51 protein-coding genes (2 of these 51 running past the window's edge) are annotated in these 57,346 nt (G+C 60.2%); 28 read left to right on the plus strand and 23 right to left on the minus strand.

The features are described from left to right. Positions 1–956, minus strand: partial view of a gamma-aminobutyraldehyde dehydrogenase gene (locus tag C2E19_RS06765; protein WP_129396096.1) — the 5' portion only. 502 nt of this gene lie to the left of the window's left edge; the window shows 956 of its 1,458 coding nt (coding positions 1–956); the start codon lies at positions 954–956; its stop codon lies off the left edge, out of view. A 131-nt stretch (positions 957–1,087) separates the two neighbouring features. Continuing rightward, on the minus strand, positions 1,088–2,002 hold the full coding sequence (locus C2E19_RS06770; RefSeq protein WP_007967749.1) for a LysR family transcriptional regulator: 915 nt from the start codon (positions 2,000–2,002) through the stop codon (positions 1,088–1,090). A gap of 175 nt (positions 2,003–2,177) precedes the next feature. Here C2E19_RS06770 and C2E19_RS06775 point away from each other — a divergent pair, with 175 nt between their 5' ends. From C2E19_RS06775 to C2E19_RS06845, 15 genes are all read left to right on the plus strand, one after another. Next, a complete protein-coding gene (locus C2E19_RS06775; RefSeq protein ID WP_129389664.1) occupies positions 2,178–2,900 on the plus strand; it encodes a tellurite resistance TerB family protein in 723 nt (240 codons plus the stop codon). 335 nt (positions 2,901–3,235) lie between these two features. Further along, a complete protein-coding gene (locus tag C2E19_RS06780) occupies positions 3,236–4,858 on the plus strand; it encodes a methyl-accepting chemotaxis protein (RefSeq protein WP_129389667.1) in 1,623 nt (540 codons plus the stop codon). Continuing rightward, positions 4,858–5,394 carry a chemotaxis protein CheW gene (locus tag C2E19_RS06785; protein ID WP_129389670.1) on the plus strand — a complete coding sequence of 179 codons (537 nt, stop codon included), beginning with the start codon at positions 4,858–4,860 and terminating at the stop codon, positions 5,392–5,394. The genes C2E19_RS06780 and C2E19_RS06785 overlap by 1 nt, the downstream gene beginning before the upstream one ends. Then, entirely contained in the window at positions 5,391–6,662 is a 1,272-nt protein-coding gene (locus C2E19_RS06790; RefSeq protein ID WP_129389673.1) for a CheR family methyltransferase, read from the plus strand. Before C2E19_RS06785 ends, C2E19_RS06790 begins: the two co-directional genes overlap by 4 nt. Further along, complete coding sequence (locus tag C2E19_RS06795; RefSeq protein WP_129389676.1) at positions 6,659–7,342, plus strand: chemotaxis protein CheW; 684 nt, start codon at positions 6,659–6,661, stop codon at positions 7,340–7,342. Before C2E19_RS06790 ends, C2E19_RS06795 begins: the two co-directional genes overlap by 4 nt. After that, positions 7,339–9,630: a hybrid sensor histidine kinase/response regulator gene (locus tag C2E19_RS06800; protein ID WP_129389679.1), complete on the plus strand. Its 2,292-nt coding sequence runs from the start codon at positions 7,339–7,341 to the stop codon at positions 9,628–9,630. The genes C2E19_RS06795 and C2E19_RS06800 overlap by 4 nt, the downstream gene beginning before the upstream one ends. Beyond that, positions 9,627–10,637 carry a chemotaxis response regulator protein-glutamate methylesterase gene (locus tag C2E19_RS06805; RefSeq protein ID WP_129389682.1) on the plus strand — a complete coding sequence of 337 codons (1,011 nt, stop codon included), beginning with the start codon at positions 9,627–9,629 and terminating at the stop codon, positions 10,635–10,637. Before C2E19_RS06800 ends, C2E19_RS06805 begins: the two co-directional genes overlap by 4 nt. 48 nt (positions 10,638–10,685) lie before the next feature. Further along, positions 10,686–11,687 (plus strand): diguanylate cyclase domain-containing protein, encoded by a 1,002-nt coding sequence (locus C2E19_RS06810; RefSeq protein WP_129389685.1) that lies wholly within the window; start codon positions 10,686–10,688, stop codon positions 11,685–11,687. A 207-nt stretch (positions 11,688–11,894) separates the two neighbouring features. After that, positions 11,895–12,990 (plus strand): peptide chain release factor 2 gene (gene prfB / locus C2E19_RS06815; RefSeq protein ID WP_102358477.1). Its coding sequence is split into 2 segments (ribosomal slippage): positions 11,895–11,966 and positions 11,968–12,990, totalling 1,095 coding nucleotides; the frame shifts between segments, so codons are not numbered across the junction. A 114-nt stretch (positions 12,991–13,104) separates the two neighbouring features. Further along, entirely contained in the window at positions 13,105–14,607 is a 1,503-nt protein-coding gene (gene lysS / locus C2E19_RS06820; RefSeq protein ID WP_122662230.1) for a lysine--tRNA ligase, read from the plus strand. Positions 14,608–14,712: 105 nt separating this feature from the next. Beyond that, positions 14,713–15,426 (plus strand): TetR/AcrR family transcriptional regulator, encoded by a 714-nt coding sequence (locus tag C2E19_RS06825; RefSeq protein WP_129389687.1) that lies wholly within the window; start codon positions 14,713–14,715, stop codon positions 15,424–15,426. Between the two features lie 148 nt (positions 15,427–15,574). Next, positions 15,575–16,129, plus strand: coding sequence for a hypothetical protein (locus C2E19_RS06830; protein WP_129389690.1), 555 nt, complete (start codon positions 15,575–15,577; stop codon positions 16,127–16,129). A gap of 60 nt (positions 16,130–16,189) precedes the next feature. Next, a complete protein-coding gene (locus C2E19_RS06835; protein ID WP_174823963.1) occupies positions 16,190–17,440 on the plus strand; it encodes a flavohemoglobin expression-modulating QEGLA motif protein in 1,251 nt (416 codons plus the stop codon). Between the two features lie 151 nt (positions 17,441–17,591). Next, positions 17,592–18,497, plus strand: coding sequence for an alpha/beta hydrolase (locus tag C2E19_RS06840; RefSeq protein ID WP_129389696.1), 906 nt, complete (start codon positions 17,592–17,594; stop codon positions 18,495–18,497). Beyond that, the gene (locus C2E19_RS06845; protein ID WP_129389699.1) at positions 18,494–18,823 is read left to right on the plus strand and encodes a hypothetical protein; all 330 of its coding nucleotides are present in this window, start codon (positions 18,494–18,496) and stop codon (positions 18,821–18,823) included. Before C2E19_RS06840 ends, C2E19_RS06845 begins: the two co-directional genes overlap by 4 nt. Positions 18,824–19,102: 279 nt before the next feature. On the opposite strand, the gene C2E19_RS06850 is transcribed toward C2E19_RS06845, so the two are convergent. From C2E19_RS06850 to C2E19_RS06865, 3 genes are all read right to left on the minus strand, one after another. Then, entirely contained in the window at positions 19,103–19,891 is a 789-nt protein-coding gene (locus C2E19_RS06850) for an OmpA family protein (protein ID WP_129389702.1), read from the minus strand. Between the two features lie 54 nt (positions 19,892–19,945). Next, positions 19,946–20,350: a DUF4398 domain-containing protein gene (locus tag C2E19_RS06855; RefSeq protein WP_129389705.1), complete on the minus strand. Its 405-nt coding sequence runs from the start codon at positions 20,348–20,350 to the stop codon at positions 19,946–19,948. Positions 20,351–20,727: 377 nt separating this feature from the next. Then, complete coding sequence (locus C2E19_RS06865) at positions 20,728–21,072, minus strand: hypothetical protein (RefSeq protein WP_064120549.1); 345 nt, start codon at positions 21,070–21,072, stop codon at positions 20,728–20,730. Positions 21,073–21,285: 213 nt separating this feature from the next. On the opposite strand from C2E19_RS06865, the gene ppc reads away from it, so the two are divergent. The 7 genes from ppc (at position 21,286) to C2E19_RS06900 (ending at position 28,574) form a co-directional block, all read left to right on the plus strand. Beyond that, a complete protein-coding gene (gene ppc / locus C2E19_RS06870) occupies positions 21,286–23,916 on the plus strand; it encodes a phosphoenolpyruvate carboxylase (RefSeq protein ID WP_129389708.1) in 2,631 nt (876 codons plus the stop codon). A gap of 290 nt (positions 23,917–24,206) precedes the next feature. Next, positions 24,207–24,857: an adenylate kinase gene (gene adk / locus C2E19_RS06875; RefSeq protein ID WP_034154864.1), complete on the plus strand. Its 651-nt coding sequence runs from the start codon at positions 24,207–24,209 to the stop codon at positions 24,855–24,857. A gap of 93 nt (positions 24,858–24,950) precedes the next feature. Next, positions 24,951–25,625 (plus strand): tRNA (adenosine(37)-N6)-threonylcarbamoyltransferase complex dimerization subunit type 1 TsaB, encoded by a 675-nt coding sequence (gene tsaB / locus C2E19_RS06880; protein WP_129389711.1) that lies wholly within the window; start codon positions 24,951–24,953, stop codon positions 25,623–25,625. Positions 25,626–25,841: 216 nt separating this feature from the next. Continuing rightward, positions 25,842–26,150, plus strand: coding sequence for a hypothetical protein (locus C2E19_RS06885; protein ID WP_064393215.1), 309 nt, complete (start codon positions 25,842–25,844; stop codon positions 26,148–26,150). Further along, positions 26,150–27,010 carry a DUF72 domain-containing protein gene (locus tag C2E19_RS06890; protein ID WP_129389714.1) on the plus strand — a complete coding sequence of 287 codons (861 nt, stop codon included), beginning with the start codon at positions 26,150–26,152 and terminating at the stop codon, positions 27,008–27,010. The genes C2E19_RS06885 and C2E19_RS06890 overlap by 1 nt, the downstream gene beginning before the upstream one ends. A gap of 32 nt (positions 27,011–27,042) precedes the next feature. After that, positions 27,043–27,879 (plus strand): oxaloacetate decarboxylase, encoded by an 837-nt coding sequence (locus tag C2E19_RS06895; protein ID WP_129389717.1) that lies wholly within the window; start codon positions 27,043–27,045, stop codon positions 27,877–27,879. Positions 27,880–27,881: 2 nt separating this feature from the next. Continuing rightward, entirely contained in the window at positions 27,882–28,574 is a 693-nt protein-coding gene (locus tag C2E19_RS06900) for an extensin family protein (RefSeq protein ID WP_129389720.1), read from the plus strand. A gap of 3 nt (positions 28,575–28,577) precedes the next feature. Here the strand turns inward: C2E19_RS06900 and C2E19_RS06905 are convergent, their stop codons facing one another. Continuing rightward, a complete protein-coding gene (locus tag C2E19_RS06905; RefSeq protein ID WP_129389723.1) occupies positions 28,578–29,198 on the minus strand; it encodes an energy transducer TonB in 621 nt (206 codons plus the stop codon). A gap of 92 nt (positions 29,199–29,290) precedes the next feature. On the opposite strand from C2E19_RS06905, the gene C2E19_RS06910 reads away from it, so the two are divergent. Further along, positions 29,291–30,073, plus strand: coding sequence for a class I SAM-dependent methyltransferase (locus C2E19_RS06910; RefSeq protein WP_129389726.1), 783 nt, complete (start codon positions 29,291–29,293; stop codon positions 30,071–30,073). Positions 30,074–30,179: 106 nt separating this feature from the next. Here C2E19_RS06910 and C2E19_RS06915 read toward each other — a convergent pair whose 3' ends face one another. Then, positions 30,180–30,815 carry a TetR/AcrR family transcriptional regulator gene (locus C2E19_RS06915; RefSeq protein WP_129389729.1) on the minus strand — a complete coding sequence of 212 codons (636 nt, stop codon included), beginning with the start codon at positions 30,813–30,815 and terminating at the stop codon, positions 30,180–30,182. Positions 30,816–30,909: 94 nt separating this feature from the next. Here C2E19_RS06915 and C2E19_RS06920 point away from each other — a divergent pair, with 94 nt between their 5' ends. Both C2E19_RS06920 and C2E19_RS06925 read left to right on the plus strand, forming a co-directional pair. Next, positions 30,910–32,010 (plus strand): efflux RND transporter periplasmic adaptor subunit, encoded by a 1,101-nt coding sequence (locus tag C2E19_RS06920; protein WP_129389732.1) that lies wholly within the window; start codon positions 30,910–30,912, stop codon positions 32,008–32,010. Positions 32,011–32,016: 6 nt separating this feature from the next. Beyond that, on the plus strand, positions 32,017–35,085 hold the full coding sequence (locus C2E19_RS06925; protein ID WP_129389735.1) for an efflux RND transporter permease subunit: 3,069 nt from the start codon (positions 32,017–32,019) through the stop codon (positions 35,083–35,085). Between the two features lie 231 nt (positions 35,086–35,316). On the opposite strand, the gene C2E19_RS06935 is transcribed toward C2E19_RS06925, so the two are convergent. The 4 genes from C2E19_RS06935 to plsB all read right to left on the minus strand — a co-directional run bounded on the left by C2E19_RS06935 (position 35,317) and on the right by plsB (position 39,766). Next, the gene (locus tag C2E19_RS06935) at positions 35,317–36,006 is read right to left on the minus strand and encodes a DUF4197 domain-containing protein (protein ID WP_129389738.1); all 690 of its coding nucleotides are present in this window, start codon (positions 36,004–36,006) and stop codon (positions 35,317–35,319) included. Between the two features lie 27 nt (positions 36,007–36,033). Then, positions 36,034–36,432, minus strand: coding sequence for a YbaY family lipoprotein (locus C2E19_RS06940; RefSeq protein ID WP_129389741.1), 399 nt, complete (start codon positions 36,430–36,432; stop codon positions 36,034–36,036). 51 nt (positions 36,433–36,483) lie between these two features. Continuing rightward, a complete protein-coding gene (locus C2E19_RS06945) occupies positions 36,484–37,170 on the minus strand; it encodes a hypothetical protein (RefSeq protein ID WP_129389744.1) in 687 nt (228 codons plus the stop codon). Between the two features lie 97 nt (positions 37,171–37,267). Beyond that, a complete protein-coding gene (gene plsB / locus C2E19_RS06950; protein ID WP_129389747.1) occupies positions 37,268–39,766 on the minus strand; it encodes a glycerol-3-phosphate 1-O-acyltransferase PlsB in 2,499 nt (832 codons plus the stop codon). 238 nt (positions 39,767–40,004) lie between these two features. Between plsB and C2E19_RS06955 the strand changes: the two genes are divergently transcribed. Then, positions 40,005–40,214, plus strand: a complete 210-nt coding sequence (locus tag C2E19_RS06955; RefSeq protein ID WP_007908870.1) for a cold-shock protein — start codon at positions 40,005–40,007, stop codon at positions 40,212–40,214. Positions 40,215–40,346: 132 nt separating this feature from the next. Here the strand turns inward: C2E19_RS06955 and C2E19_RS06960 are convergent, their stop codons facing one another. The 4 genes from C2E19_RS06960 to C2E19_RS06975 form a co-directional block, all read right to left on the minus strand. Beyond that, on the minus strand, positions 40,347–40,724 hold the full coding sequence (locus tag C2E19_RS06960; protein ID WP_129389750.1) for a hypothetical protein: 378 nt from the start codon (positions 40,722–40,724) through the stop codon (positions 40,347–40,349). A gap of 75 nt (positions 40,725–40,799) precedes the next feature. Further along, positions 40,800–41,609, minus strand: a complete 810-nt coding sequence (locus tag C2E19_RS06965) for a putative RNA methyltransferase (protein ID WP_129389753.1) — start codon at positions 41,607–41,609, stop codon at positions 40,800–40,802. Then, positions 41,609–42,760, minus strand: a complete 1,152-nt coding sequence (gene dapE / locus C2E19_RS06970) for a succinyl-diaminopimelate desuccinylase (protein WP_129389756.1) — start codon at positions 42,758–42,760, stop codon at positions 41,609–41,611. Before dapE ends, C2E19_RS06965 begins: the two co-directional genes overlap by 1 nt. Positions 42,761–42,963: 203 nt before the next feature. Beyond that, the gene (locus tag C2E19_RS06975; RefSeq protein WP_129389759.1) at positions 42,964–45,552 is read right to left on the minus strand and encodes a glycosyltransferase; all 2,589 of its coding nucleotides are present in this window, start codon (positions 45,550–45,552) and stop codon (positions 42,964–42,966) included. 220 nt (positions 45,553–45,772) lie between these two features. On the opposite strand from C2E19_RS06975, the gene tcdA reads away from it, so the two are divergent. After that, positions 45,773–46,585, plus strand: coding sequence for a tRNA cyclic N6-threonylcarbamoyladenosine(37) synthase TcdA (gene tcdA, locus C2E19_RS06980; RefSeq protein ID WP_372238464.1), 813 nt, complete (start codon positions 45,773–45,775; stop codon positions 46,583–46,585). 140 nt (positions 46,586–46,725) lie between these two features. On the opposite strand, the gene C2E19_RS06985 is transcribed toward tcdA, so the two are convergent. The 4 genes from C2E19_RS06985 to C2E19_RS07000 form a co-directional block, all read right to left on the minus strand. Then, positions 46,726–47,136, minus strand: coding sequence for a SufE family protein (locus C2E19_RS06985; protein WP_129389765.1), 411 nt, complete (start codon positions 47,134–47,136; stop codon positions 46,726–46,728). Beyond that, positions 47,133–48,338 (minus strand): aminotransferase class V-fold PLP-dependent enzyme, encoded by a 1,206-nt coding sequence (locus C2E19_RS06990; RefSeq protein ID WP_129389768.1) that lies wholly within the window; start codon positions 48,336–48,338, stop codon positions 47,133–47,135. Before C2E19_RS06990 ends, C2E19_RS06985 begins: the two co-directional genes overlap by 4 nt. Positions 48,339–48,469: 131 nt before the next feature. After that, entirely contained in the window at positions 48,470–49,504 is a 1,035-nt protein-coding gene (gene dapD, locus C2E19_RS06995) for a 2,3,4,5-tetrahydropyridine-2,6-dicarboxylate N-succinyltransferase (protein ID WP_129389771.1), read from the minus strand. A gap of 33 nt (positions 49,505–49,537) precedes the next feature. Beyond that, entirely contained in the window at positions 49,538–49,900 is a 363-nt protein-coding gene (locus tag C2E19_RS07000; RefSeq protein ID WP_016985102.1) for an ArsC family reductase, read from the minus strand. Positions 49,901–50,193: 293 nt separating this feature from the next. Here C2E19_RS07000 and C2E19_RS07005 point away from each other — a divergent pair, with 293 nt between their 5' ends. Continuing rightward, positions 50,194–51,825, plus strand: coding sequence for a Na+/H+ antiporter (locus tag C2E19_RS07005; RefSeq protein ID WP_129389777.1), 1,632 nt, complete (start codon positions 50,194–50,196; stop codon positions 51,823–51,825). A gap of 31 nt (positions 51,826–51,856) precedes the next feature. Here C2E19_RS07005 and C2E19_RS07010 read toward each other — a convergent pair whose 3' ends face one another. The 4 genes from C2E19_RS07010 to C2E19_RS07025 all read right to left on the minus strand — a co-directional run. Further along, entirely contained in the window at positions 51,857–52,567 is a 711-nt protein-coding gene (locus tag C2E19_RS07010; RefSeq protein WP_164979410.1) for a M12 family metallopeptidase, read from the minus strand. A gap of 60 nt (positions 52,568–52,627) precedes the next feature. Beyond that, complete coding sequence (locus tag C2E19_RS07015) at positions 52,628–53,362, minus strand: hypothetical protein (RefSeq protein WP_129389783.1); 735 nt, start codon at positions 53,360–53,362, stop codon at positions 52,628–52,630. Positions 53,363–53,551: 189 nt separating this feature from the next. Next, positions 53,552–54,748 carry a succinyldiaminopimelate transaminase gene (dapC, locus tag C2E19_RS07020; protein ID WP_129389786.1) on the minus strand — a complete coding sequence of 399 codons (1,197 nt, stop codon included), beginning with the start codon at positions 54,746–54,748 and terminating at the stop codon, positions 53,552–53,554. Between the two features lie 43 nt (positions 54,749–54,791). Further along, positions 54,792–57,346, minus strand: partial view of a [protein-PII] uridylyltransferase gene (locus C2E19_RS07025; RefSeq protein ID WP_129389789.1) — the 3' portion only. Its footprint extends 148 nt past the window's final position; 2,555 of the gene's 2,703 nt are visible here — the last part of the coding sequence; the start codon falls outside the window, past its right edge — the gene reads right to left on this strand; it ends in the stop codon at positions 54,792–54,794.

Genomic DNA, 57,346 nt, shown 5'->3' on the forward strand with positions numbered 1-57,346 from the left:
TTGCCGGCGAAGCGCAGGCTGCTGACGGCGGCGCCGAGTTCGGCAACCAATTTGTCGTGAATCCCGGCCTGCGCGTAGATGCGGCAGGCGGCGGTGCAGTCCTGCCCGGCGTTGTAGTAACCGTAGGTGCGCACGCCATCGACCACGGCTTGAATGTCGGCGTCGTTGCAGACGATCACCGGGGCTTTGCCGCCGAGTTCGAGGTGTGTGCGTTTCAGGGTTTTCGCGGCGGCCTGGAGGATTTTCTGGCCGGTGACGATATCGCCGGTCAGCGAGACCATGCGCACCTTGGCGTGGCCGACCAAATGGCTGCCGACGCCTTCGCCGCCACCGCAGATGATGTTGATCACCCCGCGCGGGAGGATTTCGGCCAACGCTGGCGCCAGTGCGAGGATCGACAGCGGTGTGTGTTCGGACGGTTTGAACACCAGCGTGTTGCCGGCGGCGAGGGCCGGGGCGATTTTCCACGCGGCCATCATGATCGGGTAATTCCACGGCGCAATCGAGGCGACCACGCCAATCGGATCGCGCCGGACCATGCTGGTGTAGCCCGGCAGGTATTCGCCGCTGAGCTGACCGGTCTGACAACGCACGGCGCCGGCGAAGAAACGGAACACATCGACGGTCGCCGTCAAATCGTCCTGACGCGCCAGGTGCAACGGCTTGCCACAGTTCAGCGATTCGAGGCGGGCGAGGTGGTCGGCGTGTTTTTCAACGGCGTTGGCGATGTCCAGCAGCATGATCGAGCGTTGCTGCGGCGTGGTGCGTGACCACTCGGCGAAGGCACGGTGGGCGGCGAGGATGGCGGCTTCGACTTGCTCGGTGCTGGCCTCGGCGATGTGCGTAAGGATTTCACCTGTGGCCGGATTGAGGATCGGCTCGACGAAACCCTGGCCTGCGACCAATTCGCCGTCGATCAACAACGCGGTACACATCGGGGTCTGCGCGCCAGCCATTTTGCGTGTTCTCTTTTCTTGTATGGCCATTGTTGCTCCCTGATATCGGGAGCCGACCGTCTTATAGATGCAGCAAGACTAGTGCGCGGCTCCGAGGTCGACAAATTCTAAATACTGAAGGCAGCATTCGATTAAATAGATGGCTTGCGCCCGCCATGGGGTTGCTCGCGAGCCACGGTCAGAAATGGATCGACGAGAGCGGGGCGCGCTGTGCCACGGCGCCAGGCCAGGCCGACGTCGAGGGTTTGATTCAAGTCGGCAATTGGCCGTGCTTCGATGATGTCGCCCTCCAGTGACCATGGGCGATATGTCATGTCCGGCTGGATCGATACGCCCAAACCGGCGGCGACGAGGCTTCGCACGGCTTCCGTCGAGGCGGTTCTCAAGGTGATTTTTGGCTGCAACCCGGCGCCGCGCCACAATCGCTGGGCATTGCGATCCATCTCATCGACGTTTAGCTGAATCAAAGGCTCGCGGGCGACATCGGCGAGGTTGATGCTGTCGTGTTCCAGCAATGGATGCTGCGCCGGCAGCCACAGACGATGGGGAGAATGAGTCAGTACCTCGGTCTGCAAGGCATGGCGATCTTCGAGATTGGAAAGGATCAACACGCCGACATCGATCTCGCCGCTGACCAGCAGATGCTCGATGTACGGCCGCTCGTCTTCCATCACGCGAATCTCGACGTTGGGATAAGCACGTTGAAAACGGGTGAGCAGATCTGCCAGGTAGTAACCGGCGACGAGACTGGTTACGCCAACGATCAACTGCCCGGCGACCTGATCGGTGCTCTGTTGCAGGCTGCGCTTGGCGTTATCCACGGTCGCGAGAATCAGGTGCGCCTGGCGTAGGAATTGGTGCCCCTGGTGCGTAAGGGTCATGCCCTTGGCATGGCGGCTGAACAGGCTGACGCCGATTTCCTCTTCCAGTTGCTGGATCGCCAGGGTCAGTGTCGATTGGGAAATGAACGCGGTTTGCGCGGCGGCGGAGATCGAGCCGGTCTCGGCCACAGCGATGAAGTGTCGGATCTGACGCAAGGTCATCATGAGACAGGTACCCGGTGGGCGGTTTTTATAGATTGGCCTGAGTGTATATCTATTTTCAAGAAGGCCTGCGGGCAGCGAGCAACATCTGGAAGCACACTCGCAGGCAGGGCAAGGGCACTTTCGAACTAGGCTGGAGGCCTTATAGATCCGGTTAACCCCTGTTTGGAGGCGGAACATGAACACCCGTGGATTGCTCGATCAACTACTCAAGTCCGGCCAGGATCTGTTGCAGAACAAGGCGGGCGGGTCGCAGAACAAATCGGCCGGCGGTGCCTTGGGTGGTTTGCTTGGCGGCGCTTCAGGCTCTGGCGGTCTCGGCAGTCTGCTCTCAGGCGCAGGCGGCGGTGCATTGGCGGCGGGCGCAATGGGCCTGCTGCTCGGTAACAAGAAAGTGCGCAAGGTCGGCGGCAAAGTCGCGATCTACGGCGGCCTCGCCGCACTGGGCGTGCTGGCTTACAAAGCCTACGGCAACTACAACGCGCAGAAAGGCTCCGCCCCACAACGCGAACCGCAAACGCTGGATCGCCTGCCACCGGCACAAGCCGAGCAGCACAGTCAGGCGATTCTCAAAGCGCTGGTCGCTGCCGCCAAGGCTGACGGCCATATCGATGACCGCGAGCGTCAATTGATCGAAGGTGAATTCACCAAACTCGACAACGATCAGGAACTGCAGCACTGGCTGCACGCCGAACTCAACAAACCCCTCGACCCCACTGACGTGGCCCGTGCTGCGAGTACCCCGGAAATGGCCGCAGAGATGTACATCGCCAGCGTGATGCTGGTGGACGAAGAGAATTTCATGGAGAAGTCGTATCTGGATGAACTGGCGCGGCAGTTGAAGCTGGAGCCCGGTCTGAAAATCGAACTGGAGAAGCAGGTGCGCCAGGCGTTGATCTAAATCCCGCAACACAGTTGAAATTTCTAGGAGCCGAGCTTGCTCGCGAAAGCGGTGTTTCAGCCAACATCATCGGCAACTGACCCACCGCTTTCGCGAGCAAGCTCAGCTCCTACAGTTGATCGCATTTGCCGCTCAGTCATCTGCGTAATGGCCATTGCGCCGCCCCTTTTTGCCATTACCCCACTGGTACGCCAACCCCGAATTAACCGACAGTCCAGTCCCAGAGCCTTCCGCCAACCGGGTCGGACAGGCCCGAGGGTTAGAAAGCGTCTTATAAATGAAACACCGCCCTCGGCTATACTCCCCGCATTTCGACCTAGGCACGAGGAATCACTGTGAAGAACTGGACGTTGCGCCAACGCATTTTGGCGAGCTTTGCGGTGATTATCGCCATCATGCTGTTGATGGTCGTCGTCTCTTATTCGCGGTTGCTGAAAATCGAGGCCGGCGAGCAGAGCGTGCGTCAGGACGCCGTGCCCGGCGTGTATTTCAGCTCGATGATTCGCAGCGCCTGGGTCGACAGTTACCTGCAGACCCAGGAATTGCTCGGCCTGAAAAAAGGCCAGGGCATCAGCGCCGAGGACGCGGCGGATTTCAAAGCCTTCGAGGCGCGTCTCGAAGAGCAGATGGGCAACTATCAAAGCACTGTCACCACTGATGAGGACAAGGCCGAATTCGCCGTCTTCAAGCAAGACGTCCTCAACTACAACAAGATTCAGACGCAGGTGCTCGATCTGCATCAGCGCAACCAGGAGGATGAGGCGGCGAAGTTGTTCAACGAACAGCTGACTCCGGCCTGGACCGCCGGCCGGATGAAACTCAACGACATCATTCGCGAGAACAAAGCCGTCGCAGATGAGGCCATGAACAACATTGATGATGCGGTCGCCGCCGCGAAAGTCAGCATGGGCATTTCATTGCTGGTTGCGGTGCTGGCGGCTGCGGGCTGCGGGTTCCTGCTGATGCGCGCGATCATGGCGCCGATGAACCTGATCGTGCGAATCCTCGAAACCATGCGCACCGGCGACCTCAGCACCCGCCTGAGCCTCGACCGCAAAGATGAATTCAACGCGGTGGAAACCGGCTTCAACGACATGATGACCGAGCTGACTTCGCTGGTATCCCAGGCGCAACGCTCGTCGGTGCAGGTGACCACCTCGGTAACCGAGATCGCTGCAACCTCCAAGCAACAACAAGCCACCGCCACCGAAACGGCGGCCACCACCACCGAAATCGGTGCAACGTCCCGCGAGATCGCCGCCACGTCGCGCGATCTGGTGCGCACCATGACCGAAGTCTCCACCGCTGCCGATCAGGCCTCTGTTCTCGCCGGCTCTGGCCAGCAAGGCCTGGCGCGCATGGAAGACACCATGCACTCGGTGATGGGCGCGGCGGATCTGGTCAACGCCAAACTGGCGATCCTCAACGAGAAGGCCGGCAACATCAATCAGGTGGTGGTGACCATCGTCAAAGTCGCCGACCAGACCAATCTGCTCTCGCTCAACGCGGCGATCGAAGCCGAGAAGGCCGGTGAATACGGGCGCGGTTTTGCCGTGGTCGCCACTGAAGTGCGACGTCTGGCGGATCAGACCGCAGTCGCTACCTACGACATCGAACAAATGGTCCGCGAGATCCAGTCGGCAGTGTCGGCGGGCGTGATGGGCATGGACAAGTTTTCCGAAGAAGTGCGTCGTGGGATGTCCGAAGTGCAGCAGGTTGGCGAGCAGCTGTCGCAGATCATCCATCAAGTGCAGGCGCTGGCGCCGCGCGTGTTGATGGTCAACGAAGGCATGCAGGCGCAAGCCACCGGCGCCGAGCAGATCAACCATGCGCTGGTGCAATTGGGCGATGCCAGCAGCCAGACTGTCGAGTCGCTGCGCCAGGCCAGTTTCGCCATCGACGAACTGAGCCAGGTGGCCGTCGGGCTGCGCAGCGGCGTTTCGCGATTTAAAGTCTGATGAGCGAAATCATCGCCAAACGCAGCGCCGCACCGCTGGCGAAGCAGGCGTTGTTCCTGTTGTTTCGCATCGGCAGCGAGCGTTACGCCTTGCGCGCCACCGAAGTCGCGGAAGTGCTGCCGCGCTTGCCGTTGAAGCCGATTGCGCGGGCGCCGCAGTGGGTCGCCGGGGTATTTGCTTATCGCGGTGTGGTGGTGCCAGTGATCGATCTCAGTGCGCTGACGTTCGGTGAACCCGCGCAAGCGCGCACCAGCACGCGTCTGGTGCTGGTGAATTACCAGCCCGACGATACGCGGCCGGTGCAATGGCTCGGGCTGATTCTGGAGCAGGCCACCGACACCTTGCGCTGCAATCCGCAGGATTTTCAGCCCTACGGTCTCGACAATCGGCAGACGCCTTACCTCGGCCCGGTGCGTGAAGACGCGCAGGGACTGGTGCAATGGGTGCGGGTCAATGACTTGCTCGATGACGCGGTGCGCGCCTTGCTGTTCCCGCAGCCGCCACGGGATCCGGCGCAGCTTGAGGAACAGCCATGAGCAGCGATCAGCGCTTTTTCGACTTCCTCAAGGAGCGCATCGGCCTCGATGTCACCTCGGTCGGCCCGGCGATCATCGAGCGCGCGGTGCGTCAGCGCACGACACTCTCGCAAGCGGCGCATGCCGATGAATATTGGCAGTTGTTGCAGGGGTCACGGGATGAGCAGCAAGCGCTGATCGAAGCAGTCATCGTCCCCGAGACATGGTTTTTCCGTTACCCGGAATCGTTCGCCACGCTCGGTAAACTGGCGCGCAATCGCCTCGCCGAGCTGAACAACATGCGCGCGCTGCGCATCCTCAGCCTGCCGTGCTCCACCGGCGAAGAACCGTATTCGATTGCCATGGCCTTGCTCGATGCCGGGCTCAAGCCGCATCAGTTCAAGGTCGACGGCATGGATGTCAGCCCGCTGTCGGTGGAAAAGGCCCGGCGCGGGTTGTACGGCAAGAACTCGTTTCGCGGTCAGGATCTGGACTATCGCGAGCGGCATTTCAGCGCCGAGCAAGACGGCCACAGCGTCAACGAAAATGTCCGTGAGCAGGTGCGTTTGCAGGTCGGTAATGTGCTTGATCCGGCGCTTCTGGCCAGCGAACCGCCTTTCGATTTCGTGTTCTGCCGCAACCTGCTGATCTATTTCGATCAGGCCACCCAAAAACAGGTGTTCGAAGTCCTCAAGCGCCTGACCCATGTCGACGGCGTGCTCTTCATTGGCCCCGCCGAGGGCAGTCTGCTCGGCCGTTTGGGCATGCGCTCGATCGGGATCCCGCAGTCGTTTGCGTTCAGTCGTCACAGCGACCCGCAACCTGAACCGCTGCCAGTGCCCAAGCCGATTCCGTTGCCAGTCAGCCAACCGATACGCAGCACGCCGCCACCGCCCGTGCGCCAACGGCCATTTGCGCCAGTGACCGCGCTGCCGACCACCCGCACCAGCGCGAATCCGGACGCCGCGACCTTGCTGGCGAATATCGCCGCACTGGCCAATGAAGGCAAAAGCGCCGAAGCGCGTGCCGCGTGCGAGCAGTATTTGCGCAGCCACGAACCAGTGGCTCAAGTGTTTTACTGGCTGGGACTGCTCAGCGACGTCGCCGGCCTGACCCTCGAAGCCCAGGGTTTCTACCGCAAGGCGCTGTACCTCGAACCGCAACACCCGGAAGCGCTGATGCACCTCGCGGCTTTGCTCCAGGCCCAGGGCGACAGCGCCGGTGCCAGACGATTGCAGGAGCGCGCCGCCCGCAGCGGGCGCACCGCTGACAGTGAGCGTAAACGATGATTTCGGCCGACACCTTGAACGTCACCCATGAAGACGCCCAGGCCATCGACGATTGCTGGAACCGTATTGGCATCCACGGCGACAAGTCCTGCCCGCTGCTCGAAGAACATATTCATTGCCGCAACTGCTCGGTGTATTCCGCAGCGGCGACGCGCTTGCTCGATCGCTATTCGTTGCAGCAGGACGAGCGTGACCCGGTGGCGATCGCGGTCGAAACCGATGTCAAAACCCGTTCGCTGCTGATGTTCCGCCTCGGTGAAGAGTGGCTCGGATTGGCGACGCGTAGCCTGGTGGAAGTCGCGCCGTTGCAGGCGATTCACTCGTTACCGCATCAGCGTTCGCGCGCCTTGCTGGGGGTGGCGAATGTGCGTGGCGCGCTGGTGGCGTGCCTGTCGCTGGTGGAATTGCTGGATCTGGATGCCAGCGCCGCTCCAGCTGTCAGCGGGCGCATCATGCCGCGCATGTTGATCATCGCTGCCCATGGCGGGCCGGTGGTGGTGCCGGTGGATGAGGTTTACGGCATTCATGCCATCGATGAGCGAATCCTCGACGCCGCGTCGCAATCCGGCGCCCAGGCCAGTGCCAAGTACACCCGTGGCGTCCTGCAATTTCGCGGTCGCAGCCTGCGTTGGCTGGATGAAGAACAGCTGTTGTCTGCCGTGACCCGGAGCCTCACATGACCCCCGAGCAAATGCGCGACGCCTCGCTGCTGGAGCTGTTCAGCCTTGAAGCCGAAGCCCAGACGCAGGTGCTCAGCACCGGGCTGCTGGCGCTGGAGCGCAATCCGACCCAGGCCGATCAACTCGAATCGTGCATGCGTGCGGCGCACTCGCTCAAGGGCGCGGCGCGAATTGTCGGCATCGACAGTGGCGTCAGCGTCGCCCATGTCATGGAAGATTGCCTGGTCAGCGCGCAGGAAGGGCGTTTGTTGCTGCGCCCGGAACACATCGATGCGTTGTTGCAGGGCACCGATTTGCTCATGCGCATTGCGACGCCAGCGAATGCTCCGCAATCGACGGACATCGAAGCGTATGTGGCGTTGATGGCGCAGTTGCTTGATCCATCGTCGCCGCCTGCCGTCACTGCGCCGGTCATGGCCGAATTGCAGTTGCAAGCGCCGCGAGTCGAACCAACGCCGGCAGCGCCGGGGCAATCTGTAGAGCTACCGGTGGAGACGCCAGAGCCGCCGCCACGGAAAAGCAGACGCACCACTGAAGGTGGCGAGCGCGTCTTGCGCGTTACCGCCGAACGCCTCAACAGCCTGCTCGATCTGTCGAGTAAATCGCTGGTGGAAACCCAGCGCCTCAAGCCGCACCTGGCAACCATGCAGCGCCTCAAGCGCATGCAGAACAACGGCCTGCGCGCGCTGGAAAATCTCAACGTGCACCTCAAGGAGCACGCGCTGAGCCTTGAGGCGCTGGAAGCTCTCGAAGATGCGCGGCGCTTGCTCGCCGAGTCGCAACAATTGCTCAGCGAGAAAAACGCCGAGCTTGATGAGTTCGCCTGGCAGGCCAGTCAACGCGCGCAGGTGCTTTACGACACCGCGCTGGCGTGTCGCATGCGGCCGTTTGCCGATGTACTCAGCGGGCAGGTGCGCATGGTTCGCGATCTGGGCCGCAGCCTCGGCAAACAAGTGCGCCTGGAAATCGAAGGCGAGAAGACTCAGGTCGACCGTGACGTACTGGAGAAACTCGAAGCGCCGCTGACCCATTTGCTGCGCAATGCCGTCGATCATGGCATCGAAACCCCGGAGCAGCGTCTGCTCGCGGGTAAACCGGAAGAAGGCCTGATCCGTCTGCGCGCCTCGCATCAGGCCGGTTTACTGGTGCTGGAACTGAGTGATGACGGCAATGGTGTCGACCTGGAAAAAGTCCGTCGCAGCATCGTCGAGCGGCAATTATCCCCAGCCGAAACCGCTGCGCAGTTGAGCGAAGAAGAGCTGCTGACCTTTCTGTTCCTGCCCGGTTTCAGCCTGCGCGACACGGTGACCGAAGTCTCCGGCCGGGGTGTCGGACTCGACGCGGTGCAACATATGGTGCGCCAGTTGCGTGGCGCCGTGGTGCTGGAGCAAGCGGCGGGCGAGGGCAGTCGCTTTCACCTTGAAGTACCGCTGACGCTGTCGGTGGTGCGCAGTCTGGTGGTGGAAGTCGGCGAAGAGGCTTACGCGTTCCCGCTGGCGCACATTGAACGCATGTGCGATCTCGAGCCTGAAGACATTGTCCAGGTCGAAGGTCGCCAGCATTTCTGGCATGAAGGCCGGCATGTCGGGCTGGTCGCGGCCAGTCAGTTGCTCAACCGCCCGGCCAGCCAGAACAGCGGCGAAACCCTCAAAGTCGTGGTGATTCGCGAGCGCGATGCGATTTATGGCGTGGCGGTGGAGCGCTTCATTGGCGAACGCACTTTGGTGGTATTGCCACTCGATGAACGTCTGGGCAAAGTGCAGGATATCTCTGCCGGTGCGTTGCTCGACGATGGCTCGGTGGTGCTGATCGTCGACGTCGAAGACATGCTGCGTTCGGTGGACAAGCTCCTCAATACCGGTCGCCTCGAGCGTATCGCCCGTCACGGCAATCAGGCCGCCGAGGCTGCGCGCAAACGCGTGCTGGTGGTTGACGATTCGCTGACCGTGCGCGAGCTGCAACGCAAGTTGCTGCTCAATCGCGGCTACGACGTCGCGGTGGCGGTGGACGGTATGGACGGCTGGAACGCGCTGCGTTCGGAGGACTTCGATTTGCTCATCACCGACATCGACATGCCGCGCATGGACGGCATCGAGCTGGTCACCCTGTTACGTCGCGACAACCGTCTGCAATCGCTGCCGGTGATGGTCGTGTCGTACAAGGATCGTGAAGAGGATCGCCGCCGTGGTCTCGACGCCGGGGCGGACTATTATTTAGCCAAAGCCAGTTTTCATGACGACGCCCTGCTCGACGCAGTGGTCGAGCTCATCGGAGGAGCGCGGGCATGAAGATCGCAATCGTCAACGACATGCCAATGGCGGTGGAGGCCCTGCGTCGTGCATTGGCCTTCGAGCCGGCGCATCAGGTGGTCTGGGTCGCTCGCAACGGCGCCGAGGCGGTGCAACTGTGCGCCGAAAATACCCCCGACCTGATCCTCATGGATCTGATCATGCCGGTGATGGACGGCGTCGAAGCCACCCGCCGGATCATGGCCGAAACCCCGTGCGCGATCGTCATCGTGACCGTCGACCGTCAGCAGAATGTCCATCGCGTGTTCGAAGCCATGGGCCACGGCGCGCTGGATGTGGTCGATACCCCGGCACTCGGCGCCGGCAATGCGCAGGAAGCGGCGGCGCCGTTGCTGCGCAAGATCCTCAATATCGGCTGGCTGATCGGCGACAAGGCACCGCGCTCGCGACCGACGCCGACGCCCCAGCGCAGTTCGGCATCGTGCAAGCGACTGGTGGCGATCGGCTCGTCTGCCGGCGGGCCCGCAGCGCTTGAGGTGTTGCTCAAGGGCCTGCCCCGGGACTTCTCGGCGGCGATTGTGCTGGTGCAGCACGTCGATCAGGTGTTCGCCGCCGGCATGGCCGAATGGCTGGCCAGCGCCAGCGGCCTTGATGTGCGGCTGGCCCGCGAAGGTGAGCCACCGCAAGCCGGCGCCGTGCTGCTGGCCGGCACCAATCATCATATTCGGTTACTCAAGAACGGCACGCTGGCCTACACCGCCGAGCCGGTCAACGAGATCTACCGACCCTCCATCGACGTGTTTTTCGAAAGTGTCGCCAGTTATTGGAATGGCGACGCCGTCGGGGTTTTATTGACCGGGATGGGACGCGACGGCGCGCAAGGGCTTAAGCTCATGCGCCAACAGGGTTACCTGACCATCGCGCAGGATCAGCAAAGCAGTGCGGTTTACGGCATGCCCAAGGCTGCAGCAGCCATTGATGCCGCCGTGGAAATCCGTCCACTGGAAAAGATAGCGCCACGATTGCAGGAGATTTTCCCCAAATGAACCGATTTATCCGCAATCCTGGCCCCCGCAGTACTCAGGTGACCGCCCATGACTGACTTACAGATCGACGACATTAAAACCGACGAAAACGCCGCCATGGTGTTGTTGGTGGACGATCAGGCGATGATCGGCGAAGCCGTGCGCCGTGGGCTGTCGAATGAAGAGAACATCGACTTCCACTTCTGCTCCGACCCGCATCAGGCCATTGCCCAAGCGGTGCGGATCAAACCGACGGTGATTCTTCAGGATCTGGTGATGCCCGGCCTCGACGGCCTGAGCCTGGTGCGCGAATACCGCAATCATCCGGCGACCAAGGACATTCCGATCATCGTCCTGTCGACCAAGGAAGACCCGCTGATCAAGAGCGCGGCGTTCTCCGCCGGGGCCAACGATTATCTGGTGAAACTGCCGGACACCATCGAACTGGTGGCGCGCATCCGCTATCACTCGCGCTCGTACATGACCCTGCTGCAACGCGATGCTGCATACCGTGCGTTGCGGGTCAGTCAGCAGCAGTTGCTCGACACCAATCTGGTGCTGCAACGGCTGATGAACTCCGATGGCCTGACCGGGTTGTCCAATCGCCGCCACTTCGACGAATACCTTGAACTGGAATGGCGCCGCTCGCTGCGCGATCAGAGCCAGTTGTCACTGCTGATGATCGATGTCGATTACTTCAAGCCGTACAACGACAGCTTCGGCCATGTTGAAGGTGACGAGGCGTTGCGCAAGGTCGCCACGGCGATCCGCGACGCCAGCGCGCGGCCTTCTGACCTGCCTGCGCGCTACGGTGGTGAAGAGTTTGCGCTGGTGCTGCCGAACACCTCGCCGGGCGGCGCGCGGCTGGTGGCGGAGAAACTGCGCCAGACCGTGGCCTCGCTGAAAATCCCGCACAACACCCCGGGTGACGGCGCGAGTCTGACCATCAGCATCGGCCTGGCAACCATGGTGCCGCAGTCGGGCAGCGATTGCCGCTTGCTGATCTCGGCGGCGGATCGTGGCCTGTACCTGGCCAAGAACAACGGCCGCAACCAGGTCGGCATCGAATAACCACCGCAATCCCCTGTAGGAGCTGCCGCAGGCTGCGATCTTTTGATCTGTTTTTAAAATCAAACTCAAGATCGCAGCCTTCGGCAGCTCCTACAGGTGAAATGTGTCAAGTGAATCGCCCCCACAGCCGCCAGACGGGCTGCCGTGACAGCCTGATTACGTTATACTCGCCGGCTTTCAAAAGTTCGCCAACGAGTGCTGCCCGTCATGGAAATCAACCCGATCCTGAACACCATCAAGGACCTGTCCGAGCGCTCCGAAACTATTCGGGGGTATCTTTGACTACGATCAAAAGCATGAGCGTCTGACTGAAGTCAATCGCGAGCTTGAAGATCCGAGCGTCTGGAACAAACCTGAATACGCCCAGGAACTGGGCCGTGAGCGTTCGGCGCTGGCGCAGATCGTCGACACCCTCGACGAATTGAACGCCGGCCTGGCCGATTGCCGCGATCTGCTGGACATGGCCGTCGAAGAAAACGACGAAGGCGCAGTGGGCGATGTCGTCGCCGAGCTGGCCCGTCTCGAGGAAAATCTGGCCAAGCTGGAATTCCGCCGCATGTTCAGCCATGAAATGGACCCGAACAACGCGTACCTGGACATCCAGGCCGGTTCCGGCGGCACCGAAGCCCAGGACTGGGCCAACATCCTCCTGCGCATGTACCTGCGCTGGGCGGATAAACGCGGTTTCGACGCGACCATCATGGAGCTGTCGGCCGGTGAAGTCGCTGGTATCAAAGGTGCGACCGTGCATATCAAGGGCGAATACGCCTTTGGCTGGCTGCGGACCGAGATCGGCGTACACCGCCTGGTGCGCAAGAGCCCGTTCGACTCCGGCAACCGTCGCCACACCTCGTTCTCCGCAGTGTTCGTCTCGCCAGAGATCGACGACAAGGTCGAAATCGAAATCAACCCGGCAGACCTGCGGATCGACACCTATCGTTCCTCCGGTGCCGGTGGTCAGCACGTAAACACCACCGACTCGGCCGTACGTATCACTCACGTACCGACCAACACCGTGGTCAGCTGCCAGAACGAACGTTCCCAGCACGCCAACAAAGACACCGCCATGAAAATGCTGCGGGCCAAGTTGTACGAGCAGGAAATGCAGAAACGCAACGCCGCGTCGCAAGCGCTGGAAGACACCAAGTCCGACATCGGCTGGGGTCACCAGATTCGCTCGTACGTGCTCGATGCGTCGCGGATCAAGGATCTGCGTACCAACATCGAACGCAGCGACTGCGACAAGGTACTCGACGGCGATATCGACGAATACCTGTATGCCAGCCTGAAATCGGGGCTGTAAAAGACGCAATACAGCATCGGCTGATTCAACCCGATCCCTGTAGGAGCCAGCCCTGCTGGCGATCCCCGGGCCGTAAGGTCCGGGGGCAACGAACCTGATGGAATATCTAAAGACATGAGCGACCAACAACTCGACCCGCAAGCCCTGCAACAGGAAGAAAACTCCCTGATCGCCCTGCGCAAGGAAAAGCTGGCTGCCGAGCGCGCCAAGGGCAACGCCTTCCCGAATGACTTCCGCCGCGAAAACTACTGCGAAGATCTGCAGAAGAAATACGCGGACAAGACCAAGGAAGAGCTGGCAGAGGCTGCAATCCCGGTCAAGGTTGCCGGTCGCATCATGCTCAACCGTGGCTCGTTCATGGTGATCCAGGACATGACCGGTCGCATCCAGGTCTACGTCAACCGTAAAACCCTGTCGGAAGACACCCTGGCCGCGGTGAAAACCTGGGACATGGGCGACATCATTGCCGCCGAAGGCACCCTGGCGCGTTCCGGCAAGGGCGACCTGTACGTTGAAATGACCAACGTGCGTCTGCTGACCAAATCGCTGCGTCCGCTACCGGACAAGCACCACGGCCTGACCGACACCGAACAGCGCTACCGTCAGCGTTACGTCGACCTGATCGTCAACGACGAAGTGCGTCAGACCTTCCGCGTGCGTTCGCAAGTGATCGCGCACATCCGCAGCTTCCTGATGAAGCGCGACTTCCTCGAAGTCGAAACGCCGATGCTGCAGACCATTCCTGGCGGCGCTGCGGCCAAGCCGTTCGAAACCCACCACAACGCGCTGGACATGGAAATGTTCCTGCGTATCGCGCCAGAGCTGTATCTGAAGCGTCTGGTGGTTGGTGGTTTTGAAAAGGTTTTCGAGATCAACCGCAACTTCCGTAACGAAGGCGTTTCGACTCGTCACAACCCTGAATTCACCATGTTGGAGTTCTATCAGGCGTACGCCGATTACGAAGACAACATGGACCTGACCGAAGAACTGTTCCGTGAACTGGCGCAGCTTGTGCTGGGGTCTACCGACGTGCCGTACGGCGACAAGGTGTTCCACTTCGGCGAGCCGTTCGTGCGTCTGTCGGTGTTCGACTCGATCCTCAAGTACAACCCTGAGCTGACCGCCGATGATCTGAACGACATCGACAAGGCCCGCGCCATCGCCAAGAAAGCCGGCGCCAAGGTGCTGGGCTTCGAAGGTCTGGGCAAGCTGCAAGTGATGATTTTCGAAGAACTGGTCGAGCACAAGCTGGAACAGCCGCACTTCATTACTCAGTACCCGTTCGAAGTGTCGCCGCTGGCGCGTCGCAACGACGACAACCCGAACGTCACCGACCGCTTCGAATTGTTCATCGGTGGCCGTGAAATCGCCAACGCCTACTCCGAGTTGAACGACGCGGAAGACCAGGCCGAGCGCTTCATGGCGCAGGTGGCCGACAAGGACGCCGGCGACGACGAAGCCATGCACTACGACGCCGACTTCGTGCGTGCGCTGGAGTACGGCATGCCGCCAACGGCCGGTGAAGGCATCGGCATCGACCGTCTGGTGATGTTGCTGACCAACTCGCCGTCGATCCGCGATGTGATCCTGTTCCCGCACATGCGACCGCAAGCGTAAACGTTTCAGTTAAAAAGCCGCCTAAAACAGGCGGCTTTTTATTGCCTGTCTGGTACAAATGTATCAATTGGTTACTTTGGAAATAGCAGAGGAAGTCCTGTCGTGATGGGTGCAATAGCTCAAGAAGGTGCAGCGGGTATCGCCACTGCGGTCGCTGAAAGCGTTCAGTACCAGGGTCGCAAGGCCAGCCGACAGGGCAGTGAGCAGCGTCGCCAGGACATTCTCGACGCGGCAATGCGCATTGTCGTGCGCGAAGGCGTGCGTGCCGTACGTCACCGCGCCGTCGCCGCCGAGGCCGGTGTGCCGCTGTCGGCGACGACCTACTATTTCAAGGATATCGATGACTTGCTCACCGATACCTTCGCGCAATACGTCGAGCGCAGCGCCGAATACATGGCCAAGTTGTGGGTCAACAACGAAGGTCTGCTGCGTGAAATGGTGGTCAGTGGCGACGGCAGCCCGGAGTCGCGCTCGCAACTGGCCGATGACATTGCGCGGCTGATGGCCGATTACGTGCATCGGCAATTGGTTAACCGTCGCGAGCATTTGATGGCCGAGCAGGCGTTCCGTCAGGAAGCGCTGCTCAACCCGCGCCTGGCGATTCTGGTGCGCTCGCATCAGCAGATTCTGTTGCAGGGCACCTGCCAGTTGTTCCAGGTTCTGGGCTCGCGCGAACCGCAGCAGGATGCCAAGGTGTTGACGGCGATTATCGGACGGATGGAATATCAGGGCCTGCTCAACGACGCCGAGCCTTTGGCCGAAGAGGACATGCTCGGCATTCTGACGCGTTACATGCACCTGGTGCTCGCATCGGTGTAACGCAATCGTTGTCCGCCTGACGCCGATCCCAATGTAGGAGCTGCCGCAGGCTGCGATCTTTTGATCTTCTAAAAGATCAGGATCAAAAGATCGCAGCCTGCGGCAGCTCCTACAGGGGAAGGTGTTTCAGGTTCATAGGGAGTATTGAATGAAAGCCTGGCGTGGCGTGCTGATCGCCTTGTCGTTCCTGCTGCTCAGTGGCTGTCTGGTGACCTTCAAGGAGCCGCTGACCGGCAGTGACCCGGCGCCCAAGGGCCTGCTCGGCAAATGGTCGAGCACCAATGCCTGGGGCGAACCGATGAACCTTGAACTGACCCGCATCGGCAACGATCGCTATCAGGCCATCAGCTGGTTCAAGGCCAGGCCTCGCGAGCGCGAAGCCTATCCGTTCACTGTCTCGCGTCATGGCAATCGCTGGTATCTGTCGGCGAAAGTCCCGGCACAGTACGGCGGCCACTACACCATTGCCGGTTTTGAGCTCACCGATAAACACGAACTGGTGGTCTACAACCTCGATCTCGAGCAGATCAATCAGGCGATCAAACAGCAAGCCCTCGACGGTCAGGCGTTCCAGACCGACGATGGCGAGGGCCTGCAAGTCGACAGCAACCTCGACAAGGTCTTTGCTTATCTCGACGATCCGGCCAATTCCGATGTCTTCGTTGAAGCCGTGCGCTATCAACGCCAGGCCCGCGCCCAATAATTCAGTACGTCACGTTTTCTACAGGAGTTTCGGGTGGACGATTACCAGCAGACGATACGCATGTTGTCCGACCGCATTGTGCTGGCGCAGACGCCGATCCGTGTGCTCGACGCGGTCAAGTGGGACGAGAATATCCGCAAGGGTTTCCTCAAGGCCAAAGGCAAGGAAATGCCGGCGGTGGACCGTGACTATTACCTCAATCGGCCGCTGAGTTTCGATTCGAGCAAGGTCAAACTGGAATTCCAGAACATCGAGCGCGACATCACCCGCCAGCTCGGCCAGTTCAACCCGGTCGGGCAGATCATGCGGCGCATGTGCAAGGAATACCGCATGGTGGTGCGCATGCTCGAAGCGCGCGGCACCGAGGATTTCGGCCTGATCTCGCAAGAGCTGTACGGCGCCGCCTCCGATGCGTTCCACGCCGGTGACCCGACCCTTGCCGACCTCGGCCTGATGATGTCCGATTACCTCAACAACATCGACGGCCGTGGCGATCTGAAGGACGAGCCGAAAGTCCTCACCGCCAAAGATGCCGTGCACCTGCTGCAAACCCGTCTGAACAAGGTGTTCGGCGAGGCCGAGGAAACTATCCGCGTGTTCGAGTCCGACGGTATCGTTGCCGACGCGGCGGCGGGCGCCGACTACATCAAGATCCGCACTGACGCGATGTTCAACGATCGCGACGTCCGCGCGCTGGAAGTCCATGAAGGTCTGGTGCACGTTGGCACCACGCTCAACGGTCTGAACCAGCCGATCTGCACCTTCCTCTCCAAAGGCCCGCCGTCGTCGACGGTGACCCAGGAAGGCCTGGCGATCCTCATGGAAATTATCACCTTCGCCTCCTACCCGAGCCGTCTGCGCAAGTTGACCAACCGCACCCGCGCCATTCACATGGTCGAGGAGGGCGCCGACTTCCTGCAGGTGTTCGAATTCTTCCGCGAGCAGGGCTTCGAAATGGCGGAGAGCTACGGCAACGCCAGTCGGGTATTCCGCGGATCGACGCCAACCGGTCTGCCATTTACCAAAGACTTGTCCTATCTCAAGGGCTTTATCATGGTTTACAACTACATTCAGTTGGCCGTGCGTAAGGGCAAGCTTGAGCAGATCCCGTTGTTGTTCTGCGGCAAGACCACGCTGGAAGACATGCGTACCCTGCGCCAGTTGGTGGATGAGGGGCTGGTGGTGGCGCCGAAGTATCTGCCGGAGCAGTTCCGCGATCTGAATGCGTTGTCGGCGTGGATGTGCTTCTCCAACTTCCTCAATCACTTGAGCCTGGACCGGATCGAAGCCGACTACTCCAACATCCTCTAACCCAAACAAAAATCCCCCCTGTGGGAGCGGGCTTGCTCGCGAAGGCGGCGTGTCAGGCAACTGATATTTTGAATGTTCAACCGCATTCGCGAGCAAGCCCGCTCCCACATTTGATTGATGTTGATTCCAATTTTTCGCGAGGTTTCACCGGATGAGAATCCTCGGCATCTTCTGCCTGCTCCTGACCCTCAGCGGTTGCAGCTCTTTGTTGTTCTACCCCGAACCGGGCCAGATCTTCACCCCGGAAAAAGCCAGGCTCGAATACCGCACGGTCACCCTGATCACCGCCGATGGCCTCAAGCTCAACGCCTGGTGGCTACCGGCGAAACCCGGCGTCGAGGTCAAGGGCACCGTCCTGCATCTGCACGGCAACGGCGGCAATCTGCCGATGCACCTCGGTGGCAGTTGGTGGTTGCCGAAAAACGGCTATCAAGTGCTGTTGGTCGACTATCGCGGTTATGGCCTGTCCGAGGGTGAGCCGAGTTTGCCGGCGATCTATCAGGACATCGACGCCGCTTTTGCCTGGCTCGACAAAGCGCCGGAAGTCAAAGGCAAACCGCTGGTGTTGCTCGGCCAGAGCCTCGGCGGTGCGATGGCCGTGCATTGGCTGGTGCAGCATCCAGAGCGGCAGAAACAGCTCAATGCCTTGGTGCTCGACGGCGTGCCCGCCAGTTATCGCAGCGTCGGCCAATACGCCCTCAGTACTTCGTGGCTGACGTGGCCATTCCAGGTGCCGCTGTCGTGGCTGGTGCCGGACGGCGACAGCGCGATCAACTCGATGCCGCAGCTTAACGGCGTGCCGAAGCTGATCTTCCACAGCATCGACGATCCGTTGGTACCGCTTTCCAACGGCATCCGTCTGTATCAAGCTGCGCCGCCACCGCGCGTGCTGCAGTTGACCCGTGGCGGCCATGTGCAGACCTTCGGCGACCCGGTGTGGCGCCAGGTGATGCTGCGTTACCTCGACGATCCCGAGCATTTCAACGGCTTGCGCCGCCTCGGCGAAATCCCCAATTATCCGCCACCCCCGAATTCTGAAGACGAGAATCCGCAATGACTGAAGAACGTAACGCCATCCCGCTGATCATCACCGGTATCTGCAGCATCCTCGGCACCGTCGGGGCGCTGTGGTTCTACGGCTACCTGCACTTCGCCAAACCCGAGGATGCGTTGCTGCTCAACGAATTCACCATGCTCAAGACGGTGCCGGGCGAAGACTACAAAGTCTCGCTCGACCCGGCGCCGCAAGTGGCGCAGTGCATCGATGGCGTGCTGGTGTTGTTCGACACCGAGCAGAAAGGCCTGACCGGCGTGCTGATCAATGCGCAGAAAAAAGCCGTGCGCTGCATGGGCGAAGAAACCCCGCAGAAGCTGCAAGAGTGATTCTGCAGGTTCAGCCCTCACCCTAACCCTCCCGAAACGTCGGACCGCCCAGAGGGAGAGGGGACTGGCCGAGGTGTTCTTTCGCTATCCACCGACGTGAAAGAGAGTGTCGACTATGGATTCGGCATAGCATTTTCAGGTCGACGCAGCTAATGAGCATCCCCCAATCGGCTCCCTCTCCCTCGGGAGAGGGCTGGGGTGAGGGGCTGCGATTTCAGCTCCCACAAAAAAGCCCCGCCGGACTGAGTCAGGCGGGGCTTTTGCGTTACAGCAGGGAGCTTAGTTCGAGCTAACCGCCGAACGTGGCACAACCGGCTGGTTGTCGTTGGAAATGGTCACTTCCACACGGCGGTTCATCGCACGGCCGGACACGCTACCGTTCTCGGCAACCGGGTATTCCTTGCCGTAGCCCTGAGCAACGATGCGCGCTGGATCAACGCCCATTTTCACCAGAGCGGTACGCACGGAATTAGCGCGACGCTCAGACAGCGTCTGGTTGTGGCTGGCAGTACCGGTGCTGTCGGTGTAACCCTCGACGATCACTTTGCGATCCGGGTTTTCCTGAAGGAACTGCGCCAGTTTGTTGATGTTGACCAGACCGCTGGATTTCAGGTCGGCACGGTCGGTGGCGAACAGCACGTCACCGAAGGTCACCAGCGTACCGCGATCGGTCTGCTTGGCGTTCAGGCTGTCCTGCAGCTGTTTGATCTGCTGATCGCGAGCATCCAGACGGGCTTGAGCACGTTGTGCCGAAGCGTTTTTCAGGTTGGCCTCGGCAGTGCGCAGGGCGATGGTCTGTTTGGCCACTTCCACGCGCTGGTTGGTCAGGTAAGCCAATTGGTCAACCTTGGCCGCGTCTTGTTTGTCCAGATAAGCCTTGTCGGCCTTGTCCAGGTAATCACTGGCGTCTTTGGTTTCCAGCGCCGCGACTTTGCTCGCCTGCGGGTTGGCTTGCAGGCCTGAATAGTTGGTGCGCGCCTGTTCCAGGTTCGGGTTAGGCGGGGTGGAGCACGCAGCCAGGGCGACGCTTGCGGCCAGAAGAGCTGGGATCATCAGTTGCTTACGCATAATTTTTCGTCCTTTCTATCGATAAAGTTTCAGCGTTGCGGTCGGGATGCGCGCTTACTGCACGGTGCGCTGACTTTCCTGACGCAGTTCCTGAACACCTTTCTGGGAATCCTTCACAGCCTGTTCGGCTTTCATTGCCTGAGCCTTGCGTTCGGCGACGCGAGCGTCCCATTCGGCTTGCTCGGCGAGGGTGCGCGCTTCGTCATACTTCTTGTCGTGCATGGCGATTTCGGCTTGTTTCAGTTTGTCCTGCGCTTGCTTCATTTCGACCGCCGCGAACTCGGTACCGCCAGCGCTGACCGCACTGTTGACCGCCGATTGGGTCACGGCGTACTGCTCGGTCGGTGGATTACCGGCGCAACCGGCCAACACGAAGCTGGTGCCGATGGCCAGAGCGGCCAGTTTCAGACCGCGCAAGTGCGAGAAAGTGGTTTGGTTTTTCATGGTCTTCAACTCCATTAGGCATCTCCTGAAAACAACTAAATCCATCCTGGTCGAGGAGCCGAAAGCGTCGTGTCCAAGGCGTTTTTGAAACGCTCGTTCCAGGCGTGGTTACAGCTTCCGACCGGAGCCGTTTTTCAAAAGTTCAGAAAAGATGGCCTATCGCCTAAATAATTTTTGACCGAATGGACAAGGCTCTAAAGCGGGAACTTTGGCGGGATGGGGCGGTACGCGCGGGGTTTTTAAAGCTGGAAATCAAGCCGATTTCAAGATGGAAATACAGTCAATGTGGGAGCGGGCTTGCTCGCGAATACGGTGTGTCAGTCACCTTCGATGTCGACTGATCCACCGCATTCGCGAGCAAGCCTGCTCCCACAGTTTTGATCCAGGTTGTGTCAGTGTTTTTGCTTGCCGGCAGCGGCCGAAAGGTCATGCAAATGGCGGCGCGACAACGCGAGGAAACGTGGTGTAGGTCCGACGTCTTCATACAGCGGATCACCTTCCTCATCCGTCGCCACCACGGTCGAACCTTTCACATATGGCAGGCTCGCTTCGAACTCTTCAAGCGCTGCGCCAATCAGTTCGCCGAGCAGTTCTTCGGGATGGCGTTTGGGGTACATCTCGGCAATCGCCGCCAAACGTGCAGCGGCTTCAACGTCCAGATGAATCGTGTAGCCAGTGTCGGTCAGGCGACCCTTGGCGTTTTCTTCCCAATGCTGGGCGAGTTCACGAATTTTCATGATGACCTCATTTCGCGCCTGCTCATGGCAGGCCTGGGTGAGTGTCCGGCAGCGCCGGCGGCAAGCCTTTGTACGGCTTACTGTTGAGACTAGCTTTCGCCCGCAAGGTTTAAAGTCCCTTGGTCGGATGCTTGTAAGAAGCGTCGTAGAGCGGCACTCTCTAGGTCATGCATTTGTTTCTAAGCCGTCCGGATTACTGCTGGGGAATTGCTGATGACCGATATTGATGCACGCTTGCGCGAAGACGTTCACCTGCTCGGAGAGCTGTTGGGCAACACCATTCGAGACCAGTACGGCGAGGCTTTCCTCGACAAGATCGAGCAGATTCGCAAAGGCGCCAAGGCCGATCGCCGTGGCTCGATGGACGCTGAACTGAGCGCCAGCCTCAATCAATTGAGCGAGGACGAATTGCTCCCCGTGGCGCGGGCGTTCAACCAGTTCCTCAACCTGGCGAACATCGCCGAGCAGTATCAGTTGATCCATCGGCGCGAAGAGTCGCAGCCGGCGCCGTTCGAATCGCGCGTGCTGCCTGAGTTGCTCGCGCGTTTGCGCAATGAAGGCCACAGCGCCGAATCGCTAGCCCGGCAACTGGCGCGGCTGGAAATCGAACTGGTGCTGACCGCGCACCCGACCGAAGTCGCACGCCGCACGCTGATCCAGAAGTACGACGCGATCGCCGGGCAACTCGCAGCCCAGGATCATCGCGACCTGACCAGCGCCGAACGCGAACAGATTCAAAACACCCTGCAACGCTTGATCGCTGAAGCCTGGCACACCGAAGAAATCCGCCGCACGCGACCGACGCCGGTCGATGAAGCCAAATGGGGTTTTGCGGTGATCGAGCATTCGCTGTGGCAGGCGATCCCCCACCATATGCGCAAGGCCGATCAGGCGCTGTTCGCCGCCACTGGCCTGCGGTTGCCGCTGGAAGCTGCGCCGATCCGTTTCGCCTCATGGATGGGCGGCGACCGTGACGGCAACCCCAATGTCACCGCTGCGGTGACCCGCGAAGTGTTGCTGCTGGCGCGCTGGATGGCCGCTGATTTGTACCTGCGCGATGTCGATCATCTGGCTGCCGAGCTGTCGATGCAGCAGGCCAGCGATGCCTTGAAAGCCAAGGCGGGAGACAGCGCCGAACCGTATCGCGCGGTGCTCAAACAATTGCGCGAACGCCTGCGGGCGACGCGCAACTGGGCGCATGCCGCATTGACTGCGCCGACGCCGGCGCCTGCCGATGTGCTGCACAACAACCGTGATCTGCTCGACCCGCTGGAGCTGTGTTTCAACTCGCTGCACGAGTGCGGCATGGGCGTGATCGCCGACGGCCCGCTGCTCGATTGCCTGCGTCGCGCGGTGACGTTCGGCTTGTTCCTCGTGCGTCTCGACGTGCGCCAGGATTCGTCACGACACAGCTCGGCGATGACCGAAATCACCGATTATCTCGGCCTCGGTCGCTATGAAGATTGGGACGAAGAACAGCGCATCGCCTTCCTGACCCGTGAGCTGAACAATCGTCGGCCACTGCTGCCGGCGCACTTCAAGCCGTCGGCCGATACCGCCGAAGTGCTCAATACCTGCAAGGAAATCGCCGCTGCACCGGGTGCGTCGCTCGGCTCCTATGTGATCTCCATGGCCGGCGCTGCTTCCGACGTACTCGCCGTGCAACTGCTGCTCAAAGAGTCTGGCGTGTTGCGGCCGATGCGCGTGGTGCCGTTGTTCGAAACCCTCGCCGACCTCGACAACGCCGGGCCGGTGATGGAGCGGTTGTTGCTGCTGCCGGGCTATCGCGCACGCCTGCAAGGCCCGCAGGAAGTGATGATCGGCTATTCCGACTCGGCCAAGGACGCCGGCACCACCGCAGCGGCCTGGGCGCAATATCGCGCGCAGGAACGGCTGGTGGAAATCTGCCGTGAGCAACAAGTTGAACTGCTGCTGTTCCACGGTCGTGGCGGCACGGTCGGCCGTGGCGGTGGCCCGGCGCACGCGGCGATTCTGTCGCAGCCACCGGGCTCGGTAGCCGGGCGCTTCCGCACCACTGAACAGGGAGAAATGATTCGCTTCAAATTCGGCCTGCCGGACATCGCCGAGCAAAACCTCAATCTGTATCTCGCTGCCGTGCTGGAAGCGACGTTGCTGCCGCCGCCACCACCGACGCCGGAATGGCGGCACCTGATGGACGAATTGGCCGCCGACGGTGTCAGCGCTTACCGCCAGGTGGTGCGGGAAAACCCGCAGTTCGTCGAGTACTTCCGTCAGTCCACGCCGGAGCAGGAATTGGGCCGTTTGCCGCTCGGCAGTCGTCCGGCCAAACGTCGCGCCGGCGGCATCGAAAGCCTGCGGGCGATCCCGTGGATCTTCGGCTGGACGCAAACGCGGTTGATGCTGCCGGCGTGGCTGGGTTGGGAATCGGCGTTGAGCAAAGCGCTGGAGCGCGGCGAAGGCGAGTTGCTCGGGCAGATGCGCGAGCAATGGCCGTTCTTCCGTACGCGCATCGACATGCTCGAAATGGTCCTGGCCAAGGCTGACGCGGACATCGCGTTGTCCTACGACGAGCGTCTGGTCGAGCCGGATCTGCTGCCGTTGGGCGCGCAGTTACGCGACCTATTGTCGCAGGCGTGCGCGGTGGTGCTTGGTCTGACTGGCCAGTCGCAGTTGCTGGCACATAGCCCGGACACCCTCGAATTCATCCGTCTGCGCAACACTTACCTCGACCCGCTACATCTATTGCAAGCCGAACTGTTGGCCCGTTCACGGCAGCAGAATGTCGAGCAGGGCAGCCCGGTGGAACAGGCGTTGCTGGTGTCTGTGGCGGGGATCGCCGCCGGTCTGCGCAATACCGGCTAAGGTTTTTCACGGGACGCAAGGCACCTTGGGGATACCTCGAGTGCCGCATTGCGTGCAGAGGGAAAGTGCCGGCAGGCGACAGTTAATGATGGGGTTGCGACTTGGCTCACCGGATCGCGAGGTCGCGGCAGGCAGCGGTTTCTCCGACTTTTGGCGTCTTGTGTGGGCGCAGCCTGCTGTGTATCTTGATCAGCCTTTGGCCGTTTGTGCGGCCACGACCCGTATTTTTAAGATTGGCCCCAAGAGGCGAATCCTGTTGTTTTCTATATAAAAAATTGAGGAGCACATCGATGCGCGTCATTCTGCTGGGAGCTCCCGGGGCCGGTAAAGGTACTCAGGCAAAGTTCATCACCGAGAAATTCGGCATTCCGCAAATCTCCACCGGCGACATGCTGCGTGCCGCGGTCAAGGCCGGCACGCCGCTAGGCGTTCAAGCCAAGAGCATCATGGATGCCGGCGGCTTGGTGTCGGATGACCTGATCATCGCACTGGTGCAGGATCGCATCGCTCAGCCAGACTGCGCCAACGGCTTCCTGTTCGACGGCTTCCCGCGCACCATTCCGCAGGCTGAAGCACTGGTGACTGCCGGCGTTGAGCTGGATGCAGTGGTTGAAATCGCCGTTGAAGATGAAGAAATCGTGCAACGCATCGCCGGTCGTCGTGTTCACGAAGCCAGCGGCCGCGTTTACCACATCGTCTACAACCCGCCGAAAATCGCGGGCAAAGACGACATCACCGGCGAAGAGCTGGTACAGCGCAAGGACGACACCGAAGAAACCGTGCGTCATCGCCTGTCGGTTTACCACTCGCAGACCAAGCCGCTGGTGGAGTTCTATCAGAACCTGTCGGCGAAAAACGCGGGCAAGCCGAAGTACAGCCACATCCCAGGCGTTGGTTCGGTTGATGCAATCACCGCCAAGGTGCTCGCAGCGCTGAGCTGAAAAGTCTGAATCGCAGCATCATCCACGGCCCGCTTGCGGGCCGTAGTTGTTTATACTGACGCACTTTTTCCCACCCCTGTTTTGGAAACATCGATGAGCACCTTGCTGGCCCTGGACACCGCGACTGAAGCTTGCTCCGTTGCCTTGCTGCATGACGGCAAGGTCACGAGCCATTACGAGGTGATCCCGCGCCTGCACGCGCAGAAGCTGCTGCCGATGATCCAGCAACTGCTGGCCGATGCCGGCACCACGTTGCAGGCGGTCGATGCGATCGCCTTCGGTCGTGGGCCAGGCGCGTTTACCGGTGTGCGAATCGCCATTGGCGTGGTGCAAGGGTTGGCGTTCGCGCTGGAGCGTCCGGTGCTGCCGGTGTCCAATCTTGCGGTGCTGGCGCAGCGTGCCTTTCGTGAACACGGCGTGAGCCAGGTCGCGGCGGCCATCGATGCGCGGATGGATGAAGTCTATTGGGGCTGCTACCGCGAGACGGCGGGGGAGATGCGCCTGGTCGGTGCCGAAGCGGTGTTGCCTCCGGAAGTCGCCGCGTTGCCGGCCGATGCCAGCGGCGAATGGTTCGGTGCCGGCACCGGTTGGGGGTATGCCGAGCGCATTGCCGTCAATCTTAGCGGCTCGGATGCCGGCATGCTGCCCCACGCCGAAGACTTGCTGACTCTGGCGCGCTTCGCCTGGGAACGCGGCGAGTCGATCCCGGCGGACGATGCGCAACCGGTTTACCTGCGCGATAAGGTCGCCACCCCCAAAGCCCGTTGAGCCTTTAAAAGATCGCAGCCTGCGGCAGCTCCTGCACAGGTACGCATGTAGGAGCTGCCGCAGGCTGCGATCTTTTGATTTTCAAAACGCCAATCGTCAGTTTCCAGCCTCAGGTTTTAAACCTTTTGCGCTTTATGTGTTCTAGTTATCACTCGGCAGTTTGCTAAGTCGGCCCGGTGCCGCTAAATTGCCATCATCGATACCGAGCATGAAATTATGCGTATAGACGGCCTTTCCTCTCAGTCCTACCCCATCAAGCGCAAGCCTCGCAAAGGCAATGCGGCGCTGGATGAATCCGTCGACGATATCGATGGCGAGCTGGAATTCCCGACTGAAGAGCAAATGGCCGCCCGCGCTGCCAAAGCCTCCGCACAACGCCTGGCCAATCTGCCTGCCCGTCAGCAAGACATGATCTATCACCGTGCGATGAAGAAGAGCGTAGCCATGGCCCTCGCCAGCTACCTCAGCACCGCGGGTTTTGTCGATTGGGATGCAGACGTGCTGGGCCTCGACCTGTACATCTGATGGCGCTGCCTTACTACCTCGGTTGTCCGTCCTGGAGCGAAAACGCTTGGCGCGATTATCTGTACCCGGTAGACGCCAAGACTTCTGACTTCCTCGGTCTCTATTCTCAAGTGTTCAACGCAGTGGAAGGCAACACGACCTTCTACGCCAGCCCGTCGCCCGCCACTGTGCAGCGTTGGGCCGAGATCATGCCGGTGCACTTTCGCTTCACCGCCAAATTTCCCGGCGACATCAGCCATGGCGGCGACTTGCGTGAACAACTGACCGCTGCCGAAACCTTCCTGCAATTACTCAAACCGCTCGGCGAGCGTGTCTCGCCGCTGTGGCTGCAATTGTCGAAAAGCTTCACGCCGCAGCGTCTGCCGGAACTGGCGGCGTTCATTGATGCGCTGGATTGCCCGTTGGCCGTTGAAGTCCGTCATGAGCAATTCTTCGCCAAGGGTGAAAGCGAGCGATTGCTCAATCGTCTGCTGCTCGATCGTGGCGTCGAACGCATTTGTCTTGATCCCCGGGCGCTGTTCAGTTGCCTGTCGACCGAGTCTTCGGTGATCCACGCGCAATCGAAAAAGCCCCGTGTGCCGACACGTCCGGCGGCCTTCACCCAGTTCCCGCAAGTGCGTTTCATCGGCCATCCCGAGCTTGAAGCCAACGACACGTTCCTCGTGCCATGGGTGGCGAAAATCGCCGAGTGGATCGAAGAGGGGCGCACGCCGTACATCTTCCTGCACACCGCCGACAACCTCATGGCAGCGAAGCTGGCGCAACGTTTTCATGCACAACTGATGCAACGTTTGCCTGGCTTGCCGGCGCTGCCTGAGCTATACAGAGAACCCGCCGCGGAGCAACTTGGCCTGCTCTGAAGCGGATTTTTTTCCTGCCCAGGAGCCTGCCGATGGACGCCGCTGCCCTTCAAGAACAAGTCCTTAGAGCCCACGCCTTCAAAGCCCTGCATGACCGTCCGGGGATTTTCGTCATTCCCAATCCGTGGGATGCGGGTTCGGCGAAGATGCTCGCCAGTCTCGGCTATCAGGCCTTGGCAACGACCAGCGCCGGTTATGCGTTTTCCCAAGGCAAGGCCGATGGCGCGTTGAGTCTCGAAGAGACCTTGGCCAATGTCCGCGCGATTGTCTCCGCAACGGATTTGCCAGTAGCAGTGGATCTGGAAAACGGTTTCGCCGACGACCCGACCGAATCCGCGAAAAGCTTGCTGCGCGCAGCCGAGGCGGGCGCCGTCGGTGGCTCGATTGAAGACGCCACGGGTCGCCCGGACGCGCCGATCTATTGTTTCGAACACGCCGTGGCGCGTATCGAAGCCGCCGTCGCCGCCGTGCGCACGTTGCCGTTTCCCTTCATTCTTACCGCGCGTGCGGAGAACTATCTGCACGGCAATCCTGATATCAACGACACCATTCGCCGCTTGAAGGCTTTCGCCGACGCGGGCGCCGACGTGCTGTACGCGCCGGGTTTGCGCAGCGCCGAAGAAGTGCTGGCGGTGGTGCGTGCGGTGGCGCCGAAACCGGTCAATGTGTTGATGTCCGGCGGTTTGAAGCTGACCGTGCAGCAACTTGAAGAAATGGGCGTGCGCCGTGTCAGCACTGGTTCGGCGCTGGCGTTGGCGGCGTTCGGTGAGTTCTTTCGCGCGGCCGAAGAAATCCAGCAGTCCGGTACGTTCGGCTTCACCTCGCAGTCGATGCCGTACGCCAAGGCCAATCAGTTCTTCAAGGGCTGAGCATGGGACGCTGGATTGCGTTGCTGCTGGTGCTGATCGTTGGCGGCGCGTTGCTCAGTGTCTGGCGCGGTTGGCTTGAGGTCCCGCCGCAGTGGAATCCATGGGCGCCACTGGACGTGAAGGCCGCGCCCAATTGGCTGACCGGCTACAAGCTCATGCGTTTGCGCAGTGACCCGCAACTCTGCGCCCAGGCGTTGAGCAGCTCTGAATTGCGCGTCACGCGGCAATCCGACAGTCCCGACGCCAAGTGCCCGCTGATCGGCGCACTGCGCGTACAGGGCGGCGAGGTGGCGCTGAGCAGCAGTTTCCTCGCCAGTTGCCCGTTGGCGGTGGCCTACGCGCTGTTCGAGCGCCACACCCTGCAACCCGCCGCGCAAGCCGTTTACGGCGAGAAGGTCGTGCGCCTCGATCATCTCGGCAGCTTTGCCTGCCGCAATATCTACAACCGCGAAAATGGCGCGCTAAGCCGCCACGCCAGCGCCGATGCGCTGGATATCGCTGGTTTCCGTCTGGCTGACGGGCGCACCGTCAGCGTGCTCAAGGATTGGCCGAAGCAAAGTCAGGACGCAGCGTTTCTGCGCCAGGTGCGTGACGGCGCCTGCGAGGCGTTCAGTGTGGTGTTGAGTCCGGACTACAACGCCGCCCATCGCAATCATTTTCATGTCGATGTCGGGCGTTGGAGTGTCTGTCGCTGAGGTTTAAGCGGCGAGGCGCAGGTTCTGCAGAACGATCGGGCGTGCCCAGCCGTTATCGAAGTCCAGCGCCTTCTGTTGCTCGACGATTTCTTCCGGCGGGAACGGCGGGAAAGGTTTCTGCATCAAGTCCAGGTCGAACTCGGCAATCGGCAGGTACAACGGCTTCTTCTGCGGCGCCGGGCCAGGTTCTGGTGTCGGTTGACCATTGTTGATCACGACCGGACGTACCCAGCTGCTGTCGAAATCCTGTTGGGTTTGCTGAGCCTTGAGTTCTTCTGGCGGGAACGGTGGGAACGGCTTGTCGAGCAGCTCTGTTTCGAACTCGGCGATCGGCAGGAACAGCGGCTCTGGCGGACGCACTTCGGTGTCGACCACATCGCATTCGCGCTGGCTGACAATGTGCGCGTGCAGTTCGCTGCCGACGGTCGGCTCTTCAGGGCTGTTCAGGTCAACCGGTGGAAACGTGCCGCAGGCCGGCACCACATCACTCGACTGTTCAGCCAGCGCCTGGGCAAAGAAATCTTGCCACAGATGGCTGACGCCGCTCAGTGCTTGAGTATTTTGACGGCTGAAGTCGCCATGGGGCGAGATGTAGCCAATCGATGTGGGAAGAATGCCTGACATTTTTTTCGGTTGACGCTCAGCTCTGGCAAAATGTGCGTTGAATGAGTTATCGGCGGTTTTTGCCGCTCCTTGAATTTTTGAGCGTGTTTTCCATGATTGAGCAACCCGCGGCCTGCCGCATCCATGTCGAAGCCCTCGGCGCGACGTTTGAAGCGCAAGCTGCGCAGTGGGCCGAGCGTCTCGGTCTGCCGCGTGAGGTGGCAGACGGCGAGTTTGCCTTGCAGGTCGGCGAGCAGGGTTTGCAGCTGCAACAACTCGGCCCGGAAGCGCCGGGGCCGGTGCGCGTCGACTTCGTTGAAGGTGGCGCGGCACATCGACGTTTATACGGCGGTGGCAGCGGGCAGATGATCGCGAAGGCTGTCGGCGTCGCGCAAGGCGTGCGTCCACGGGTGCTGGATGCGACGGCGGGGCTGGGCAAGGATGCGTTTGTGCTGGCCAGTCTCGGTTGCGAGATGAGCCTGATCGAGCGTCAGCCGCTGATCGGCGCGCTGCTTGAGGACGGTCTGGCACGTGGCGCGGAAGATTTCGAGGTGGCGCCGATTGTGGCGCGGATGAAGTTGCTCAAGGGCAACTCCATCGAGGTCATGCAGAACTGGGAAGGCGAGGCGCCGCAGGTGATCTATCTCGATCCGATGTTTCCCCATCGTGAGAAGACTGCGCTGGTGAAAAAAGAGATGCGCCTGTTCCGCCCATTGGTCGGCGATGATCCGGATGCGCCGGCGCTGTTGCAGGCTGCGTTGGCCTTGGCGACGCACCGGGTGGTGGTCAAGCGCCCGCGCAAAGCACCGTGCATTGAAGGGCCGAAGCCGAGTCATGCGCTGGATGGCAAATCCAGCCGGTATGACATTTATCCGAAAAAAGCACTAAAACTCTAAGACCGAGTCGCTGCTATTCGCGAGCAGGCTCGCTCCCACATTGGAATGTATTTCAACTGTGGGAGCGAGCCTGCTCGCGAAGGCGTCCGCTCAGGCACCGAAGAAATCAGGGTTTGTAAGCCCGCATAAACAACCCCACCACTTCCTGAATATGGCTCTCCGAAGCCTCTTCGCTCAACGGCTCGCCACAGCCATACAGCAACCGAAAATTCCCCGCGCCTTTGATCAGGCAAAAGAAATGCTCGGCGGCATTGCGCGGCAGGTCGATGCTCAGCACGCCGCTGTTATGGATTTGCGTCAGCAACCGCTCCATGCCTTGCACCATGCGCTGCGGTCCCGCCTCGAAGAAGATCAGCGACAGCTTCGGATCCTGAACCCCCAGCGCCATGATCAAGCGGTGCAGATTCACCGATTCATCGCTGTTGATCAGGTGATGAAAGCCTCGGGCAATGTTCAGCAACACATTTTCCACGGCAATGCCTCCGGGCAACTCGAAGAACAATGGCGGTAATTGCTCCTCGCATTTGGCCACTACGGCGGCGGAGAACAGCGTCTCCTTGTCGTTGAAATGGCTGTAGACCGTCAGCTTCGACACGCCGGCCTCGCTGGCGACCGCGTCCATGCTGGTGTTGGCATAGCCATGACTCAGAAACAGAATTTTCGCCGCGTCGAGGATCGCCTGGCGCTTGGCCAGGTCCTTGGGGCGGCCCGGGCCGTTTGGAGCTGAAAGATTGTTCGACATTCTTCGCTTTTATTACTGGACTGGTGAGTTTGCTATTAATAACATACCCGCCAGTATAATTATTCCAAGCACCATTAGCGAAAGGTCCGTCACCATGTTCCGCCATGCGTTGTCCTTTGCGTTGCCAGCGAGTCTGGCGTTGTTATTGTCCGCATGCGGTCAGGAAGAGGCGACGCAAGTCACCGTACGACCGGCCATGGTGGTGCAGCCAGAGCCTTCGGCGCAGGCGATGGAAAGTTATCCGGGCGAGGTGCGCGCCCGTTACGAACCCGATCTGGCGTTCCGTATCGGCGGCAAAGTCAGCCGACGACTGGTCGACGAAGGTCAGCGCGTGAAGGCTGATCAGCCACTCGCCGAACTCGATCCGCAGGACGTGCGTCTGCAACTCGAAGCCACTCGCGCACAAGTGGCCGCCGCGGAAGCCAATCTGACCATGGTGCGCGCCGAGCGTGATCGCTACAAAACCCTGATGGATCGGCAGATGGTCAGCCGCTCGGCGTATGACAACGCCGAAAACCTTTACCGTTCCGGTGAAGCCCGCCTCAAACAAATCAAAGCCGAATTCAACGTATCGACCAATCAGGCCAGTTACGCGGTGCTGCGTGCGCCACAGGATGGCGTGGTGGCCAAGCGTTCGGTGGAAGTCGGCCAGGTGGTCGCCGCCGGGCAAACCGTGTTTACCCTCGCCACCGATGGCGAGCGCGAAGTGTCGATCAGCCTGCCGGAGCAGAGCTTTGGCCGCTTCAAGGTGGGTCAGCCGGTGACCGTCGAATTGTGGACGCAACAGAACCAGCGCTTCGCCGGGCAGATCCGCGAACTGTCGCCGGCTGCCGATCCACGCTCGCGCACATTCGCCGCACGGATTTCCTTTACCAGCGGCAAAGTCCCGGCGGAACTGGGGCAGAGCGCCCGTGTGTTCGTGCAATCGGCCGATGCGCTGTCGCTGTCCGTGCCGCTCTCGGCGCTGACCGCTGAAAACGGCGCGACCTATGTCTGGGTCGTCAACGGCAATAACACCCTGAAGAAAACCCCGGTGCGCGTCGGCCCGTTCGGCGAGAAAACCGTGCCGGTGCTCGAAGGTCTGAACGCCAGCGACTGGGTAGTCGCCGCCGGCGTGCATGTGCTTCTGGAGGGGCAGCAGGTGCGTCCGGTGGATCGCTCCAACCGTGTGGTCAATCTGGCGGACAAGGAGTAAGTCCCGATGCGCTTCAACCTTTCCGAATGGGCGCTGCGCAATCGCCAGATTGTGCTGTTCCTGATGCTTTTGCTGGCCATCGTCGGTGCGTTGTCCTACACCAAACTCGGCCAGAGCGAAGACCCGCCGTTCACCTTCAAGGCCATGGTCATTCAGACCCGTTGGCCGGGTGCGACCGCGCAGGAAGTCTCGCGCCAGGTCACTGAACGCATCGAAAAGAAACTGATGGAAACCGGTGAGTATGAGCGCATCGTGTCGTTCTCGCGCCCCGGCGAATCGCAGGTCACGTTCATTGCCCGCGACTCGATGCATTCCAAGGAAATCCCCGACCTCTGGTATCAGGTGCGCAAGAAGGTCAGCGACATTCGCCAGACCTTGCCGCCGGACATCCAGGGGCCGTTTTTCAACGATGAATTCGGCACCACGTTCGGCAATATCTATGCGCTGACCGGCGACGGTTTCGATTACGCCGTGCTCAAGGATTACGCTGATCGCATCCAGATCCAGCTGCAACGGGTCAAGGACGTCGGCAAGGTCGACTTGCTCGGTTTGCAGGACGAGAAGATCTGGGTCGAGCTGTCCAACGTCAAACTGGCGACCCTTGGCTTGCCGCTGGCGGCGGTACAACAAGCGCTGCAAGAGCAGAACGCGGTGTCGACCGCCGGGTTCTTTGAAACCGGCAGCGAGCGCTTGCAGTTGCGGGTTTCGGGGAATTTCAAGACAGTCGATGAGATAAAGAACTTCCCGATCCGCGTTGGTGACCGGACGTTCCGCATTTGCGATGTGGCTGACGTGCGCCGTGGTTTCAACGATCCTCCGGCGCCGCGCATGCGTTTCATGGGCGAGGACGCGCTCGGTCTGGCCGTGGCGATGAAGGACGGTGGCGACATTCTCGTCCTCGGCAAAGCGCTGGAAGGCGAGTTCTCGCGCATCCAGAAAAACCTCCCGGCCGGCATGCAATTGCGCAAGGTTTCCGATCAGCCGGCGGCGGTGAAAACCGGGGTGGGCGAGTTTGTTCAGGTACTGGTCGAAGCGCTGGCGATTGTCTTGCTGGTGAGTTTTTTCTCCCTCGGCGTGCGCACCGGCATGGTCGTCGCGCTGACCATTCCGCTGGTGCTGGCGATGACCTTCGCCTGCATGTATTACCTCGGCATCGGCCTGCACAAGATCTCCCTCGGTGCGCTGGTGCTGGCGCTCGGATTGCTGGTGGACGACGCGATCATCGCCGTGGAAATGATGGCGATCAAAATGGAGCAAGGCTTCGATCGCATTCGTGCGGCGAGTTACGCCTGGACCAGCACCGCGTTCCCGATGCTGACCGGTACGTTGATCACTGCCGCCGGTTTCCTGCCGATTGCCACGGCGCAATCCGGCACAGGCGAATACACCCGTTCGATCTTTCAGGTGGTGACCATCGCGCTGCTCGCCTCCTGGGTCGCGGCAGTGATGTTCGTGCCGTATCTGGGGGAAAAACTGTTGCCGGATCTGGCGAAAATTCATGCCGCCAAACACGGCACCGGCGATGGCCAGCCTGATCCATATGGCACGCCGTTTTATCAGCGCGTTCGTCGTTTGGTGGAATGGTGTGTGGCGCACCGCAAGACTGTGATCGTGTTAACGGTGGGGCTGTTTATCGCTTCGGTGATGTTGTTCCGTTTCGTCCCGCAGCAATTCTTTCCGGCCTCCAACCGACTGGAGTTGATGGTCGATCTGAAACTGGCTGAAGGCGCGTCCCTGGCCAACACCACAGGCGAGGTCAAACGTCTCGAAGCGATGCTTAAGGATCATGCGGGCATCGACAATTACGTGGCCTATGTCGGCACCGGTTCGCCGCGTTTCTACCTGCCGCTCGATCAACAATTGCCGGCGGCGAGCTTCGCCCAGTTTGTGGTGTTGGCGAAGAACATCGAGGAGCGTGAAGCGCTGCGCAGCTGGTTGATCGAGACACTCAACGAGCAATTCCCGGCGCTGCGTTCGCGGGTCACGCGCCTGGAAAACGGCCCGCCGGTTGGCTATCCGGTTCAGTTCCGCGTCACCGGCGAACACATCGAAGAAGTCCGTGCATTGGCGCGCAAGGTCGCGGCCAAGGTTCGCGAGAATCCGCACGTGGTCAATGTGCATCTGGATTGGGAGGAACCGAGCAAGGTCGTGTACCTGAACATCGATCAGGATCGCGCCCGGGCGCTGGGCGTAAGCACGGCCAATCTGGCGAAATTCCTGCAGAGTTCGTTGACCGGGTCGAGTGTCAGTCAGTATCGCGAAGACAACGAGTTGATCGAGATTCTGTTGCGCGGCACGGTGCATGAGCGCACTGAGTTGTCGTTGTTGCCGAGTCTGGCGGTACCGACCGATAACGGCCGCAGCGTGGCGTTGTCGCAGATTGCCACGCTGGAATACGGCTTTGAGGAAGGGATTATCTGGCATCGCAATCGGCTGCCGAACGTTACCGTACGAGCGGACATCTATGGCAAGGAGCAGCCGGCGACCCTGGTCAAGCAGATCATGCCGACGCTGGATTCGATTCGCGCCGAGTTGCCGGATGGTTATCTGCTGGATGTCGGCGGCACCGTGGAAGATTCCGAGCGCGGGCAGAAGTCGGTGAATGCCGGGGTGCCGATGTTCATCGTCGTGGTGCTGACGTTGCTGATGGTGCAGTTGCGCAGTTTTTCGCGCACGGCGATGGTGTTTTTGACCGCGCCGTTGGGCTTGATCGGAGTGACATTGTTCCTGATGGTGTTCCGCCAGCCGTTCGGGTTTGTGGCGATGTTGGGGACGATTGCGTTGTCGGGGATGATCATGCGCAATTCGGTGATTCTGGTGGATCAGATCGAGCAGGATATCGCTTCCGGCCTTAAGCCCTGGCAGGCGATCATCGAGGCGACCGTGCGGCGGTTCCGGCCGATTGTGTTGACGGCGCTGGCGGCGGTGTTGGCGATGATTCCGTTGTCGCGCAGTGTGTTTTTCGGGCCGATGGCGGTGGCGATCATGGGCGGGTTGATTGTCGCTACGGCGTTGACTCTTTTGTTTTTGCCGGCGTTGTATGCGGCTTGGTTCAGGGTTCGGCGCGAGGCTTGATCTTTGGTTTGACGTGGCGGCCTTCGGGCCGACCATGTTTTGGGTGTTCCTTGTGAATATCCGTTTCTGCGGGGATCAAAAGCAGGCGAGCTGACACTCGGCCTGATTGGGGGGCGGGTTTGCCGTGATTCCATGTAGGAGCTGCCGAAGGCTGCGATCTTTTGATCTTGTCTTTGATATAAATACTCAAGATCAAAAGATCGCAGCCTTCGGCAGCTCCTACACGGTGGGTTACAGCGTCCCGAACACCTTCTTCGCCAGGCTGGTCGCCGCAGCGGCAGGGTTTTGACGGATGGTTTCTTCCTGTTTGCCGATCATTTCGAACAAGCCATTGAGCGCTTGTTCGGTGACGTAGTTTTCGACATTGGCGCTCTTCGCATCAACAACACCGAAGGCTGCAGCCTGGCCGGCGAACGAGTTGTACTTCTGCGCTACGCCAACCTTGTCGGTGGCCTGTTTGACGATCGGCAAGAACTTGGCGCGGATCTGTTCGCGGCTGGATTTGTCGAGGTATTGCGTGGCCGAATCCTTGCCGCCGCTGAGGATGCCCTTGGCGTCTTCCACGCTCATTTTCTTCACGGCATCGACGAGGATGGGCTGGGCCTGAGTCACGGCGCTTTCCGCCGCTTTGTTCATCGCAGTTTCGAGTTCTTCGACCTGAGCGCCCATGCCAAACGCTTTCATCTTGCTGGCAGCTTTGCCGAGTTTGCCCGGCAGTTCGATCTTCACATCGGGGTTGTTGCTGAAGCCACCCGGGGTGCCCAGTTGTTTGACGGCAATTTGCGCACCTTGGGTCAGGGTGTCCTTGAGGCCGCCGGTAGCGTCTTTTTGTGACAGATCGCTAAGCGACAGGGCCATGGCGTTGGCGCAGATCATCAGGCCCGCGCACAGGCCGGCGAAGCGAAGGGTAGGGCGGAGCATGGCGGCTTCCTTGTTGCAGAATATGAATTAACGAATGGCGTCGACGCGGATTTTCAGCGGCTGCGGGTCGTTGCCGTCGAGTTGCACGGCGTGGTTTTCGGTGGTGATGAACATCAGCTCACCATTCACTTCAATGCGTGCGCTGACCGAATAACGGTGACCGGGTTTGACTTGCGCAGGATCGTAGCTCAAGTGAAAAGGCAGTGGTACCTGACCTTGGACCGGGCCTTTCTGCTCGTCGAGTACGACGGCGGGCGCATCGGCCAGAGAAATGTCTTGCAGGCTCACGCTGAGGGTCGCGCTCGGTGGCAGGGCGATGCGCTGCAGGTAGAACACTTCGCCATCGAGGCCGACCTTGCCGGCCGGTGTGGTCGATTGGCAGGCGCTCAACAAAGTGGCAGCGGCGAGAAGGGTGAGTTTTTTCATCGGGACCTCTGTGACTTTTGCACCGGAAGAATCCCGGCACCGAAGGGGAATCTAGCGGATTTTGTCCTTAACGTCAGTGAACAAACGTAATGGTTTTTTCAGCCATTGCGCAATCCACTGCGATAGCCACGAGCCCAGGTTGGGCGAAACCGGCGCAAGTTCGACATGCGACGGCGTGACCAGAATGGATTGACGGTAGCGATTTTCAACACCGCTTAACGCATAACGCTTACCGGGCATGACGCTGTCCGGATCGTATTGCAGATAAAACGAAGCGGCGGTTCGTTCATCGTGTGTGATGCGGGCAAGTTGTGCCTCGGGATGATCTGCATCGTGCAGGCTGATCGTTACAGCTTCGTGTTCAGCAATCGTGCGCGGCTCCTGAACTTGCACATGCAAAAAACCGATCGGACTCAGATGCAGCGTCTGTCGGTGCGGGGCTGTGTTGACGATAACAAAGTAATCCAGCGCCAACAGAAGTGGCTGTTGGTCATGAAACATTTGAACGTTGATCTGATATTTCACGCCGACATCGTGGTAGTGATGCGGGAAAGAGAACTTCCAGTCGACATCGAAAACTGACGAGTGTCGCCAGTCTTTGATGGTAATCGGCGAAGTTAAAGTAATGGCTTTGACGCTGACCACCGTTTCATTCTCACCGCCCTCAGGAGCGCGGAAGTCTGGGGGCAGACGGAAGTCGACGGTGACAATGGGAGTTTGTTCTTGCAACAGGCTCATCTCGATATCTTTATCGCGATTAATAAAGTGAGCCTATTTATTCACGAATCAACTAACGAGAGAACCCGGCGGGCTCTCCGTTAGTTATCGGCAAGTTTCAGCCTTCGGCAATGACCGCCGTTTCAGCCGCATCTTCACTGCGATGCAATGCCACTTGGCGGATCGACAATCGAATGTCCGCTGGCAGTACGCGCTTCGCCGCACCTTCCGCCAGTTCACCGAGCAGTTCGTGATAGCTGAGCTTGCCGGCCTCGTCGCGACGCAGCACGTCGAGGTCGAGCAGGGTCTGGATAAAGTGACGGAACAGGCTCTTGTCGAAGAACTCCGGGGCATTGAGGCCATGGAGGATCGACAGGCGCTGGGCCATCACGGTGCAGAGGTCTTCAAGCTCTTCGGCGCTGATGCTGTTCTGGCCGCTGTTGAGTAGCAAGGACACGGTCATGTAGAAGCGCTGCAAGGTCTGCGCGATGCTCTTCGACAGCAGCGTCAGCAAGACAAAATGTCGCGAACTCGGTGCCGGGCGCAGGTAAACATCCTTCTCGAAGCGCAGCAAGCCTTGCTCGACAAACGCTTCCAGCCACTGATCGACCACGCCATCCAGTTCTTCCAGAGACCAGCGAATGAACAGCTCCGATTGCAGGTACGGATACAGCGCACGGGTGTAGCGCAGGATCTGTTCGCGGCTCATGCGCGAAGCGCTCTGGAAGAAACTCGCGAGCAGCGCCGGCAGGGCGAAAATGTGCAAAACGTTGTTGCGGTAGTAAGTCATCAGGACGGCGTTCTGCTCATCCAGATAAAGAATCTTGCCCAGCGCATCGTTCTGCTCGGCGAGCAAGTCCATGTCCTTCACATGTTCGATCAACGCGCGACCATCACCTTCCGGCAGCGTGGTGTGTGGCGAATACGGAACCTTGCGCAGCAGCGCCAGATACAAATCCAGCACGCGGGCCATGGCGCGATCGTCCAGCGCCAGGCGCGTGGTCGACAGCAGCGCCAGCGCTACCAGGTTGACCGGGTTGATCGCCGCTGCTTCGTTCAAATGCTGCGCGACTTTCTCGCCGAGCCGGTTGGTGGTTTCGTTGAGCCATGCCGGTTTGTACTGCGGGCCGAGTTCCTGCTGGCGCCAGTCCGGTTGCTCGGCGTCGAGGAATTCCGCCAGTTTGATCGGCTCACCGAAGTTCACCGCGACCTGACCAAAGCGTTGCTTGAGTGCGCCGATGACTTTGAAGATGTCGAAGATCGATTCTTTCTTCTTGCTCGCCCCGCGAAGTTCGCCGAGGTAGGTACGACCTTCCAGCACGCGCTCGTAACCGATGTACACCGGCACAAACACGATCGGCATCCGCGACGAACGCAGGAAACTGCGCAAGGTGATCGCGAGCATGCCAGTTTTCGGTTGCAGCATGCGCCCGGTGCGCGAACGGCCGCCCTCGACGAAATATTCGACCGGGAAGCCTTTGGTGAACAGGGTGTGCAGATACTCGTTGAACACCGAGGTGTACAGCGGGTTGCCCTTGAATGTGCGGCGCATGAAGAACGCGCCGCCACGCCGCAGCAGGCTGCCGATCACCGGCATGTTGAGGTTGATCCCGGCGGCGATGTGCGGCGGGGTCAGGCCGTTGCGGAACAGCAAATACGAGAGCAGCAGGTAATCGATGTGGCTGCGGTGGCACGGCACGTAGATCACTTCGTGACCCTGGGCGACCTTCTGCACGCCTTCGATGTGATTGACCTTGATGCCGTCGTAGATCTTGTTCCAGAACCAGCTAAGTACCACTTCAAGGAAGCGGATCGCGGTGTAGGTGTAGTCCGAGGCGATTTCGTTGCCGTATCGCAGGGCCTGCGCCTTGGCTTTTTCCGGCGAGATGTTTTCGCGCTCGGCTTCGTCGAGGATCGCTTGCTTGACCAGCGGCTGGTTGAGCAGGCCTTTGACCAGATTGCGGCGGTGGGAAATGTCCGGGCCGATCACCGCTGCTTTGAGATTGCGGAAGTGTACGCGCAGGATCCGCTGGGCCATGCGCACGGTGCGTTCGTGGCCCTTGTTGTGCTCGATCAGCTCACGCAGGTGAATCGGCGCGGAGAACTGCACGCGGGTTTTACGGCCGAGAACGATGATGCTCAGCAATCGACGCAGGCGCCCGGTGACTGCCCAGCTGTCGGCGAAGAGCAGCTTCCACGGACTGTTTTCGCTGTCCGGCGACTGGCCCCAGAACACGCTGACCGGGATGATTTGCGCGTCTTCGGCAGCGTTCTGGGTGAGGGCGCTGACCAATCGGGTCAGGGTCGGCGGTGCACCGCGTTTGTCCTGGCGACCGAGCCAGTCCGGATCCGGCGTCAGATAGAAAAACGCCGCCGGTTCGACCAGCGAACCGACCGACACCGGCAGCACCGGACGCGGCAGGCCGGCCTTGGTGCACTCGGTGTCGAGCACGGCCAGATCGGTCAGCGAAGGATTTTGCAGGACGTAGAACACCGGACGACTGCGGTCGAGGTTGAGGGTGAACGACGACTGGTTGATCGTCTCCGAGCGAACCCAGAGATACAACAGTCGGCGCAAGGTGCCAAACACAAGACGGCGGAACGGGGAACGGGTCATACGGCTTCTGCGTGAGTGAATAAAACCGAGCAGATGCTCGGGCGGTCGATAGTGTGCCGGATTCGCTGAAAATCGGCAAAAAAGCGGCGAAGTATTCTCCTGTTGAGAGTTTTCGCGCCTGTCATATACTCGGCGGTCTGTCGCCGGGGTCCTTTTATGGACGTCGGACGCAGGTTGATGTTCCGCAAAGGCTTTCCTGCGAAAAGCCTGTTCAATAATAAAAAAGGAGTATGAACAGATGGCAACCCGTGAAACCGGCAACGTGAAGTGGTTCAACGACGCCAAGGGCTACGGCTTTATCCAGCGCGAAGACGGGGTGGACGTGTTCGTGCACTACCGCGCGATTCGCGGCGAAGGGCACCGATCGCTGACTGAAGGCCAGCAGGTTGAATACGCGGTGATTACTGGCGAGAAGGGCTTGCAGGCTGAGGATGTGGTAGGCCTGTAACACAGACCTCCAAAACGCCGAAAAACCAATGTGGGAGCGGGCTTGCTCGCGAATGCGGTGTATCAGTCAACGTTCATATCGACTGATACACCGCATTCGCGAGCAAGCCCGCTCCCACATTTGGAACTGCTTTTAAGCTGTTTTCCAGGTGATTTCTTCTTCACCGTCGGCGCTGATGCGCATCCAGCGATCCGCCGTTTCCTCACCTTCTTCCTCGACCCACGTCCCCGGCGCGCAACGTACTTCGACGTTCAGCGCAGCAAACGCTGCGCGGGCGCAGGCGATGTCGTCGTCCCATGGGGTCTGGTCGCTTTCCAGGTACAGGCTGTTCCATTTGCCCACGGCTTTCGGCAGCCAGGTCACCGGCACGCTGCCGGCCCTGCACTTCCAGGTCTGGCCTTTCTGCACCCAGTCGCTGCATGGGCCCAATGCCTCGCCCAGCCAGGCCGAAATGGCCTTGTGGTCGACGTCGGCGTCTTTCAGGTAAATCTCGATATCCGGTTGGCGCATGGATGTCCTCACTGCGGGTCTGAAAAATCCATTCGCGGATTTAGCCGGCCCCGGGCACTTGCCCGAGACCAAAAGTTATTGAAGAACGAAATAATCGTAGCGCATCGACACGGTGGTCTCGAACGGCTCGGCCTGTTCGATGACTGCCGCGCGACGCTCGGCACTGGCGCGCCAGCCGTGGGGTGTCATCGCCAACAGGTTGGCGCGATCCTCGGGCTTGTCCAGCGTCAGTTTGAATTCCAGGGTTTCACTGTGTGCCAGCGCCATGCCTTCTGGCACCAGAGCCAGATGCTTGTCGTCGGTGTACTCGCGCACTTCGTCGTACAGGCGTTCGCGCAGTTCCATCAGGTGGCCGCTGGTCGGGCCGACTTTCATCAGACCACCGCCAACGCTGAGCAGACGCTTGGCTTCTGCCCAATCCAGCGGACTGAAAACGCTGGCGAGAAACTGGCAACTGCCCGACGCCAACGGCACACGGGCCATGCTGGCGATCAACCAGCTGATCGCCGGATTGCGTTTGCAGGCGCGTTTGACCGCCTCGCGGGAGATGTCCAGCGCGTAGCCATCGGCGTTCGGCAAGGCCTCGGCGATTTGCGCGGTGTAATAACCCTCACCACAGCCGATGTCGACCCAGCGATCCGGCGCATAACTCGCCGCCAGCTCGGCCAGACGCTTGGCCACCGGCGCGTAATGGCCGGCGTTCAAAAAGTCGCGGCGCGCCTCAACCATGGCCTGATTGTCGCCAGGGTCGCGGCTGTTCTTGTGCTGCACCGGCAGCAGGTTCAGGTAACCCTGCCGCGCACGGTCGAAGCGATGCCCGGCGGGGCAGACCACGCCATTGTCCACCGCGTTCAGCGGCTCACTGCAAATGGGGCAAGCAAGCATCAGGCGAGCAACTTGATCAGAGTCTGGTAGTAGATCTCGGTCAGCACGTCGAGATCCGCCGCCAGCACGCGTTCGTTGACCTGATGGATGGTCGCGTTGACCGGGCCCAGTTCAACCACTTGCGTGCCCATGGTCGCGATAAAACGACCATCGGACGTCCCGCCGCTGGTGGACGCCTTGGTTTCGCGACCGGTGATGGCCTTGATGCTCGCCGACACCGCGTCGAGCAGCGCGCCCGGTTCGGTGAGGAACGGCAGGCCGGACAGCGCCCAGTCGATGTGCCAGTCCAGATCGTGTTTGTCGAGGATGTCGGCGACGCGTTTCTGCAGGCCTTCGACAGTCGATTCGGTGGAGAAACGGAAGTTGAACACCGCCACCAGATCGCCCGGAATCACGTTGGTCGCGCCGGTGCCGGAATTGAGGTTGGAGATCTGGAAACTGGTTGGCGGGAAGAAATCGTTGCCGTTATCCCAATGCTCGGCGGCCAGTTCGGCCAGCGCTGGAGCGGCAAGGTGGATCGGGTTCTTCGCCAGATGCGGGTAAGCGACGTGGCCCTGAATGCCTTTGACGGTGAGCTTGGCGCCAAGCGAGCCGCGACGGCCGTTCTTCACCACGTCGCCGACCAGCGTGGTGCTCGACGGTTCGCCGACGATGCACCAGTCCAGACGTTCATTACGCGCGGCCAGACGCTCGACCACAGCCTTGGTACCGTGGTGCGCCGGGCCTTCTTCGTCGCTGGTGATCAGGAACGCAACTTTGCCCTTGTGGTTCGGGTAGTCGGCGACGAAACGCTCGGCGGCGACGGTCATCGACGCGAGGCTGCCTTTCATGTCTGCCGCGCCACGGCCGCAGAGCATGCCGTGTTCATCGATCAACGCGTTGAACGGGTCGATCTGCCAAGCGGTGACCGGGCCGGTTGGCACCACGTCGGTGTGACCGGCGAAGCACAGTACCGGGCCGTCGTTGTTGCCGTGGGTCGCCCAGAAGTTATCCACATCTTCGATGCGCATCGGCTCGAGGCTGAAACCGGCATCGCCCAGGCGCTGCATCATCTGCTTCTGGCAATCGGCGTCGACCGGCGTCACGGACGGACGGCGAATCAGGTCGATGGCGAGTTGGAGGGTCGGCGAAAGGTCGGCGTGGGCCGTCATGTAATAACTCCGGGTGCGCACGGTAAACCTGTAGGAGCTGCCGCAGGCTGCGATCTTTTGATTTTGTTTTTTAAAATCTACAGCAAGATCAAAAGATCGCAGCCTTCGGCAGCTCCTACCGAGTTTGTTGGCATTGAAAAAGGCGCTCATTCTAAAGCAAAACGGCGGCCCGAAGGCCGCCGTTTGACGTTATCCGTTACCGATCATGCTGCTGCCGGCTCAGGCGCCGCCGCAGGTTTGGGCAGCGACGAGAGGAAGGCCATGATCAGCGCCGCCAGATACGGCAGCGACTGCACCAGCAACATCACTACCCAGAAGCGCATGTCGTTGCTCGGTATGCCGTTGACCAGGTAGATCCCCAGCGCCGCGCCCCACAACAGCAGCATGATGAACAGCTCTTCCCGTGCTTCGGAAATCGCCACCCAGAAGCCATGGTTGTCGGCGTTTTTCGGCGTACGGAAGAACGGAATGCTGGTGGTGAAGAAGCCGTACAGCACCGCTTTGGCGATGGTGTGCGACAACGCCAATCCGGCCAGTGCCGCGCAGAATGCATCTTTCAGGTTCACGCCGACGGCGCGACGGTAGAGGAAGATGATCTTGCCGACCTTGAACACAAACAGCGCCAATGGCGGGATTGCGAAGATCAGCAACGGCGGGTCGACCCGCTGCGGCACGATGATCATCGCCGCCGACCACAACAGTGCGCCGACGGTGAAGAAGATGTTCATGCCGTCCGCGACCCACGGCAACCAGCCCGCGAGGAAGTGGTAGCGCTGACCGCGCGTCAGCTCGGTGTCCTTGCCGCGCAGCAGGCTGCCGGTGTGACGCTTGATGATCTGGATCGCACCGTAGGCCCAGCGGAAACGCTGCTTCTTGAAGTCGATGAAGGTGTCCGGCATCAGGCCCTTGCCATAACTGTCGTGGTAGTACGCCGCCGACAGGCCTTTCTCGAACACGCGCAGACCGAGTTCGGCGTCTTCACAGATGCACCAGTCAGCCCAGCCCAACTCTTCCAGCACCGAGCGCCGGGTCATGGTCATGGTGCCGTGCTGAATGATCGCGTCACGGTCGTTGCGGGTGACCATGCCGATATGGAAGAAGCCTTTGTATTCGGCGTAGCAGAGCTTCTTGAAGGTGCTTTCGTTCTGGTCGCGATAATCCTGCGGCGACTGCACCACAGCGATTTTCGGGTCGGCGAAGTGCGGCACCATGTGCTTCAGCCAGTTCGGATGCACACAGTAATCGGAGTCGATCACCGCAATCACTTCGGCGTCCTTGGCGGTGTGCGGAATCAAGTAGTTCAGCGCGCCGCCCTTGAAACCGGCCAGCGGCGAGACGTGGAAGAACTTGAAGCGCGGGCCGAGGGTTGCGCAGTAGTCGCGCACCGGTTCCCACACGGCTGGGTCCTTGGTGTTGTTGTCGATGATCAGGACTTCATAGTCCGGATAATCCAGCGCGGCGAGGGCGTCGAGGGTCTGTTTGACCATCTCCGGCGGCTCGTTGTAGCACGGCACGTGGATCGAGACTTTCGGGCGATAGCTTGAGTCGCCCTCGACCGGCAGGAACTCACGCCGGCGTTTGTGAATCCACACCGCCTCGGCCAATTCATGCGCTTCGGTCAGCAACACGATAAACACCCCGAGCGCGCCGAGCGCCAACAGGAATCCGACCGTCAAACTGAACCAGGTGCTGTATTGCAGGCTGTAGTCGTAACCGATCCACACCAGCACCGAACCGCAAAGGAAGGCGATAAAGGTCAGGAAGATCCGCCCACGTTGACGCAGGGCCGAACCGTCGATCATCAACAGGGTCAGCGACAGCAATGCCAACACCACCGAACCGATCGCCAGCACGCGCCATTGCGGGATCGCGACAACCGGGCCTTCGAAGTTGAATTTCTGCTGGCGCGCGGCGTTGAACACGCCCCAATAAGCGCCCACCGAACCTTCATCGCTGGCCTTCCACGGCTGGTCAAACGCTTCGATCACGAAGTAGTTGAAGCCTTGGCGGTTGAGCTTGTTGACCAGGTTGCGCAGATAGATCGCCTGATCCGCCGGCGACGCATCGGCGCCACCGCGCATGCGACCGTTGCTCGGCCAGCCGACCTCGGAGAGCAGCAGCGGTTTTTTCGGAAAGAGTTTTTTCAGATCGCGGGCGCGGTCGAAAACGAACTGCCCGGCCTTGTCTACGGGAATGAATTCCCAGTACGGCAGAACGTGCGCGGCGATCAGGTCAACGTGCTTGGCCAGCTCCGGGTGTTCTTCCCAGACGTGCCATTGCTCGGAGGTTGTCACCGGTACTTTCACCGCTGCGCGCACACGATCGAGCAGCACGCTCAGCTCTTGGGCGGTGATTTCCTTGCGGAAAATCGCTTCGTTACCGACCACCACGCGAACCACGCTGCGTGATGTGTTGGCCAGTTCGATAGCGCGCTGGATTTCCCGTTCGTTGCGTTCCTGATCGGGGCTGATCCAGATCCCGAGGGTCACGCGCAGGCCGAATTCTTCAGCCAGTTTCGGGATGTCTTGCAGCGAACCGTCGACCGAGTAGATGCGGATGTTGTCCGTCAGCTTGCTCATGATCTCCAGATCGCGGCGCATCTCGTCGTCAGTCGGGTACTGATCCTTTTGAGGATATTGTCCCTGCTGGAACGGCGAATAGGAGAAACCGGAGATTTGCTCCGGCCAGTTCGGCGCGGAGACCGGGCGGTTGATCAGCGCCCAGAAACCGGTGAACAGGGCGGCGATTGCCAGAACCACCACCAGGTTGAGTCCAAATTTACGCGATGACATAGCTATTTCGGGTTCCAAAGGCTGTGGAACGGAGGATCGGTCGGCTATACGCCCGAGGGGCGCGCATCCTACACCGGCAGTTCGCAAGTCGTACATCAGACAGGGAAATGCCCGACATTGGGCAGCCGACTTTGACTTAAGTTCTTACACTTGTAGCTGGAAGCTTAAAACTTGTCGCTGTGTAGCCCTATAATGCGCGCCGGTTTTTGGGGTAATGGTCATGAGTACAGAAGATCCGCGGTTTGCAGGCATCGCCCGTTTGTATGGCATCGAAGGCCTGGCGCGTTTACGTGCGGCGCATGTGGCGATCGTCGGCGTCGGTGGCGTCGGTTCCTGGGCGGCGGAAGCCATTGCCCGCTGTGGCGTCGGCGAGATTTCGCTGTTTGACCTGGACGATGTCTGCGTCAGCAACGCCAACCGCCAATTGCACGCGCTGGACAGTACCGTCGGCAAACCCAAGGTCGAGGTAATGGCCGAGCGTCTGCGCGGGATCAATCCGGATTGTACGGTGCACGCAGTGGCGGACTTCGTCACCCGCGAGACCATGGCCGAATACATTACGCCGAACATCGACTGCGTGATCGACTGCATCGATGCGGTCAACGCCAAGGCTGCGTTGATCGCCTGGTGCAAACGCCGCAAGATCCAGATCATCACCACGGGTGGCGCGGGCGGGCAGATTGATCCGACGTTGATTCAGGTCTGCGACCTCAATCGCACGTTCAACGACCCGCTGGCCTCGAAAGTGCGCTCGACATTGCGCCGTGATTACGGTTTTTCGCGCACCGTGACTCGTCATTACAGCGTGCCGTGTGTGTTTTCCACGGAGCAACTGCGCTACCCGAAACCGGATGGCAGCATCTGTCTGCAGAAGAGTTTTGTTGGCGACGGCGTGAAGCTCGACTGCGCGGGTGGGTTTGGCGCGGTGATGATGGTCACGGCGACGTTCGGCATGGTCGCGGCGACCAAGGCTGTGGACAAGATTGTGGCCGGCGTTCGGCGCCCGGCGGATCGCATTAAACCTCAGGTTTGATGCTGTGGCAGAGGGCCTCTTCGCGAGCAGGCTCACTCCCACATTGGAATGCATTCCCCTGTAGGAGCTGTCGAGTGAAACGAGGCTGCGATCTTTTGATCCTGTTTTCAAGATCAAAAGATCGCAGCCTGCGGCAGCTCCTACAGGGTGGAGGCCAACTCATTCATTCGCTGGAGCACGGCATTCAGGCCGTTACTGCGCGATGGCGATAGCTGGCGCGAAAGCCCTAGCTGATTGAACCAGTCCGGCAGATCAATTTGCTTTAAATCGGTGGCCGACAACCCGTTGACCCGCAACAGCAACAACGCCACCAAGCCGCGAATCATCCGCGCATCGCTGCTCGCGCTGAATTGCCAGTGACCCTCGCGCAACGCCCCAACCAGCCACACCTGACTCTCACAGCCATGCACCCGATTGGCGTCGCACTTGTCGGCGTCATTCAGCGCCGGCAGGCGATCGCCAAACTGCATCAACAACCGCGCCCGCTGTTCCCAGCCCGCTGCATTCTGAAACGTCTGCAGCGCCTCGGCTGCCTCGACCGGCAAACTCATCGCAACAACTCCAGCGCCTGATCCAGCGCTTCAAAAAAGCGCTCCAGATCTTCCGAGTCGTTGTACAGCGCCAGCGATACACGAATCGCTCCGGCCAGCTCAAAGCTTTTCAGCAACGGCATCGCGCAATGATGCCCGGCGCGCACGGCAATACCTTGCTCGGTCAGCAAGTGCGCCAGATCGGCGTTGTGCACGCCTTCGACGACAAAACTCGCCAGCGCCAATTGCGGCTTGCCGAGCAGGCGAATGCCGTTGCGAGCGGCGAGGCCACGCAGCAGATAGTCATGCAGCGCCGCTTCGTGGGCCGACACCGCGTCCTGGTCCAGCCCCGCCAGATAATCCAGCGTCGCACCGAGGCCGATCACACTGGCAATCGGCGGCGTGCCCGCCTCGAAACCCAGCGGGGCAGGGCGGAAGCGTGAGTCGTGATAGTTGGCTTCCAGCACCATCTCGCCGCCGAACTGCCAAGGCTTCAGTTGTTCAAGCGCTGCATTGCGCCCGAACAGTACGCCGAGGCCATCGGGGCCATACAGCTTGTGACTGGAAAACACATAGAAGTCGCAACCCAGCGCCTGCACGTCATGTCGACCATGCACCACGCCTTGCGCGCCATCGACCACGGTCAGCGCGTTCTGCGCCTCGGCCATGCCCAGCAGCGCCGGCAATGGCTGCCATGCGCCGAGTACGTTGGACAGCTGACTGACCGCCAGCAAGCGTGTGCGCGGGCCGATCAAGTGCACGGCGGCAGCGAGGTCGATCAGACCGTCGGTATCCAGCGGCAGGATCACCAGCTTCAGGTTGCGACGTTGCGCCAGTTGCTGCCACGGCAGCAGGTTGGCGTGATGCTCCAGGGCGCTGATGACAATTTCATCGCCCGGCTGGAAAAGATGTTCCAGGCCATAAGCCAGGAGGTTCAGCGCACTGGTGGCGCCGTGGGTGAAGATGATCTGCCCGCTGTCACCGGCATTCAGCCACTGCGCGACCTTGAGCCGACTGTCCTCGAACGCCTGCGTGGCATGGGCGCCGGGCAGGTGTTGCGCGCGATGCACATTGGCTGCGCCATTGGCGTAGTAATGCGTCAGTGCGTCGAGCAGGGCTTGCGGTTTTTGCGTGGTGGCGGCGTTGTCCAGATAGGTCTGGTCTTGCCGTTGCAGCGCGGCGATGGCCGGGAAATCGGCACGCCACGGGGAGGGAATCATCATCTGTTCAGCCCTGTGAACTTGGGCGGGATGTACACAAGACACTGTGGGAGCGAGCCTGCTCGCGAAGCTTTTAGCGTCCTCAAAGACGCCTTCGCGAGCAGGCTCGCTCCCACAGGAGGTCGATGTGCTGCTTAGTTGTGAGCGTGCAGCGCTTCGTTCAGTTCGATCGCCGATTTGTGGGTCTTGCATTCCACAGCACCGGTTTCCGAATTGCGACGGAACAGCAGGTCAGTCTGACCGGCCAGCTCGCGCGCCTTCACAACTTTAACCAGGTTGTTGTGCTCGTCCAGCAGCGCGACCTTGGTGCCGGCGGTCACGTACAGGCCCGACTCAACGGTGTTGCGGTCGCCCAACGGAATACCGATACCGGCGTTGGCGCCGATCAGGCAGCCTTCGCCAACTTTGATCACGATGTTGCCGCCGCCCGACAGGGTGCCCATGGTCGAGCAACCGCCGCCCAGATCGGAACCCTTGCCGACGAATACGCCAGCGGAAACGCGGCCTTCGATCATGCCCGGGCCTTCGGTGCCGGCGTTGAAGTTGATGAAACCTTCGTGCATCACGGTGGTGCCTTCACCGACGTAAGCGCCCAGACGCAGACGCGCGGCGTCAGCGATACGCACGCCGGCCGGTACCACGTAGTCAGTCATTTTCGGGAACTTGTCCACCGAGAACACTTCCAGCAGATCGCCGCGCAGACGGGCCTCCAGTTGCATTTCCGCCAGTTCACTCAGGTCGATGGCGCCCTGGCTGGTCCAGGCCACGTTCGGCAGCAGCGGGAAGATCCCGGCCAGGCTCACGCCGTGCGGCTTGACCAGACGGTGCGACAGCAGGTGCAGCTTGAGGTAGGCCTCAGGCGTCGAAGTCAGCTGTGCATCTTCAGCCAGCAGGGTGGCGACCAGCGGCTTGTGGCTCTCGGCCAGGCGGGTCAACAGCTTGCCTTGTACGGCGTCGATGCCTTTCACGGCTTCAGCCAGTTGCGCAGCCTGGGCGGTGGTGAAAGTGATGGCCTGGTTGCCTTCGGTGTAACCGAGGATCGGCGCAACCGCGGCGACCAGTTCGGCCGAAGGGTTGAGCAGTGGCTGTGCGTAGAACACTTCCAGCCATGCGCCTTGACGATTCTGAGTGCCGACACCAAAGGCGATGCTGAACAGGGAATTGGACATGTAAATACACCTCTACAAAGAGTGACGGGCTGCTTACTTCAGAGCGGCCGCGTAGATATCTGGCTTGAAGCCAATCAGGGTTCGGTCACCGAGATCGAGCACCGGGCGCTTGATCATCGAGGGTTGAGCGAGCATCAGTTCGATGGCTTTCGACTGGTCGAGATCGGCTTTACGTTCGTCGTCGAGTTTGCGAAAGGTCGTGCCTGCACGGTTCAACACCGTTTGCCAGCCGTGCTCGTCACACCATTGGGTCAGGTGCTCACGGTCGATGCCGGCGCTTTTGTAATCGTGAAAGTCGTAGCTGACAGCGTGTTCATCGAGCCAGGTGCGCGCCTTTTTCATGGTGTCGCAGGCTTTGATGCCGAAAAGGTGCAACGTTTTACTTGAAACGGTCAAGGAATCGCCCCCTTTACAGGTGCTGAAGAAAAATGGTGACGGATTATGCCATGACCAAACGGTTTCGTCGGCCACGGTTGTCGTAACGCTGCAAAACCTGGGGGAGCGAGCCTGCTCGCGAAGGGGCCGTGTCAGGCAATATCTCTGTTGAATGACACACCGCATTCGCGAGCAGGCTCGCTCCCACAAGGGGACTGCGTTCCAGCAGCTGCGACATAGGTGCAACGGTCAGACGCATGCTAAGCGGCTAATATGGCAGTTCAACGCTGTCGATTGTCTGAGATTTCCGCTTTATGCAAACTGCTTACACCGTCCTGATCCTGCTGATGCTGGTCAGCGTTTCGCGTCTGGTCGGACGGGTCATCCCGCTGCCTCTGCCGCTGGTGCAAATCGCCGCCGGCGCCTTGTTGGCCTGGCCGACCCTCGGTCTGCACGTGGCGCTCGATCCTGAATTGTTCCTCTTTCTGTTCCTGCCGCCGCTGTTGTTTTCCGATGGCTGGCGCATGCCCAAACGTGAATTCTGGCATTTGCGCGGGCCGATCCTGACCCTGGCGGTTGGTCTGGTGCTGTTCACCGTAGTCGGCGCCGGATACTTCATTCACTGGTTGTTGCCGGCGATTCCGTTGCCGGTAGCGTTCGCCCTGGCCGCTGTGCTGTCACCAACCGACGCGGTTGCGGTCTCGGCGATTTCGCAGAACCGCTTGCCGACGCCGCTGATGCACATCTTGCAGGGCGAAGCGTTGATGAACGACGCCTCGGGCCTGGTGACCTTCAAGTTCGCACTGGCTGCGGCGATCACCGGTGTGTTCTCGCTGACCAACGCCAGCCTGACCTTTGTCGTCGTGGCCCTCGGTGGGCTGGCGGTCGGTGTGGCCTTGAGCTGGCTGGTCGGGCGCCTGCGCGCCTGGATGATCGCCCGAGGCTGGGACGATCCCGCCACGCACGTGGTGTTCATGTTGCTGCTGCCATTCGCTGCTTATGTATTGGCTGAACGCCTCGGGGTCTCGGGCATTCTCTCGGCAGTGGCGGCGGGAATGATGCAGAGCTGGCTCGATCTGCTGCCTCGGCAAACCAGCACCCGCTTGCTTAATCGCAGCGTCTGGTCGCTGCTGGAGTTTGCCTTCAACGGGTTGATCTTCCTGCTGCTCGGTCTGCAGTTGCCGGACATCATCAAAGCGGTGGTCAGCCACGAACCGACGTTATGGCCGACCCTGTTCTATCGCTGTATCGACGTGGTGGCGATCTTTCTCGCCTTGGTGCTGCTGCGGTTTATCTGGGTGCAGAGCATCTGGCGCTTGTCGGTGTTGCTGCGGCGTTTGCGTGGCAAGAACGAGTTGACTCAGGTGCCGACGGCGCGCTCCTGCTGGCTGCTGACGGTGGGTGGCGTACGCGGTGCGGTGACGCTGGCGGGTGTGATGTCGGTGCCGATGTTGATGGGTGCGGAGGCGTTTCCCGAGCGTGATCTGCTGATCTTTATCGCCGCCGGGGTGATTCTGCTGTCGTTGATTTCGGCGTGTATCGCTCTGCCTCTGTTGTTGCGCGGCATCGAAAAAAGCCCGGACGACAAACGTCGCCAGGAAGTGCGCGACGCTTGGCGCAAGACCGCCGAGGCAGCGATTCATGCGCTGGAAACCGAGGAGGTCGGCCCGCAGGATGCAGCGCAGGCCGCACTCTCGGCAGAACTCAAGGCGCGGATCATGTCCGAGTACCGCCATCAGCTCGATGTCTTCAACGACTCGGCCGAAGCCCAGGCGCTGGCGTTCCAGATGGACCTGCTGGAGCGTCGTTTGCGCCTCAAGGCACTGCGCGCACAACGTCTGGAACTCTACAGCCTCAGCCGTCATCACCAGATCGGTGATGACGTATTGCGCGAGGTATTAGGTGAGCTTGATTTGAGTGAGGCCAACCTGGGGGCGTTGAAGTAGTCCCGCATGGGTGTTGAGCGGATTGCTGGTTTTATCGGGGATAAACGGTTCGCGCCATGTGTATATCCAATCTACTCAGTTCGGAGTTTTCGGTGACCTCAAATACTCCGTCGGTGAAGGTTTTTTCTATTGGATAATGCATGATCGACTTTTGATCATAAGCGGTCACAGACATCTTTTGATTGATCTTGGTGAAGAAGTTTTCGTCAATGGCGGCTCTGCTCATGCCGAGTCGAGTGAAGTGGTCGTAAATCTTTTGCTTGTTCCATGGGATGTTGGCGTACGGGTGCAAATGCTCGTGTTCGAAGCCCAAGGCGTGGCCGAACTCGTGCAGTAATATCGTTCTGAATCTGCTGCTGCCTAGCTTTTCGGCAATGTACATCGTTGGATTCTGCACATCGACGGTGAGTGCGTCAGTGCCAACGGCAGAGCTGTTGTCACTGGTTTTGGTCTTGATGCGAATGTCGCCATCGCGTTCGCTCGTGAACACGATATCCAGGTTGATATGGTTGCCCCATTCCCGAATGACTTCCCGATACGGCGTTTGCTCTTCTTTTGTCAGGTTATCGAGAAACGTGACGCTAAGCGTCCTGAACGCTTTCCATACTTTTCCATTAAGGGCCACGCCCAGTAAGGAAATGCCCTGCCTGCTGACGTTGGCAGGATTCTCGGCAAGCGCGGCTTGATAGGAAAGACTTTGGCTTTTCGGCGGCAGCGTCGTGCAGATTTTGCAGTCTGGCATTCTTGAAATCCTTTTTAAGTGATGCATGAAGTAAGTGGTTTGATGAAACCTGACGTCCTGTCAGGCATCGGGGTGTGGATAAGCTGCGGACATGAAAGCCTTGTCTTTGTCGCTGAGCTGCAGATTCAGGTGAATCTGGAAGTCACCCTGAGTCCAGCTCTGGCGGATGGCGTAGTGCATGATGGACTTTGGGTCGTAAGCCGAGTTGTCGACTTCACTGGCATCGAGAAGATTGAAATAACGCTCGTCGATACTGCTGCGGGCCAGATCATCTTCTGCGCCAAAGTGCTCGTAGACGGCTTCCTTGTCCCAGGGAATGGTCATGTGTGGATGCAGATGTTCATGTTCGGCACCCAGTACATGACCGAACTCATGTATGGCATTGGCCATGAAGAACTTGAGCGACAAGTTGTGATCAGGCGAAAGATTCATAGTGGCTTCGCTTTGATCATCAATGGTTAATGCGTCAGTACCGATCAGCGACCAGTAGGCTCCGCCGTCATCGGATATACGAATCTCGGCATCGCCGTCATCGACAAAGTCGAAGTTGAGATTGATCAAAGCAGTCCATGTCTCTGCGGCCGCGCGAACGGCTTGCTTGTAAGCTGCGTCACCGGCCAGCACGCGAATGCGCAGGGTTCGGCCGGGTGTCCAGAGTTTGCGATGCTTGATCACGGCTCTTTTCTGCCGACCGCTGGACGCACCGCGATTGGCCGGATTCTCCTCAATGGCCGCTTGGTAAGACGCGTTAATGTCTTTAGGCGCTTTAACAAAACAATCTTTAATATCATCCATGAATAACTTTCCGTAATTGACGCTTTGTTGTTCGGGGGGCTGGAATTTGTTTTTGAAATAACCGGGTTCGGCCTGACGGACAGAGTAAGTGTCGGGGCTGAAGATAGGAAGAAGATGCGGGGAGTTGATATGTTGCGTGGTGTTTGTTCCCGCACGACATTGCATCGTGCGGGAATATATAAACGTTAGTTAGCGGCGCTTGATGAAGTCGCGGATACGTTCGGCAGCCTCGACACATTCTGCCAGCGGCGCAACCAGTGCCATCCGCACGCGACCGGCACCCGGGTTGACTCCGTCGACATCGCGGGACAGGTAAGAACCCGGGACTACGGTCACGTGTTCCTGTTCGAACAGATCGCGGCAGAACGCAGCATCGTCACCCTGCACATTCGGCCACAGGTAGAAACTGCCATCCGGGCGCTGGACATCCATCACCGGGCTAAGGATTGCCAGTACCGCGTCGAACTTCTCGCGGTACAGCGCACGGTTGGCACGGACGTGGACTTCGTCGTTCCAGGCGGCAACGGAGGCCAGTTGGGTTTGGACCGGCATCGCGCAGCCGTGGTAGGTGCGATACAGCAGGAAACCCTTGAGGATATCGGCGTCGCCGGCGACGAAACCGGAACGCAGGCCCGGCAGGTTGGAGCGCTTGGACAGGCTGTGGAACACCACGCAGCGCTTGAAATCCTTGCGACCCAATTCAACGCAGGCCGTCAGCAGGCCCGGCGGCGGGGTCTGTTCTTCGAAGTACAGCTCGCTGTAGCACTCGTCGGCGGCGATCACGAAGTCGTATTCGTCAGCCAGGGCGATGAGTTTTTTCAGCACATCGACCGGGATCAGCGCGCCGGTCGGGTTGCCCGGCGAGCACAGGAAGAGGATCTGGCAGCGCTTCCAGATGTCGGGAGAAACGGCATCGAAATCCGGGTTGAAGCCGTTCTCGTCGAGGCACGGCAGATAGTGCGGCTTGGCCCCGGCGAGGAACGCGGCGCCTTCGTAGATCTGATAGAACGGGTTCGGGCTGACGACCAGCGCATCATCGCCACGGTTGACCACGGTCTGGGTGAAGGCGAACAACGCTTCGCGGGTGCCGTTGACCGGCAGCACATTGCGCGCCGGATCGATCCAGCCGCTCGGCACGCCAAATCGCCGCTCGCACCAGCCAGCGATGGCTTCGCGCAGGGCCGGGATGCCCAACGTGGTCGGATAAACCGCCATCTGATCCAGATTGTTCGCCAGCGCTTCGGCGACAAAGCTTGGCGAGCGATGTTTCGGCTCGCCGATCGACAGGGCGATCGGGCGTTTTTCCGGGTTCGGCGTCACGCTGCCGAGCAGGGCGCGGAGCTTTTCGAACGGGTACGGCTGGAGCTGGTTCAGAGCGTTGTTCATTGGGGCTGGGTCTCTCGCAAAGCCATTTGAATCCGGGGCGCCATCAAATACTGATGCGCGACAGTTTGATATCGGGTTCCTGATTGACGCTCAGTTGCTCAACGATTGCATCCTGCAAGCGGCTGCACAGCAGCGGGTCGGACAGCGGCTGGTTGTGCGCGTCGGTAATGAAGAACACGTCTTCCACGCGCTCGCCCAAGGTCGCAATCTTGGCGTTCTGCAGCGACAGGTCGAATTCGAGAAAAATCCCGCCAATCCGTGCCAACAGGCCCGGCCGGTCCGGCGCGGTCAGCTCCAGCACGGTCACCGGACGCTGCGCGTCGTTGTGGATGGTCACCTGCGGCGCAAACGCAAAATGCTTGAGCTGGCGTGGCACCCGGCGCTGGATGATCGTCGGGTAGTCGTCCGGGTTACGCAGCGCTTCGGTCAAGCCGTCGCGGATCTGTTTGACCCGCGCCGGGTTGTCGCCGATGGATTCGCCTTCGTTGTCGAGCACGATGTAGGTGTCGAGGGTGAACTGGCTGCTCGAGGTGATGACCCGGGCGTCATGAATGTTCAGGTTGAGCTGATCCATCGCCGCCACGGTCACGGCGAAGAAGTCATGCTGGTCCGGTGCATAAATGAAGATCTGCGTGCCGCCCTCGAATTCGCGTTGGGTGGTTTCCTTGATCAATACCAGCGGCCCGCCATCGACCGGCTGCTGGAGGATCGCGTCGCTGTGCCAGGCCACGTCGCCCGCGGTGTGCCGCAGAAAATAGTCATCGCCCAACTGCGCCCACAACTGCTCGACGTCGTCCGGGTCGGTACCGCCGCGCACCAGAATATCCAGTGCCGCGCTCTGGGTCTGACGGATCTGCTCTTCGCGATCCACCGGGTTTTCCAGGCCACGGCGCAAGGCGCGTTTGGTTTCGGTGTAGAGCTGGCGCAGCAGGCTGGCGCGCCATGAGTTCCACAGCGTCGGGTTGGTCGCGTTGATGTCGGCCACGGTCAGCACGTAGAGGTAGTCGAGACGGGTTTCATCGCCGACCGCCAGGGCGAAATCGTGAATCACTTGCGGATCGGACAAGTCCTTGCGCTGTGCAGTGGTCGACATCACCAGGTGGTTCTGTACCAGCCAGACGATCAGGCGGCTGTCCCACACCGGCAGTTGATGGCGCTGGCAGAACGCCTCGGCATCGACCGCGCCAATCTCCGAGTGATCGCCGTGCCGACCCTTGCCGATGTCGTGGTACAGACCGGCCATGTAGATCAGTTCAGGCTTGGGCAGCTTGGCCATGAGCTTGGCGGCCAGCGGAAATTTTTCCGAGACCTGGGTGTACTGCAATTTGCGCAGGTGCTTGATCAGGTTCAGCGTGTGCGCATCGACCGTATAGATGTGGAACAGGTCGTGCTGCATTTGCCCGACGATAAAGCCGAACTCCGGCAGATAACGCCCGAGAATCCCGTAACGGTTCATCCGGCGCAGGTTGCGGTGGATGCCGATCTTGCACTTGAACAGCTCGATGAACAGGCTGGTGTTGCGAATATCGTTACGGAAGTTGTCGTCGATCAGGTGACGATGCTCGCGCAGCAGACGAATCGTGTCGGCGCGCACGCCTTTGATATCTGGCTGCTGGGCCATCAGCACGAAGATTTCCAGCATGGCAAATGGCGTGCGACGGAACACATTGTCGTTGCGCGCTTCGATGTAGCCGTCGTGCAGCTGGAAGCGCGAGTTGATCGGTTGCGGCGGCGCTTCGTCTTCCGGTGCGAGGATGACTTCCTCGAAGTGCTGGATAATCAGGTCGCTGAGCTGGGCAATGCTCATCACCACGCGGAAATACTGCTGCATGAAGTTTTCGACCGCCTGTTTGGCGTCGTCACCTTCAAAACCGAGCAGGCCGGCGATGGCGCGTTGATGATCGAACAGCAGGCGATCTTCTGAGCGCCCGGCAAGCATGTGCAGGGCATAACGCACTTTCCAGAGGAATTCCTGGGAGGAGGCGAGCAGGGCGTTTTCGCTCTCGACCAAAAAGCCTTCGCCGGCGAGGGCGCGCAGATTCAGCGTGCCGTACTGACGTCGGGCCACCCAGAGGATCGTCTGAATATCCCGCAGTCCGCCTGGCGAGCCTTTGACGTTGGGTTCCAGGTTGTATTCGGTGTCGTTGTACTTGTGATGGCGGGCCTTCTGTTCGGCGCGCTTGGCCAGGAAAAACTCCTTGGCCGGCCACATGTGTGCGGTGCTGGTGACATCGAGCATGCGCTGGCGCAGACGCTCGGGGCCGCAAATGGTGCGGCTTTCCATCAGGTTGGTGACCACCGTCAGGTCGGCGCGGGCTTCTTCGGCGCATTCGTCGACCGAGCGCACGCTCTGGCCGACTTCCAGGCCGATGTCCCACAGCAGCGTCAGAAAGCGCTCGATCGAGTCGCGAAAAATTTCGTGATCGGCGCTGTCCAGCAGGATCAGCAGGTCGATGTCGGAATAGGGGTGCAGCTCACCGCGACCATAACCGCCGACCGCGACCAGCGCGATGTCGGCGTCTTCGCTCCAGTTGAACTGGTCCCAGGCCTTTTGCAGGATATTGTCGACGAACCAGGCACGGTCTTCGATCAGCCGAC

It is taken from the genome of Pseudomonas sp. DTU12.3 (genome assembly GCF_004124275.1).
In the GTDB taxonomy this organism is placed as follows: domain Bacteria; phylum Pseudomonadota; class Gammaproteobacteria; order Pseudomonadales; family Pseudomonadaceae; genus Aquipseudomonas; species Aquipseudomonas helmanticensis.

Excerpts from the sequence above, each read along its gene's own strand:
- C2E19_RS06770 (WP_007967749.1), bottom strand. The coding sequence starts at position 2,002 with ATGATGACCTTGCGTCAGATCCGACACTTCATCGCTGTGGCCGAGACC.
- C2E19_RS06775 (WP_129389664.1), top strand. The coding sequence starts at position 2,178 with ATGAACACCCGTGGATTGCTCGATCAACTACTCAAGTCCGGCCAGGAT.
- C2E19_RS06785 (WP_129389670.1), top strand. The coding sequence starts at position 4,858 with ATGAGCGAAATCATCGCCAAACGCAGCGCCGCACCGCTGGCGAAGCAG.
- C2E19_RS06790 (WP_129389673.1), top strand. The coding sequence starts at position 5,391 with ATGAGCAGCGATCAGCGCTTTTTCGACTTCCTCAAGGAGCGCATCGGC.
- C2E19_RS06795 (WP_129389676.1), top strand. The coding sequence starts at position 6,659 with ATGATTTCGGCCGACACCTTGAACGTCACCCATGAAGACGCCCAGGCC.
- C2E19_RS06800 (WP_129389679.1), top strand. The coding sequence starts at position 7,339 with ATGACCCCCGAGCAAATGCGCGACGCCTCGCTGCTGGAGCTGTTCAGC.
- C2E19_RS06805 (WP_129389682.1), top strand. The coding sequence starts at position 9,627 with ATGAAGATCGCAATCGTCAACGACATGCCAATGGCGGTGGAGGCCCTG.
- C2E19_RS06810 (WP_129389685.1), top strand. The coding sequence starts at position 10,686 with ATGACTGACTTACAGATCGACGACATTAAAACCGACGAAAACGCCGCC.
- lysS (WP_122662230.1), top strand. The coding sequence starts at position 13,105 with ATGAGCGACCAACAACTCGACCCGCAAGCCCTGCAACAGGAAGAAAAC.
- C2E19_RS06825 (WP_129389687.1), top strand. The coding sequence starts at position 14,713 with ATGGGTGCAATAGCTCAAGAAGGTGCAGCGGGTATCGCCACTGCGGTC.
- C2E19_RS06830 (WP_129389690.1), top strand. The coding sequence starts at position 15,575 with ATGAAAGCCTGGCGTGGCGTGCTGATCGCCTTGTCGTTCCTGCTGCTC.
- C2E19_RS06835 (WP_174823963.1), top strand. The coding sequence starts at position 16,190 with ATGTTGTCCGACCGCATTGTGCTGGCGCAGACGCCGATCCGTGTGCTC.
- C2E19_RS06840 (WP_129389696.1), top strand. The coding sequence starts at position 17,592 with ATGAGAATCCTCGGCATCTTCTGCCTGCTCCTGACCCTCAGCGGTTGC.
- C2E19_RS06845 (WP_129389699.1), top strand. The coding sequence starts at position 18,494 with ATGACTGAAGAACGTAACGCCATCCCGCTGATCATCACCGGTATCTGC.
- C2E19_RS06850 (WP_129389702.1), bottom strand. The coding sequence starts at position 19,891 with ATGCGTAAGCAACTGATGATCCCAGCTCTTCTGGCCGCAAGCGTCGCC.
- C2E19_RS06855 (WP_129389705.1), bottom strand. The coding sequence starts at position 20,350 with ATGGAGTTGAAGACCATGAAAAACCAAACCACTTTCTCGCACTTGCGC.
- C2E19_RS06865 (WP_064120549.1), bottom strand. The coding sequence starts at position 21,072 with ATGAAAATTCGTGAACTCGCCCAGCATTGGGAAGAAAACGCCAAGGGT.
- ppc (WP_129389708.1), top strand. The coding sequence starts at position 21,286 with ATGACCGATATTGATGCACGCTTGCGCGAAGACGTTCACCTGCTCGGA.
- adk (WP_034154864.1), top strand. The coding sequence starts at position 24,207 with ATGCGCGTCATTCTGCTGGGAGCTCCCGGGGCCGGTAAAGGTACTCAG.
- tsaB (WP_129389711.1), top strand. The coding sequence starts at position 24,951 with ATGAGCACCTTGCTGGCCCTGGACACCGCGACTGAAGCTTGCTCCGTT.
- C2E19_RS06885 (WP_064393215.1), top strand. The coding sequence starts at position 25,842 with ATGCGTATAGACGGCCTTTCCTCTCAGTCCTACCCCATCAAGCGCAAG.
- C2E19_RS06890 (WP_129389714.1), top strand. The coding sequence starts at position 26,150 with ATGGCGCTGCCTTACTACCTCGGTTGTCCGTCCTGGAGCGAAAACGCT.
- C2E19_RS06895 (WP_129389717.1), top strand. The coding sequence starts at position 27,043 with ATGGACGCCGCTGCCCTTCAAGAACAAGTCCTTAGAGCCCACGCCTTC.
- C2E19_RS06900 (WP_129389720.1), top strand. The coding sequence starts at position 27,882 with ATGGGACGCTGGATTGCGTTGCTGCTGGTGCTGATCGTTGGCGGCGCG.
- C2E19_RS06905 (WP_129389723.1), bottom strand. The coding sequence starts at position 29,198 with ATGTCAGGCATTCTTCCCACATCGATTGGCTACATCTCGCCCCATGGC.
- C2E19_RS06910 (WP_129389726.1), top strand. The coding sequence starts at position 29,291 with ATGATTGAGCAACCCGCGGCCTGCCGCATCCATGTCGAAGCCCTCGGC.
- C2E19_RS06915 (WP_129389729.1), bottom strand. The coding sequence starts at position 30,815 with ATGTCGAACAATCTTTCAGCTCCAAACGGCCCGGGCCGCCCCAAGGAC.
- C2E19_RS06920 (WP_129389732.1), top strand. The coding sequence starts at position 30,910 with ATGTTCCGCCATGCGTTGTCCTTTGCGTTGCCAGCGAGTCTGGCGTTG.
- C2E19_RS06925 (WP_129389735.1), top strand. The coding sequence starts at position 32,017 with ATGCGCTTCAACCTTTCCGAATGGGCGCTGCGCAATCGCCAGATTGTG.
- C2E19_RS06935 (WP_129389738.1), bottom strand. The coding sequence starts at position 36,006 with ATGCTCCGCCCTACCCTTCGCTTCGCCGGCCTGTGCGCGGGCCTGATG.
- C2E19_RS06940 (WP_129389741.1), bottom strand. The coding sequence starts at position 36,432 with ATGAAAAAACTCACCCTTCTCGCCGCTGCCACTTTGTTGAGCGCCTGC.
- C2E19_RS06945 (WP_129389744.1), bottom strand. The coding sequence starts at position 37,170 with ATGAGCCTGTTGCAAGAACAAACTCCCATTGTCACCGTCGACTTCCGT.
- plsB (WP_129389747.1), bottom strand. The coding sequence starts at position 39,766 with ATGACCCGTTCCCCGTTCCGCCGTCTTGTGTTTGGCACCTTGCGCCGA.
- C2E19_RS06955 (WP_007908870.1), top strand. The coding sequence starts at position 40,005 with ATGGCAACCCGTGAAACCGGCAACGTGAAGTGGTTCAACGACGCCAAG.
- C2E19_RS06960 (WP_129389750.1), bottom strand. The coding sequence starts at position 40,724 with ATGCGCCAACCGGATATCGAGATTTACCTGAAAGACGCCGACGTCGAC.
- C2E19_RS06965 (WP_129389753.1), bottom strand. The coding sequence starts at position 41,609 with ATGCTTGCTTGCCCCATTTGCAGTGAGCCGCTGAACGCGGTGGACAAT.
- dapE (WP_129389756.1), bottom strand. The coding sequence starts at position 42,760 with ATGACGGCCCACGCCGACCTTTCGCCGACCCTCCAACTCGCCATCGAC.
- C2E19_RS06975 (WP_129389759.1), bottom strand. The coding sequence starts at position 45,552 with ATGTCATCGCGTAAATTTGGACTCAACCTGGTGGTGGTTCTGGCAATC.
- tcdA (WP_372238464.1), top strand. The coding sequence starts at position 45,773 with ATGAGTACAGAAGATCCGCGGTTTGCAGGCATCGCCCGTTTGTATGGC.
- C2E19_RS06985 (WP_129389765.1), bottom strand. The coding sequence starts at position 47,136 with ATGAGTTTGCCGGTCGAGGCAGCCGAGGCGCTGCAGACGTTTCAGAAT.
- C2E19_RS06990 (WP_129389768.1), bottom strand. The coding sequence starts at position 48,338 with ATGATGATTCCCTCCCCGTGGCGTGCCGATTTCCCGGCCATCGCCGCG.
- dapD (WP_129389771.1), bottom strand. The coding sequence starts at position 49,504 with ATGTCCAATTCCCTGTTCAGCATCGCCTTTGGTGTCGGCACTCAGAAT.
- C2E19_RS07005 (WP_129389777.1), top strand. The coding sequence starts at position 50,194 with ATGCAAACTGCTTACACCGTCCTGATCCTGCTGATGCTGGTCAGCGTT.
- C2E19_RS07010 (WP_164979410.1), bottom strand. The coding sequence starts at position 52,567 with ATGCCAGACTGCAAAATCTGCACGACGCTGCCGCCGAAAAGCCAAAGT.
- C2E19_RS07015 (WP_129389783.1), bottom strand. The coding sequence starts at position 53,362 with ATGGATGATATTAAAGATTGTTTTGTTAAAGCGCCTAAAGACATTAAC.
- dapC (WP_129389786.1), bottom strand. The coding sequence starts at position 54,748 with ATGAACAACGCTCTGAACCAGCTCCAGCCGTACCCGTTCGAAAAGCTC.